General features: G+C 67.7%; 51 protein-coding genes and 1 tRNA gene (1 of these 52 only partly in view). 19 read left to right on the forward strand and 33 right to left on the reverse strand.

The genetic code is table 11. The features are described 5' to 3' along the window. Together ACE3QW_RS16070 and ACE3QW_RS16075 are read left to right on the forward strand one after the other, a co-directional pair. Nucleotides 1-498 (forward strand): hypothetical protein (locus tag ACE3QW_RS16070; RefSeq protein ID WP_374252492.1); only part of this gene is annotated, 498 nt, incomplete at its 5' end. Continuing rightward, nucleotides 495-3,071, forward strand: coding sequence for a DUF3987 domain-containing protein (locus tag ACE3QW_RS16075; protein ID WP_374252494.1), 2,577 nt, complete (start codon nt 495-497; stop codon nt 3,069-3,071). The genes ACE3QW_RS16070 and ACE3QW_RS16075, both read left to right, overlap by 4 nt. A 481-nt stretch (nt 3,072-3,552) precedes the next feature. On the opposite strand, the gene ACE3QW_RS16080 is transcribed toward ACE3QW_RS16075, so the two are convergent. The 7 genes from ACE3QW_RS16080 to ACE3QW_RS16110 all read right to left on the reverse strand — a co-directional run bounded on the left by ACE3QW_RS16080 (nt 3,553) and on the right by ACE3QW_RS16110 (nt 10,897). Then, nucleotides 3,553-3,921, reverse strand: coding sequence for a type II toxin-antitoxin system HigA family antitoxin (locus tag ACE3QW_RS16080; protein WP_374252495.1), 369 nt, complete (start codon nt 3,919-3,921; stop codon nt 3,553-3,555). Between the two features lie 11 nt (nt 3,922-3,932). Next, a complete protein-coding gene (locus ACE3QW_RS16085) occupies nt 3,933-4,235 on the reverse strand; it encodes a type II toxin-antitoxin system HigB family toxin (RefSeq protein WP_374252497.1) in 303 nt (100 codons plus the stop codon). A gap of 391 nt (nt 4,236-4,626) precedes the next feature. Beyond that, nucleotides 4,627-4,716: transfer RNA gene (locus ACE3QW_RS16090), tRNA-Ser, on the reverse strand. A 439-nt stretch (nt 4,717-5,155) separates the two neighbouring features. Continuing rightward, entirely contained in the window at nt 5,156-6,013 is an 858-nt protein-coding gene (gene dapD, locus ACE3QW_RS16095) for a 2,3,4,5-tetrahydropyridine-2,6-dicarboxylate N-succinyltransferase (protein ID WP_374252499.1), read from the reverse strand. Nucleotides 6,014-6,082: 69 nt separating this feature from the next. Further along, nucleotides 6,083-7,690, reverse strand: a complete 1,608-nt coding sequence (locus tag ACE3QW_RS16100; protein ID WP_024277382.1) for a peptide chain release factor 3 — start codon at nt 7,688-7,690, stop codon at nt 6,083-6,085. Between the two features lie 117 nt (nt 7,691-7,807). Continuing rightward, nucleotides 7,808-9,700, reverse strand: a complete 1,893-nt coding sequence (locus tag ACE3QW_RS16105) for an autotransporter domain-containing protein (protein ID WP_374252501.1) — start codon at nt 9,698-9,700, stop codon at nt 7,808-7,810. A gap of 234 nt (nt 9,701-9,934) precedes the next feature. Next, nucleotides 9,935-10,897 carry a helix-turn-helix transcriptional regulator gene (locus ACE3QW_RS16110; RefSeq protein WP_374252503.1) on the reverse strand — a complete coding sequence of 321 codons (963 nt, stop codon included), beginning with the start codon at nt 10,895-10,897 and terminating at the stop codon, nt 9,935-9,937. A gap of 87 nt (nt 10,898-10,984) precedes the next feature. Here ACE3QW_RS16110 and ACE3QW_RS16115 point away from each other — a divergent pair, with 87 nt between their 5' ends. Next, a complete protein-coding gene (locus ACE3QW_RS16115) occupies nt 10,985-11,641 on the forward strand; it encodes a glutathione S-transferase family protein (protein WP_374252504.1) in 657 nt (218 codons plus the stop codon). A gap of 129 nt (nt 11,642-11,770) precedes the next feature. After that, entirely contained in the window at nt 11,771-12,226 is a 456-nt protein-coding gene (locus tag ACE3QW_RS16120; protein WP_374252506.1) for a hypothetical protein, read from the forward strand. 6 nt (nt 12,227-12,232) lie between these two features. Here the strand turns inward: ACE3QW_RS16120 and ACE3QW_RS16125 are convergent, their stop codons facing one another. From ACE3QW_RS16125 to ACE3QW_RS16140, 4 genes are all read right to left on the reverse strand, one after another. Continuing rightward, the gene (locus tag ACE3QW_RS16125; RefSeq protein WP_374252508.1) at nt 12,233-12,736 is read right to left on the reverse strand and encodes a hypothetical protein; all 504 of its coding nucleotides are present in this window, start codon (nt 12,734-12,736) and stop codon (nt 12,233-12,235) included. Between the two features lie 133 nt (nt 12,737-12,869). Further along, nucleotides 12,870-13,205 carry a ferredoxin FdxA gene (fdxA, locus tag ACE3QW_RS16130; protein WP_024277374.1) on the reverse strand — a complete coding sequence of 112 codons (336 nt, stop codon included), beginning with the start codon at nt 13,203-13,205 and terminating at the stop codon, nt 12,870-12,872. A gap of 107 nt (nt 13,206-13,312) precedes the next feature. After that, nucleotides 13,313-13,588, reverse strand: a complete 276-nt coding sequence (locus ACE3QW_RS16135; protein ID WP_029556969.1) for an RNA-binding S4 domain-containing protein — start codon at nt 13,586-13,588, stop codon at nt 13,313-13,315. 3 nt (nt 13,589-13,591) lie between these two features. After that, nucleotides 13,592-16,933 (reverse strand): helicase-related protein, encoded by a 3,342-nt coding sequence (locus ACE3QW_RS16140; RefSeq protein ID WP_374252511.1) that lies wholly within the window; start codon nt 16,931-16,933, stop codon nt 13,592-13,594. A gap of 336 nt (nt 16,934-17,269) precedes the next feature. Between ACE3QW_RS16140 and ACE3QW_RS16145 the strand changes: the two genes are divergently transcribed. After that, nucleotides 17,270-18,064 carry a creatininase family protein gene (locus tag ACE3QW_RS16145; RefSeq protein WP_374252512.1) on the forward strand — a complete coding sequence of 265 codons (795 nt, stop codon included), beginning with the start codon at nt 17,270-17,272 and terminating at the stop codon, nt 18,062-18,064. 187 nt (nt 18,065-18,251) lie between these two features. Here the strand turns inward: ACE3QW_RS16145 and ACE3QW_RS16150 are convergent, their stop codons facing one another. From ACE3QW_RS16150 to ACE3QW_RS16195, 10 genes are all read right to left on the reverse strand, one after another. Further along, complete coding sequence (locus ACE3QW_RS16150) at nt 18,252-18,869, reverse strand: NUDIX domain-containing protein (RefSeq protein ID WP_374252514.1); 618 nt, start codon at nt 18,867-18,869, stop codon at nt 18,252-18,254. Between the two features lie 5 nt (nt 18,870-18,874). Further along, the gene (locus ACE3QW_RS16155) at nt 18,875-20,512 is read right to left on the reverse strand and encodes an ABC transporter ATP-binding protein (protein WP_374252516.1); all 1,638 of its coding nucleotides are present in this window, start codon (nt 20,510-20,512) and stop codon (nt 18,875-18,877) included. After that, the gene (locus ACE3QW_RS16160; protein ID WP_374252518.1) at nt 20,502-20,966 is read right to left on the reverse strand and encodes a type II toxin-antitoxin system VapC family toxin; all 465 of its coding nucleotides are present in this window, start codon (nt 20,964-20,966) and stop codon (nt 20,502-20,504) included. The genes ACE3QW_RS16155 and ACE3QW_RS16160 overlap by 11 nt, the downstream gene beginning before the upstream one ends. Before the next feature lie 7 nt (nt 20,967-20,973). Then, on the reverse strand, nt 20,974-21,198 hold the full coding sequence (locus ACE3QW_RS16165) for a hypothetical protein (protein ID WP_374252520.1): 225 nt from the start codon (nt 21,196-21,198) through the stop codon (nt 20,974-20,976). Nucleotides 21,199-21,238: 40 nt separating this feature from the next. Continuing rightward, nucleotides 21,239-22,447: an ABC transporter permease gene (locus tag ACE3QW_RS16170; RefSeq protein ID WP_374252522.1), complete on the reverse strand. Its 1,209-nt coding sequence runs from the start codon at nt 22,445-22,447 to the stop codon at nt 21,239-21,241. A gap of 3 nt (nt 22,448-22,450) precedes the next feature. Next, nucleotides 22,451-23,563, reverse strand: coding sequence for a microcin C ABC transporter permease YejB (locus tag ACE3QW_RS16175; protein WP_374252524.1), 1,113 nt, complete (start codon nt 23,561-23,563; stop codon nt 22,451-22,453). Nucleotides 23,564-23,659: 96 nt separating this feature from the next. Further along, nucleotides 23,660-25,558: an extracellular solute-binding protein gene (locus ACE3QW_RS16180; RefSeq protein ID WP_374252526.1), complete on the reverse strand. Its 1,899-nt coding sequence runs from the start codon at nt 25,556-25,558 to the stop codon at nt 23,660-23,662. Further along, entirely contained in the window at nt 25,555-27,483 is a 1,929-nt protein-coding gene (locus ACE3QW_RS16185) for an extracellular solute-binding protein (protein WP_374252527.1), read from the reverse strand. The genes ACE3QW_RS16180 and ACE3QW_RS16185 overlap by 4 nt, the downstream gene beginning before the upstream one ends. Before the next feature lie 508 nt (nt 27,484-27,991). Further along, nucleotides 27,992-28,282: a GIY-YIG nuclease family protein gene (locus tag ACE3QW_RS16190; RefSeq protein ID WP_029556961.1), complete on the reverse strand. Its 291-nt coding sequence runs from the start codon at nt 28,280-28,282 to the stop codon at nt 27,992-27,994. A gap of 391 nt (nt 28,283-28,673) precedes the next feature. Continuing rightward, entirely contained in the window at nt 28,674-29,276 is a 603-nt protein-coding gene (locus tag ACE3QW_RS16195) for a cytochrome c family protein (RefSeq protein WP_051678992.1), read from the reverse strand. Nucleotides 29,277-29,504: 228 nt separating this feature from the next. Here ACE3QW_RS16195 and ACE3QW_RS16200 point away from each other — a divergent pair, with 228 nt between their 5' ends. Next, complete coding sequence (locus ACE3QW_RS16200; protein ID WP_374252530.1) at nt 29,505-30,290, forward strand: 3-deoxy-manno-octulosonate cytidylyltransferase; 786 nt, start codon at nt 29,505-29,507, stop codon at nt 30,288-30,290. 8 nt (nt 30,291-30,298) lie between these two features. Continuing rightward, entirely contained in the window at nt 30,299-31,159 is an 861-nt protein-coding gene (locus ACE3QW_RS16205) for a prephenate dehydratase (protein WP_374252532.1), read from the forward strand. Nucleotides 31,160-31,235: 76 nt separating this feature from the next. Here the strand turns inward: ACE3QW_RS16205 and ACE3QW_RS16210 are convergent, their stop codons facing one another. From ACE3QW_RS16210 to ACE3QW_RS16220, 3 genes are all read right to left on the reverse strand, one after another. Beyond that, a complete protein-coding gene (locus tag ACE3QW_RS16210; RefSeq protein WP_374252534.1) occupies nt 31,236-33,041 on the reverse strand; it encodes a solute carrier family 23 protein in 1,806 nt (601 codons plus the stop codon). After that, the gene (gene nudC / locus ACE3QW_RS16215) at nt 33,034-33,972 is read right to left on the reverse strand and encodes an NAD(+) diphosphatase (protein WP_374252535.1); all 939 of its coding nucleotides are present in this window, start codon (nt 33,970-33,972) and stop codon (nt 33,034-33,036) included. Before nudC ends, ACE3QW_RS16210 begins: the two co-directional genes overlap by 8 nt. Nucleotides 33,973-34,047: 75 nt before the next feature. Beyond that, nucleotides 34,048-34,488 carry an HIT family protein gene (locus ACE3QW_RS16220; RefSeq protein ID WP_374252537.1) on the reverse strand — a complete coding sequence of 147 codons (441 nt, stop codon included), beginning with the start codon at nt 34,486-34,488 and terminating at the stop codon, nt 34,048-34,050. A gap of 308 nt (nt 34,489-34,796) precedes the next feature. On the opposite strand from ACE3QW_RS16220, the gene ACE3QW_RS16225 reads away from it, so the two are divergent. The 5 genes from ACE3QW_RS16225 (at nt 34,797) to ACE3QW_RS16245 (ending at nt 42,317) form a co-directional block, all read left to right on the forward strand. Further along, on the forward strand, nt 34,797-36,056 hold the full coding sequence (locus tag ACE3QW_RS16225) for an aspartate kinase (protein ID WP_374252539.1): 1,260 nt from the start codon (nt 34,797-34,799) through the stop codon (nt 36,054-36,056). Nucleotides 36,057-36,151: 95 nt separating this feature from the next. Next, nucleotides 36,152-38,419, forward strand: coding sequence for a phosphoenolpyruvate--protein phosphotransferase (gene ptsP, locus ACE3QW_RS16230; RefSeq protein WP_024277358.1), 2,268 nt, complete (start codon nt 36,152-36,154; stop codon nt 38,417-38,419). 79 nt (nt 38,420-38,498) lie between these two features. Further along, nucleotides 38,499-39,581 (forward strand): peptide chain release factor 1, encoded by a 1,083-nt coding sequence (gene prfA, locus ACE3QW_RS16235; protein WP_374252542.1) that lies wholly within the window; start codon nt 38,499-38,501, stop codon nt 39,579-39,581. Between the two features lie 3 nt (nt 39,582-39,584). Further along, nucleotides 39,585-40,523, forward strand: a complete 939-nt coding sequence (gene prmC, locus ACE3QW_RS16240; RefSeq protein WP_374252544.1) for a peptide chain release factor N(5)-glutamine methyltransferase — start codon at nt 39,585-39,587, stop codon at nt 40,521-40,523. Nucleotides 40,524-41,114: 591 nt separating this feature from the next. Beyond that, nucleotides 41,115-42,317, forward strand: coding sequence for a DUF4167 domain-containing protein (locus ACE3QW_RS16245; protein ID WP_374252546.1), 1,203 nt, complete (start codon nt 41,115-41,117; stop codon nt 42,315-42,317). A gap of 81 nt (nt 42,318-42,398) precedes the next feature. Here ACE3QW_RS16245 and cynS read toward each other — a convergent pair whose 3' ends face one another. The 9 genes from cynS to ACE3QW_RS16290 all read right to left on the reverse strand — a co-directional run bounded on the left by cynS (nt 42,399) and on the right by ACE3QW_RS16290 (nt 50,713). After that, nucleotides 42,399-42,887: a cyanase gene (gene cynS, locus ACE3QW_RS16250; protein WP_250165166.1), complete on the reverse strand. Its 489-nt coding sequence runs from the start codon at nt 42,885-42,887 to the stop codon at nt 42,399-42,401. A gap of 38 nt (nt 42,888-42,925) precedes the next feature. Next, on the reverse strand, nt 42,926-43,861 hold the full coding sequence (locus tag ACE3QW_RS16255) for an ABC transporter ATP-binding protein (RefSeq protein ID WP_374252548.1): 936 nt from the start codon (nt 43,859-43,861) through the stop codon (nt 42,926-42,928). 5 nt (nt 43,862-43,866) lie between these two features. Continuing rightward, complete coding sequence (ntrB, locus tag ACE3QW_RS16260) at nt 43,867-44,706, reverse strand: nitrate ABC transporter permease (RefSeq protein ID WP_024277352.1); 840 nt, start codon at nt 44,704-44,706, stop codon at nt 43,867-43,869. Between the two features lie 4 nt (nt 44,707-44,710). After that, the gene (locus ACE3QW_RS16265) at nt 44,711-46,075 is read right to left on the reverse strand and encodes a CmpA/NrtA family ABC transporter substrate-binding protein (RefSeq protein ID WP_024277351.1); all 1,365 of its coding nucleotides are present in this window, start codon (nt 46,073-46,075) and stop codon (nt 44,711-44,713) included. Between the two features lie 73 nt (nt 46,076-46,148). Beyond that, nucleotides 46,149-47,327: an NAD(P)/FAD-dependent oxidoreductase gene (locus ACE3QW_RS16270; protein ID WP_374252550.1), complete on the reverse strand. Its 1,179-nt coding sequence runs from the start codon at nt 47,325-47,327 to the stop codon at nt 46,149-46,151. Further along, entirely contained in the window at nt 47,324-47,950 is a 627-nt protein-coding gene (locus ACE3QW_RS16275) for a 2-hydroxychromene-2-carboxylate isomerase (RefSeq protein ID WP_374252552.1), read from the reverse strand. Before ACE3QW_RS16275 ends, ACE3QW_RS16270 begins: the two co-directional genes overlap by 4 nt. Nucleotides 47,951-47,972: 22 nt before the next feature. Beyond that, a complete protein-coding gene (locus ACE3QW_RS16280; RefSeq protein WP_374252553.1) occupies nt 47,973-48,836 on the reverse strand; it encodes a sulfurtransferase in 864 nt (287 codons plus the stop codon). Nucleotides 48,837-48,924: 88 nt separating this feature from the next. After that, entirely contained in the window at nt 48,925-50,058 is a 1,134-nt protein-coding gene (locus ACE3QW_RS16285) for an acyl-CoA dehydrogenase (protein ID WP_374252554.1), read from the reverse strand. An 88-nt stretch (nt 50,059-50,146) separates the two neighbouring features. Beyond that, nucleotides 50,147-50,713, reverse strand: coding sequence for an OsmC family protein (locus ACE3QW_RS16290; protein ID WP_051678987.1), 567 nt, complete (start codon nt 50,711-50,713; stop codon nt 50,147-50,149). 220 nt (nt 50,714-50,933) lie between these two features. Between ACE3QW_RS16290 and ACE3QW_RS16295 the strand changes: the two genes are divergently transcribed. From ACE3QW_RS16295 to ACE3QW_RS16325, 7 genes are all read left to right on the forward strand, one after another. Then, nucleotides 50,934-51,569, forward strand: coding sequence for a TetR/AcrR family transcriptional regulator (locus tag ACE3QW_RS16295; protein WP_029556943.1), 636 nt, complete (start codon nt 50,934-50,936; stop codon nt 51,567-51,569). A 144-nt stretch (nt 51,570-51,713) separates the two neighbouring features. Next, entirely contained in the window at nt 51,714-52,841 is a 1,128-nt protein-coding gene (locus tag ACE3QW_RS16300; RefSeq protein ID WP_374252555.1) for a zinc-dependent alcohol dehydrogenase family protein, read from the forward strand. A gap of 94 nt (nt 52,842-52,935) precedes the next feature. Next, nucleotides 52,936-53,073: a hypothetical protein gene (locus tag ACE3QW_RS16305; RefSeq protein ID WP_155982215.1), complete on the forward strand. Its 138-nt coding sequence runs from the start codon at nt 52,936-52,938 to the stop codon at nt 53,071-53,073. A gap of 158 nt (nt 53,074-53,231) precedes the next feature. Then, nucleotides 53,232-53,834 carry a 50S ribosomal protein L25/general stress protein Ctc gene (locus ACE3QW_RS16310; RefSeq protein WP_029556941.1) on the forward strand — a complete coding sequence of 201 codons (603 nt, stop codon included), beginning with the start codon at nt 53,232-53,234 and terminating at the stop codon, nt 53,832-53,834. A gap of 76 nt (nt 53,835-53,910) precedes the next feature. After that, nucleotides 53,911-54,519, forward strand: a complete 609-nt coding sequence (gene pth, locus ACE3QW_RS16315) for an aminoacyl-tRNA hydrolase (RefSeq protein ID WP_250165159.1) — start codon at nt 53,911-53,913, stop codon at nt 54,517-54,519. 150 nt (nt 54,520-54,669) lie between these two features. After that, nucleotides 54,670-55,770 (forward strand): redox-regulated ATPase YchF, encoded by a 1,101-nt coding sequence (gene ychF / locus ACE3QW_RS16320; RefSeq protein WP_250165158.1) that lies wholly within the window; start codon nt 54,670-54,672, stop codon nt 55,768-55,770. 9 nt (nt 55,771-55,779) lie between these two features. Further along, nucleotides 55,780-56,013: the 5' portion of a MaoC/PaaZ C-terminal domain-containing protein gene (locus ACE3QW_RS16325; protein ID WP_051678986.1), read on the forward strand. It continues 240 nt past the right edge of the window; 234 of the gene's 474 nt are visible here — the first part of the coding sequence; its start codon is at nt 55,780-55,782; the stop codon falls past the right edge of the window.

The following is a 56,013-nucleotide window of genomic DNA, read 5'->3' on the forward strand; positions in this document are numbered from 1 at the left end:
GATCGAACGGACTATTCCGATGTCAATTTTATTGACGTTGAAACCCTCGATCATACTGAACACTCACGGCGCATTGGCATCATGCTCGACCTTGGGTTCGAGCAGTGGACGGTCCACGAGCGCATCACCCCCATCCGGGGTACCGGAGGATTTCAGCATCATTCCTCCCCGCTCCTAATCCACCGTGATGTTGGCGTTGCGGACGATGAACGGACCGCGCAAATCCTAGGCGTGTTCGCTAGCCGGAACTACGTGCTGCCCGGTTTTCGCCACCTCTCCGCATTCGACTTTTGGAACGAGCGCTGGTGTGAGGAATTCGTTGTCCTCGGCCGCGCGCGCATCAGCGTCGAGCAGATGCTGCGATGGGCACGTCCCCGCAAGCCTGAACTCGACCAGATCGCGGCGCAATTCGACAAGGCGGCCCGCGCCGTCGCGCTCAAGAGGCAGAAGGCGCGCTCACATCTCCGCTTCCGCCAATCTCAATGCGTGGTGGCATGATGGGCTGCGTTCTCCACCCACCTTTCGATCCGGCCACGATCCAAACCAACTCCAAGCTCGCCTTGGCGCTGGCGCCCTCACTTGCGGTTTTCCCGTGCGATGACACCAAGCAGCCGATCCATGGCACGCCATGGAAGTCGGCCCGACCCGGCCAGACCGACCGGGTGCAGCGGTGGTGGGCGGCCCATCCCGACGCCATGCCCGGCATTCACCTGGGCGCGGTCGGCCTGATCGTGATGGACGCGGACGGCGCCGAGGGCATCGCCGCCTTCGAGCGGATCGCAGAGCAGCATGGTGGCGTGCCCGAATGCCCCATGGTGGACACGCCCTCGGGCGGCCGGCACTACTATTTCCGCCAGCGCTCAGGCGAAGCGCTGGGCAACAGCCGGGGTTCGCTGCCGCCCAAGAGCGAGTGCACGATCGATGTGCGCGGAGATGGCGGCTATGTGATCGCCCCCGACGCCACGCGTGATGACGGGGTATATCTCTTCCCGGACGGTGATCCGCTCGACATTCTGCATGCCCCCGAGCTGCCGGACTGGCTGCACGCAATCCTCACCGGAAAGCACGAGGAAATCACCCCTGAGCCCTTGCCGCAGAAGGCGGAGCCGGCGCCGAAGCCCTCAAAGGAAATCACCCCCGGCGCCGTCCGCACGCTCGACATGGGCCATCCTCGTCTTCGCGCGTGGGTGGAGAGCGCATTCGACGCCGAGATCAGGGCGCTGGTGCAATGCGGGCAGGGCGGCCGGAACAATCAGCTCAACACCTCCGCATTCGCCGTCTTCCAGCTCGTCGCTGCAGGGTGGATTGCTGCGGACGTGGCTCATGGCGCGCTCGTGCAGGCGGCAGAGGCATGCGGGCTCGTGAAGGATGACGGTCGCAGATCGGTGCTACGCACCATCTCCTCCGCGCGCAAAGGCGGCATGGCCCAGCCACGTCAGGTGCCGGAGGAATTCCAGCGGGACGAGGAGATCGCGGCGGCGGCCGTGGAACTCAATCGCGAGTTGGCCGTGTCGGCCGATGGCACGATCCATGACGCGGCGACGGGCGAGGTGATCGAGCCGGAGGGCATAGCCGCGACGTGGGAAGTGCCCGACCTTTCTCTTTTGCGAGAAGGCCGCCGCACGCCTCCGACATTTCATCCTGAATGGCTTGGCCCCCACGTCGCGCGTTGGGCCGAAGCTCAAGCCCGTGCGACGTGCGCGCCGATCGACTACGTGTCCGTCTCGCTCTTGGCGTTGGTCGGGGGCCTTCTCGGAAACCGCCGTCGCCCCTTCGCCGGCACAGAGTGGACCGAGCCGCCCGCACTCTTCGCAGCGCTGGTTGGCGACCCCTCATCGGGAAAGAGCCCGGCTTCATCGGCGGTCATGTCGTTGGTGAACGCAGAGGAGGCCTCGCTCGATGCCGACTACCGCCAGCGCCTGCGCGAGTACGAGGAAGAGAAGCTCGCCGCAGACGCTATCATGGCCGCTCACAAGAGCGCCGCTCGCGAGGCGTTGCGGGCAAACCCGGAGCTTGCCACAGCAATCCCCGTGGCTTTGCCAGAGGGCTTCCGCGAGCCCGTGAAGCCTTTCCTGAAGCGCATCGTGGTCCGCGACAGCACGGTCGAGCGCCTCGCCACCCTATCGGCAGAAAATCCTGCCGGCCTAATCCTTCACCGCGACGAGCTGGCAGGCCTCTTCGCGAGCTTTGGCAGGTACAGCGGCGGAGGCGGAAGCGATCGTCAGTTCTTCCTTGAAGCGAACGGCGGCCGCAACTTCACGGTGGATCGCGTGAAAAGCGGCGATCCCATTCGCGTGCCGCACCTGTCGATTGGCATCATCGGCGCATTGCAGCCTGACAAGGCTGCCGAGCTGCTCAAGGGTGCGGACGATGGCTTTGTGGCACGATTTCTTTGGAGCTGGCCTGACCCGGTTGCCGGTTTCCGTATCGCCCGTGAAACCTTCGATCGAGGGCCTGCTGAACGTGTCGTGAGCCGCTGTTGTCGGCTTCACATGCAGTCCAACCCGCCGCCGATGCCGGACAGCCCCGTCATGCTGCCGCTCGAAGAGCCGGCGCTCGCAGTATTGGAGCGGTTCGCCCAGGCGATCAAGGTGCGGGAGAGCAAGGCGTCTCCACTCATGAAGAGCGCCCTCGGCAAGGCGCGTGGCCATGCGCTGCGGCTTTCCTGCGTGCTCACGCATCTCTGGTGGGGCGCCGATCCACAAGCGCCGTGGGAAGAGCCGGCGAACATCGGCGAAGCTGCTGTGGTCACCGCGTGCGAGATGCTTCAAACCTACTTTCTGCCCATGGCGGAAAGGGTGTTCGGCGACGCATCTATCCCCGTCGCCGAAACGCACGCCGCCATACTTGCACGACACATCCGCGAGAAGCGCCTTTCGACGTTCAACGCATCGAAAGCGCGTTACACTGTAGGAGCACCACTTCGCGAAAGCTCCGCCATGGATGCGGCCTGTGCCGAACTGGTAGAGGCAGGCATTCTTCAGCCAATATTGGCTCCGAAAAAGCGGGGCCGACCGAGCAAGGATTTTTTCGTAAATCCGGCGATTTTTGCGCAGCCGGCCAATGGATGATGTGCAGGGTGGCCTCAGAAATGTGCTGGGCGACCGATCTTTTGCATAGCCGTGGCCTGCCCTCTTGCGACGGCTGAGATGGGCGGATGCTAATAGATGCTAATGGGTCGACCGCTATTTGAGGATGCCGGCCTTGTTTAGGTTTGTTGATGTTGAACGGTCGCCTGGGAGGCGATGGGCAGGCCGCTCGCATGCTAGGCGATGCTAGGGTGAAGGCTGCCGACCTCCTGAGAATTCCGAAAGTCAGGGAAGCCCATAATCAGTCAAAACCAGACATGTCGGGGGCGCCTCGGGGTTGGCTACTGCGCCAAGACGGCACACGCCCAAGGGCCTCGCCTGTTGGAGAATGTTGAAGTCGCCGCAGCGATCGAAACCGCCATGGCCGAACGGGCGATGCATCGCGCATCGCCGCGCCTGCGCGGTGCTCTTGTTAAAACTTATGGTCGGGAGCGCCTTTCACCACACCAAGGTGGGAAGTCCCTCAAGCCGCCAGCTCATATGGCCGGATCAGCAGCTCTGCCGGGATGCCCCATTCGCGGTTGAGCTGCCGCACCATCTCCATGGTGAGCGCCCGCTTGCGGTTGATGATCTCCGACGCACGTGAAGCGGAGCCGAAGAGTCGGGCAAGGCCGGCCTGCCCCTCCCCGCGCTGCTCCATCATGAAGCGAATGATGTCCACCGGATCGCCTTCCGGAACAGGCCAGCGGGCATCCTCGTAGCGCTCCACGAGGGTGGCGAGAATATCGAGCCGATCGGCCTCGGGCGAGCCGGGTGCGGCATCGAACAGGCGCTCGATCTCCGCAAGGGCCGCCGCATGGTCCGCCTCGGTGTGGATCGGATGGATTTCCATGCAAGACCTCCTCAGAACAGCGACACGGTCAGGGCATCGATCCGGTCGTACTCGGCGTGGGTACCGATGAACTTCACGAACGCGATCCCCAGGCCGAAGTTAAAGGCGACTATCAGGCGGTAGTCGCCGCCATGGATTTCGAACCGCACCCGCTCGCCATTCAGCGCCTTGGCCTTAGAGAAGGTGGCGAGCACGTCGGCGATCGACGCCCATCGGGTCGCCTTCGCCACCTGCTCCCAGTGCTCCAGAGGCGCCCGTGTCTCGGGATGACGTTCCCAGAATGCGACGAGGGTGCTGCGGGCGATGATCCTCATGGAAGGGGATAATGCCTTCCCAGTTTGGGAAAATCAAGGAAATTTCCCAAAATGGGAAGGCCGCTCGGCTCAGTAAGGCGGGGCCGCGCTTTTATCTGGCGTACAGCCCGATTGCTGGATTGAACCAATCCAGATGTATCTATTTGATAATCCAATGAATTTCTAGATTCTGGATAACTGGATTAACTGGCAAAAGAGAGAGAGAGAGAGAGAAGAGGGGCGGTAGGGACAGCCGGTAGAGGACCGGCCGAGGCGAGGCTTGGCTACCCATGGTGCGGGCAGTGACGGGACCCTGCATGGGAAGGAACTGCACGAGGTGGGGTTGGGGGTGGGGTTACCCAGCCATGCCGGACCTAAACCGCCGTTATATCAATATGTTAGGCAGATAGACTGGCGGAGAGAGAGGGATTCGAACCCTCGATACGGTTTCCCGTATACACGCGTTCCAGGCGTGCGCCTTCAACCACTCGGCCACCTCTCCAGCCGCATGCGCAGGGCGCACGCAGAACTTCACTCAGGGATGGCCGCCGAAGGCGATCTGTGCGCCTTCAATCCCTCGGCCACCTCTTCAGCCGCATGCGCCAAGGCACATGCGGAACACCGGATGCGCCAAGGCACATGCGGAACACCGGGGTTACGATCTTGTGGCGGGCTGGTTGAAGGCCCGCAATCCTGTCGCCCCTGTTTCCAGCCATCGCCGCAGGGGCGGGGCCGGGTCTCGCCGGTCGTCTCCAAGATGGCTCGGGGAAGGGAGCGTGCCGCGAGGGCGTCGCATCCGGGCGAGGCGGCGGAATATAGCGGCTCGGCCTTGGTTGGCAAGCCGGAATCTCCGCCTTGCCAACAGGTCGCATTCCTCGCCCCGCGGCGCCGGCAGGCCACCGGGGAAACCCCTCCGCAGCCCCTCCCCGGCCGGCGCGCTCTCAGTCGCGCAGGAGGTCGTTGATGGAGGTCTTGGAGCGGGTCTGCGCGTCCACCCGCTTCACGATCACCGCGCAATAGAGCGAGGGGCCGGGCGTGCCGTCCGGCAGCGGCTTGCCGGGGAGCGCGCCGGGCACCACCACCGAATAGGCCGGCACCTCGCCGATGAACACCTCGCCGGTCTGCCGGTCGATGATCTTGGTGGAGGCGGAGATGAACACGCCCATGGAGAGCACGGAGCCGCGGCGCACCACCACGCCCTCCACCACTTCGGAGCGGGCGCCGATGAAGCAGTCGTCCTCGATGATGACAGGGCCGGCCTGGAGCGGCTCCAGCACGCCGCCGATGCCGACGCCGCCGGAGAGATGCACGTTCTTGCCGATCTGCGCGCAGGAGCCGACGGTGGCCCAAGTGTCCACCATGGTGCCCTCGCCCACATGGGCGCCGAGATTCACGAAGGAGGGCATCAGCACCACGTTGGGGGCGATGAAGGCGGAGCGGCGCACGATGGCGCCGGGCACGGCGCGGAAGCCGGCGGCGCGGAACTCGGCCTCACCCCAGGTGGCGAACTTGGAGGGCACCTTGTCCCACCAGTGGGCGCCGCCGGGACCGCCGGGAATGGCTTCCATGTCGTTGAGGCGGAAGGAGAGCAGCACGGCTTTCTTGAGCCACTGGTTCACCGTCCAGGCGCCGTTGGCGCCCTGCTCCGCCACGCGGGCGGCGCCGCTGTCGAGGAGGGTCAGGGCCTCGTTCACCGCGTCGCGCACGGTGCCGGTGGTGGAAAAGCCGATCTCGGCGCGCTTCTCGAAGGCGTCGTCGATGATGGTGGAAAGCTCGGCAAGGCGGGTGGCGTCGGCCATCGGGTCCTCCAGTTGGGCGGCATCGGGGGCCGCGTCCAGTGCGCCCCGGCTCAGGTCAGGAAAAGGGGGTCAGGCGCGTTCCTTGACGGCCACGAACTTCAGCTTGGGGTATTCCTCGATGGCGCGGTCCAGCACCCACTGGCTGCGGGCGAGATAGACCGGCGCCTCGTCGCGATCACGCGCGGTGGAGGAGCGGTTGAGTTCCAGGAAGCGGTCCACCTCGGCCCGCTCGCCGACGATCCAGCGGGCGGTGACGAAGGAGGTGGTCTCGTAGCGGATGGGCACGCCGTATTCCTTCTCCAGCCGCGCGGCGAGCACGTCGAGCTGGAGGGTGCCCACCACGCCGACGATGGGCGCGGGATCGGAGACGGGCTTCAAGACCTGCACCACGCCCTCTTCCGCCATGTCCTGCAGCGCTTTCTGCAGCTGCTTGGCCTTCATGGGGTCGGAGAGCAGCACGCGGCGCAGGATTTCCGGGGCGAAGTCCGGCAGGCCCTCGAACTTGATGCTCTCGCCCTCGGAGAGGGTGTCGCCCACCCGCAGCATGCCGTGGTTGGGAATGCCGATGATGTCGCCGGCCACCGCCTCGTCCACCGTCTCGCGCTCCTGGGCGAAGAAGAAGATGGGGTTGGCGATGGCCATGTTGCGCTTCTCGCGCGGGTTGAACAGCTTCATGCCGCGCTTGAAGCGGCCGGAGCACAGGCGCACGAAGGCCACGCGGTCCCGGTGGTTCGGGTCCATGTTGGCCTGCACCTTGAAGACGAAGCCGGAGACGAGATCCTCCGCCGGCTCCACGGTGCGATCGCCGGCGGCGGAGCGCGGCAGCGGGCTGGGGCCGACGGAGCCGAGGCCGAACAGCAGTTCGGCCACGCCCGCCTCCTTCAGCGCCGAGCCGAAATAGACCGGCGAGAGATGGCCTTCGCGGAAGGCGGCAAGATCGAACGGCGGCAGCACGCCCAAAGCCAGGGTCAGGCTCTCCACCGCCTCGTTGAGGATGCGCTCCTCCACGCCGTCGAGGCCGATGAGGTCCTCCGGCGTCTCGAACGGCACCTCGCGCACCAGCGGGCCGCCGCGCTCGGTGGCGAGCAAGGCGCGCTTGTTGGCGATGTCGATGAGGCCGCGGAAATCCACGCCCATGCCGATGGGCCAGGTGAGCGGGGTGAGATCGAGGGCGAGGGTGGAGGAGACCTCATCCATCAGCGCGATGGGGTCGAGGCTTTCCCGGTCCACCTTGTTGACGAAGGTGAAGATGGGGATGTCGCGCAGGCGGCAGACCTCGAACAGCTTGCGGGTCTGGCTCTCGATGCCCTTGGCGGCGTCGATCACCATCACCGCCGCGTCCACGGCCGAGAGGGTGCGGTAGGTATCCTCGGAGAAGTCCGAGTGGCCGGGCGTGTCGAGCAGGTTGAAGACGATACCGTCGCGCTCGAACGTCATCACCGAGGAGGTGACGGAAATGCCGCGCTGCTGCTCGATCTCCATCCAGTCGGACCGGGTGCGGCGGCGCTCGCCGCGCGCCTTCACGTGGCCGGCCATGCGGATGGCGCCGGAGGCAAGCAGGAGCTTTTCCGTCAGCGTGGTCTTGCCGGCGTCCGGATGGGAGATGATGGCGAAGGTGCGCCGGCGGGCAAAATCGGGCAGGTCCGCGAGGGCGGCGTTGGGCGTCTGGTCGAGCATGGGCGCCTTATAAGGGCAAATCGCGCGCCATGAAATGCCGTGTTGAAACGGCATCGGGGCGCGGCGCCGCGCACCGCCCCCCGATCCCGTGAGGATGGCCCCGGCGGGGCCAGCACCTCAGAACTTGTAGACGATGCCGCCGTTCACATAGGCGCTGGACACCTGATCCTGGCCGAGCTGTTCACCCACGGTGAAATTGCACGACAGGCCGTTGGCCGCCTCCACCGTGAGGCCCGCCGCGAGGTTGGTCCACGTGCGGCCCGGCTGGTAGACCGGCATGGCGAAGGTGACGGGGGCGGTGAGAAGGCCGGCGGTGACGGAGCGGTCCTGGTTCAGGAAGTCGTAATTCCAGCTCGCCTGCACATTGGGGCGGATGGTGACGCCGGACACCACGAAGGCATAGCTCGCCTGCCCGCCGAGGGTCACGTAGAACAGTTCGCGCAGCTGGTTGCCGAACGACATGGCGCTGGAATTGCCGGCGGTCTCCGCATAGCCGTCCACCGTCGCCTGCTGGTAGGTGAGCTGCGCCAGCGGCGTGAGCGTCGCCTGGCCGAAGGTGAAATCGTAGCCGGTGGCGAGGCGGGCGCCGTAATAGATGCCGCTGGTATTGCCCATGTCGGTGCGCAGCGCCGCGCCGAGCGCGAACTGGCGCTGGATCGAGTTGTAGTCGATGGAGCCCATGGTGCCGGAGAGCTGGGCGAAGGCGCCGCCGAAGCGGGCGTTGGCGTAGATCGTGCCGTTGAACATGTCGGCGTCGTAGCCGCCGCTCAGCGCGCTGAAGTTGTAGCTGCCGCTGGCATAGCTCAGCAGGGCGCCGACGCTGATGCCGTTGCCGAAGCCGTATTCCAGGCCCACATAGCCGGCCGTGGCGCTGCCGTCCGAGCCCGAATGGTCGCGGGTCGGGTCGAGACTGTAGGTGCTGTAATCGATGTTGGTATAGAGCTGGAAGCCCTTGGGTGTGCCCGTGCCGATGCGGGTGTCGAGGGTGCGGTAGATGCCGCGGCCCACATAGATCGGGCTTTCCGCCAGCATGCCGATGAGGCCGGGCGCATCGATGATGGATTCGATGTATTCCGCCAGCAGCGCATGGCCCGCGGGGGTCGGATGCACGATGTCGGCGAAGAGGTAGTCGTTCTGGGCATTCGGCGCCACGAGGGTGTTGGCGGTGCAGGTGAGCGAGAACTCCTGCTGGCACGCCTTGTCGGTCACGTTGGTGAAGCCGTACATGTGCGGGTTCGCGATCACCTCGTTCACCAGCGCATAGTCATCCACAAAGATGATGTTCGAGCCGCCGAGGTGGCGCAGGTCCTTGTAGAGGGTCGCGTTGTAGGCGGTGACAGCCGCGCTGAAGAACGGGCCCTCGGGCAGTACGCTGGTGACGGGCGCCTTGGAGATGTCCGGCAGGTTCGGCACGATGATGTACCGCGCGCCGGCCTTCGAGAGCGTGTGGATGTTGTCCACGTGCTGGTTGGCGGCCGCCACCACGTGCTCGATGGCCTTCTCCTCGCTGATGGCGCCGAGGTTGAGCAGGATGGCCTGGGTGAAGATGTCGTTGGCGCCGGCCCACATGGAGTAGAGCGCGTTCGGCCGGGCGACGCCGCCGGTGGAATCGAGATAGGTCTCGAGCTGCTGCGTCTCGCCCAAGGTATTGCTCGGGTAGACGAAGCACTTGGGAATGTTGTAGCCCGAATCCACGCAGGCGCCGCCCTGGGCGTAATTGGTGCCGCCCACCACGGTGCTGGTGCCACTCACAGTGTCGATGGCGAGATAGGGCGAGACGTCGATCCCGTAATGCTCGCCCACCCGCATGTCCCAGACCTGGCCGGGGTTCACCGTGAACCGCACCGACTGGAGCTGGCCGTCGACGACCACGTAATAGGTTCCCGCGTCGCTCAGGCTGTCGCCGAACACGTAGAAGTTCGAGAATTCGTGCGCCTGGGCGGTCTCCAGGGCACCGAACGAGACGGATGAAAGCAAAGCGGCAAGGGCAATCGACGAACGCGAAATCATGCTGTTTCCCCCCAAGGCAGCCCCTTGGAAGGGCGATGGTCCCCTGCCAGACTGTGAGAGGATACCGCCCGATCCCGCCGCAAAAGGACCACGGCCAAGATCGTGTTTCCACCGGGCAGAGCTTCCGCTTGTTCAATTTCGGCGATGTGATGCCGTACCGACACACCTCCCCCACCGGAAGGCCGTCGACGCGCGCGGACGCGCAGGCTCGGCCGGCGAAAGCCTGCGCCGCGCTCAGGACGGGTAGAGCCGCCCCATCTTCTCCACCGTCTCCCGGATGCGCGCCCGCAGCTCCGGCGGCTCCAGCACCTCCGCCTCGGTGCCGAAGCGCATCAGCTCGCTGGATGCTTCCCACAAAGAGCCGACGCGCAGGGTGACCACCCGATGGCCCTCGGCGTCCGGCTCCCCCACCACCATGCCGGCCCGCGAGACGGCGGAGGTGACGTGCTCCAGCAGGCGCAGGCCGAGGGGCGAGAGGCGCACCGTCGCCCGGTTCGGATACATCTCCTCTTCCAGCCGCCGCGTGCTCTCGCCCCACCAGGTGGCGAGGTCGAAGCCGGGCGGCGGCTCGAATCGCTCTGCCAGCGGCTCCAGCTCCCGGATGCGGCTGATGCGATAGGTCCGCACGCTGGCGTCCACCGCGCCGACGAGGTACCAGGCGCCGCTTTTCAGCACCATGCCCAAGGGCGCGACGCGCCGGCGCTTCTCGGCCCGCCACGATTGGTAGCGGATCTCGATGACATGCTGCTCCCACGCCGCCGCCGCGACGGCCTGGAGGAAGGGCGGCTCTTCCGCCGCATGGAACCAGCCGGGCGCATCGAGGTGGAAGCGCGTGCGCATCAAGGCGGCGGCGCTGCGCAGGTTGGCGGGCAGGCCCGCCGTGACCTTGGTCTGCGCCGCCGCGAGCACGGCGCCGAGGCCCAGCGCAGTGGCCGCTCCGCCGAGGCCGGAGAGGAACAGGGCCTGCGCCTCCTGCGCGGAAAGCCCGTTCAGCCGCGTGCGATAGCCTTCCAGCAGCCGGTAGCCGCCACCCGCGCCGCGCTCGGCATAGACCGGCACGCCGGCCGCGCTCAGGGCGTCGATGTCGCGGTAGATGGTGCGCAGCGAGACCTCGCACTCCTCCGCGAGGGCCTGGGCGGTGACCGCCCCGCGGGCCTGGAGGACCATGAGGATCGACAGGAGGCGGCTGGCGCGCATGGAAAGAGTGCTAGCAAACCTGACAGAAGATGTCAGCCTTGGCCGGTTAGAGGGGTGTCGTCACACGTGCTGACGACAGGAGCCTCCATGACCGCCGACGACACCGTCACCCTGTTCTTCTCGCCCAACACACGCGCCTCCTGCGCGCTCACCCTGCTGGAAGAGCTGGGCGCGCCCTATCGCCTCCATGTGCTGAACATGAAGGCCGGCGAGCAGCGCCAGCCGCCCTATCTCGCCATCAACCCCATGGGGAAGGTGCCGGCCATCCTGCACCGGGGCGAGCTGGTCACCGAACAGGTGGCGATCTTCATCCATCTCGCCGACGCTTTCCCCGAGGCCGGTTTCGCGCCGGCCTTGGGCGCGCTGGGTCGTGGGCCGTACCTGCGCTGGCTGGTCTATTACGCGGCCTGCTACGAGCCCGCCCTCGCGGACCGCGCCCTGAAGCGCGACCCCGGCCCGGCCTCCATGTCGCCCTATGGCGACTTCGACACCATGCTCGACACCGTGTCGCGCGAGCTGGCCTCGAAGCCCTATCTGCTGGGCGACCGCTGCACGGCGGCAGACATCCTCTGGGGCAATGCCTTCCACTGGGGCGTGATGTTCAAGCTTGTGCCGGAGACGCCCGTGATCGCCGATTATGTCAGGCGCATCACCGGCCGGCCGGCGGCGCTCAAGGTGGCGGAACTGGACGCACGGCTTGCCGCCGAGCATCAGGCGGCGGTGGATGCCGCAACGCCGGGCTGAGCGGCCGGCTCCCTCCCCTGCGAAAGGCGCCTTTGCAAAAGGGCGGAAATCGCTCCAGAACGGACTGCAAGAACAGCCGGGCATCGCATCGGACGGTGGCGGCGCGAGCGACAAGGGCGGGAGGAGCGCATGGATCACAGGACGGACCACAGACGCGTCGCGGGGTCCGCGCCGCAAGCGCTCCGCCGCCCCCTCCGCAAGGCCGCCATCGCGGCGGTGCTGCTCCTGGCCGGAGCGGCGCCGGCGCTGGCGTTGATGTCGCCGCAGGTCTACGCGTCCGCCCGCGACGGGGCGAAGAGCGTCATCGTGCTGGAGGTGGAGGCGGTCACCATCACGCCGCGCGCGTTCGGCACCTGCGGGGTGACGGGAACGGTGAAGCTGGTGGAGCGCGGCACGGCCTATTCGGTCGGGCAGAAGGTGACGCTCGACATTCCCTGCGCCCGCCCCAACGCTTTGCCCCCGCTGGGCGGCACCATCTACCAGGAGACCGACAGGCTGCAGACCTCCAAATTCGGCCGCGCCTATCTCGACGCCGACGGCAAGCTGGTGCTGTCGCAATATGAGCGGCTGGAGGCGCTGCCCTGAGGGGGCTCAGCTCATTATGACCCTATAGAAGTGCCCTTCGATGGGCTCGACGGACAAGTCCATACTGGGGGCCTTGACGTGACCGCCCGGCGCGACAGGGCAATGGTCGCGATCAAGCACGGGGCAGGGGTCCGTGCGGACACCGTCGGTCTCGTCATAGACGACCGCTTCAATGAGCGTTGCCGTCACGAACAGGGACAGGTCGCGCCATTCCAGAACCAGCCGGACGGGCGATGCCGGGTTCCGGGCGCGCGCCTCGTCAATCATCCGCTCATAGCGGGGTAGGTGCGCGCGGAACCAGAAGGCCTGGGCGGACGCACCAACGGCGGGCAGGCTGAACAGGGTGGCGAGCACGGCCGAGACGCCAAGCATGCAGGCCAGCGCCTGACGGGGGCGTCGTCTCCACGAGAGGATCGGAACCGCGATCGTCGCAACGACCAGGAAGCCGAGGACGGGGAACGCTAGCAGGATCGCAGCGGCGTTCAGCTCGAAAAAGACAACGAGCACCATCGCAACGCAGAGCGCGCCCGCAATGGCCGATACTCGTGGCGACCACCGTGGTGGCCGCGGCCGGGTATCGCTCCCATTGTCTGTCGACCGGACAGGATCGGGACGCACTCTGGCCGTCCCGCCTCGCGCCCGCTCAGTCGCCCTGGCCGGGCTCCGGGGAGAACAGCTCTTCCTTGCCGGGCTTGCCGTCCCATTCCTTGGCGTCGGCGGGGGCGTCGCGCTTCAGGGTGATGTTGGGCCAGGTCTTGGCGTATTCGGCGTTGAGCGCGAGCCACTTCTCCAGCCCCGGCTCGGCATCGGGCTTGATGGCCTCGGCCGGGCATTCCGGCTCGCAGACGCCGCAGTCGATGCACTCGTCGGGGTGGATGACGAGCATGTTCTCGCCCTCGTAGAAACAGTCCACCGGGCACACGGACACGCAATCCATGTATTTGCAGCGGATGCAGTTCTCGGTGACGACATAGGTCATGGGTCAATCCCTTTCGAGGGGCTCGGGTAGCGCAGGCGCACGCGCCACGCAAGCGGCGGCAGGACGCAGGCCGTTAAAACTGCGCGTGCCGCAGCCCCTAAATCCCGTCACGCTTCTGTTATTTCTTCGAAAAGCGCGAGGGCGGATGTAGCATCTCCCCGGCGTTCCGCAAAGGCGACCACGCGCAACACCCGTACCTGCCGGTCGAGGGCGATGGTGAGCACCTGCCCCGCCCGCACCATGTGGCCGGGGCTGGTCACCCGCGCGCCGTCGAGCCGCACATGGCCCGAGCGCACCAGATCGGCGGCGTCCTCACGGGCGCGCACCACGCGGGCATGCCAGATCCAGCGGTCGAGCCTCTGCCGCTCCGCTGGATCCGCCACGGATCAGCTGCCCTTCTTCTCCGCCTCCAGCCGGGCCTTGAGCGCGGCGAGGGCGGCAAACGGGCTGTCGGGGTCCGCCGGCTTCTCGCGGCGGCGTTCCTGATGGGCGGGGCGGTTGTCCGCCCGCTGCTCGGGACGCGGGCCGCGATGCTCGCGATTGCCCTCGTTCTCGCGCGGACCACGGAACGGCGGACGGTCGCCGCGCGGCGGACGCGGCGCGCGCTCGCCCTCGGGCGCACCGGCCTCGGCGGGGGCATGCTCGGGACGGCGGTGGGGCGGACGGCCCTCGCGGCGCTCGCCGCGGCCGCCACCCTTCTCGCCACCGCGCTCGCCGCGATCACCACCGGGACGATCGCCGAAGCGGCGGCCTTCGCCGGCCGGACGCTCGCGACGCGGCGCGCCGGGCGGACGGCCGGGACGCCACACCTCGATCATCTCGGGCTCGGCGGGAGCGGCATCGGCAGCAGCAGCCTCGGCCACCACGGCGACACCTTCCACCGCCTCGGGACCACCGGGGGCGGCAGGCGCCTCCACCTCGGCCGCGACTTCGGCGGCGGTGGGATCGCCCGACACCTCGACCGCCTCGGCGGCGGCCTCGGCCTCGGCCGCGTCGGCCAGAACCACGTCAGCGGGGGTTTCCTCGACGGGCACATCCTCGGCGGGGGCCTCAATGAGCACCTCGTCCGCCGATTCGGCCGGCGCATCGGCATCTTCGCCGACAGGCTCGTCCGCAGGCGCGGGCGCTTCCGCCGGGGCGTCGAACAGGAGGTCGGCCTCGATGGCGCCTTCCGGCAGCGGGGCGAGTTCCGCGGGGGCCGCTTCCGGCGCCGCGGCGGGGGCCTCGGCCTCCGGCGGCGGCGGGGGGCGGCGCTCCATGCGATAGCCCAGCGACTTCAGGATGGAGGCGAAATCCTCCCCCGAGCAGCCGGCCAGCGAGGTCATGCCCACGGTGACGGTGAAGCCACGGCCGTCCACCGCCCCGGCCGGCTTGGGGCCGGGGGAGTTGGGCCGCCACGCCAGCGCCGGACGGATGAGGTCGGCGAGGCGCTCCAGAATGTCCACGCGCACCGCGCGCTCGCCGCACACGCGGAAGCCGACGGCACGATAAAGCCCCTTCTGCACCTCGTGGTCCACGGGGATGGAGGTGCGACCGGAAGCGGCGAGGTGCGGCAGCTCGTCGAGGCCCTTCTGGGCGAGACCGCCGTGCTTCAGCGCGTAAAGCTCCGCCGCCAGCGCGCGCGGGGCGGGCTTCAGCAGGGCCGGCAGATAGATGTGATGGGCGCCGAAGCGCACGCCATGGCCGCGCAGCGTGGCGCGGGCGGCCTGATCCAGCCCTTTCACCTCGTCAGCGACACGGGCGCGCTCCAGCACGCCGAGGCTCTCGACGATCTGGAAGGCGATGCCGCGGGCGATGCCGGTGATGTCCTCGGCGGTGCCGAGCTTGGTGAGCGCGCCGAGCAGCTTCTCGATATGGGCGGCCACCCACAGGGTGAGGCGCTCCTCCACCTGGTCGCGGGCCGGGCCGGTGAGATGCTCGTCGGCGATGATCTTGAAGCGCGGCTTCAGCACTTCCTCGCCGGGGATGAGCTTGGCCACCGCCTCGCCCGTCCAGCGGATGGTGCCGTCGAAGGTGAGGACGAACGCCTCGTCCACCGCCTGCGACAGGCGCTGGGCGCGCTGCTCGATTTCGCCGGCCAGAGCCTGCTGGGCGGCGGCGCGCAATGCCTTCGCTTCCTCGCCACCGGCCGCGGCTGCGGGGTCGGGGGCGAACTGGAAGCCGTGGAGGTGGCCGATGACGTGGCCTTCGACGGTAACGTCACCGGTCTTGCTGATTTCAGTTTCGAGCATCGTGTTCTCTCGCAGGCGCCGCATGAGCACGCTGGTCCGCCGATCCACGAAACGCTGGGCTAGCCTTTCGTGCAACGCATCCGACAGCTTGTCCTCGACCCCTCTCGTGACGCCTTGCCAGTGCTCCGGATCCCTGAGCCAGTCGGGCCGGTTCGCAACGAAGGTGAGGGTCCTCACCTGCGCAATCCGGTTCGACAACGTGTCGATGTCGCCTTCTGCGCGATCGGTCAAGGCGATTTGACGCGCGAACCACTCATCGGGGATGCGACCACCCCCCTTTATGTGCCCGAAAAGGGTGCCCACCAGCTCCGCATGGGCCCCCGGGGAGACCTTGCGATAGTCCGGCACTTGGCAGGCATCCCACAGCCGTTCCACGTCGGCGGCGCCGTCGAGACGGCCCGTCACCTCCATGTCCCGGCTCATGATTTCAAGCACCGCAACGTCATCGGCAGTGGGCGCGCGGGCCAGCCCCTCCTCCTTCGGCAGGCGCGAAAGGGAGGCGAGGAGCGCGGTGGGCGACTGGAAATCCGCGACGGCGTTGCGCCATTGCAACACCTTCGCAGTGTCGAACACATGCTCCTCCAGCCGGGAGACCAGTTCCTCCTCAAGCGGTGGACAACGTCCCGTCGTGCCGAACGTGCCGTCCCGCGTCGCGCGGCCGGCGCGCCCGGCGATCTGCGCCATCTCGGAGGGGTTGAGCTTGCGATACTGCCAGCCGTCGAACTTGCGGTCCGAGGCGAAGGCCACGTGGTCCACGTCGAGATTGAGGCCCATGCCGATGGCGTCGGTGGCGACCAGATAGTCCACGTCGCCGGACTGGTAGAGCTCCACCTGGGCGTTGCGGGTGCGCGGCGAGAGCGCGCCCATCACCACCGCCGCCCCGCCCCGCTGGCGGCGGATGAATTCGGCGATGGAATAGACCTCGTCCGCCGAGAAGGCGACGATGGCCGAGCGGCGCGGCAGGCGGGAAATCTTGCGCTCGCCGGCGAAGGTGAGGGTGGAAAGGCGCGGGCGCACCACCACGTTCACGCCGGGAATGAGCTTTTCCACAAGCGGACGCATGGTGGCCGAGCCCAGCAGCAGCGTCTCGTGCCGGCCGCGCCGGTTCAGGATGCGGTCGGTGAAGACGTGGCCGCGATCGAGGTCGGTGGCGAGCTGGATCTCGTCGATGGCGACAAAGGCCACGTCGAGATCGCGCGGCATGGCCTCCACGGTGGAGACCCAGTAGCGCGGGCCCGTCCCGTGGCGGCCTTTCGGCTTGATCTTCTCTTCGCCGGTGATGAGGGCAACGTTCTCCGCGCCCACCCGATCGACGATGCGCTGGTAGACCTCGCGCGCGAGCAGGCGCAGCGGCAGGCCGATGATGCCGCTCTCATGGCCGAGCATCCGCTCGATGGCGAGGTGGGTCTTGCCCGTATTGGTCGGGCCAAGGACCGCGCTCACCCCCCGCGCCCTCAGATTGCGCGGCAGCACGGCCCATCGGGTGACGTCGTCCATCGGCTCAGGCGCAATCCACGTAAAGGAGGGGTGTCCTGTATCATATCGGGACGCGACGGCCATGGCGAAAGGGGGCGCGCGGACATTCGCGGAACGGGAGGGGGCCGAATCAGTTTCGGGGCGAGGTTCACGGGGCGTTCTCGGTGCAGCGAGCGGACGTCCTCCCTCACCCGTCTCGCGGCGGAGCCGCGATCCACCCTCTCCCGCAAGGGGAGAGGGGAAGCCCCTGGGCCGAGGCATGTCCTACTGACCCCAGACCCTTGACATCATGCGCCTTTTCCTTCCCATGGAGGTAGGGCGGCGCGGGCTGGCGCGCTAGGGGGCGGGAGGCGGACGGTGTTTCTGAAATGGGCTGAACTTTCCTCACCGGCACTCGCAGCGCTGGACAAGACCCGCATGGTCGCCGTCCTGCCCGTCGCCGCCGTGGAGCAGCATGGCCCGCATCTGCCGCTGGGCACCGACCTATTCATCGCCGAGGGCTATGTGGAGCGCATCGCCTTCATGGTGCCGCGCGAGGTGGACGCAGTGTTCCTGCCGGTGCAGGCGGTGGGCAAGTCCGACGAGCACATCTCGTTTGCCGGCACGCTCACGCTTTCGCCCGCCACCGCCATCGCCGCCTGGGTGGAGCTGGGCCGCAGCCTCGCCCGCGCCGGGGTGCGCCGCCTCGTGCTCATGAACACCCATGGCGGCAACGTGCCGGTGATCGACCTCGTGGCCCGCACGCTGCGGGTGGACCACAAGATGCTGGCCGTCACCTGCTCCATGCACCGCTTCGGCTACCCCGTGGGCCTGTTCACCGACCACGAGCGGGCGCACGGCATCCATGGCGGGGAGATCGAAACCTCGCTGATGCTCGCCTTCCGCCCCGAGCTGGTGGACATGAGCCACGCCGGGCCGTTCCCGCCCTATTCCATCGCCATGGAAACCGAATTCCAGCGCCTGCGCGCCAACCACCCCGTCGGCTTCGGCTGGCTGGCGGAGGACCTCAGCCCCGACGGCGCCATGGGCGACGCCACCCACGCCACCGCGCTGAAGGGCGAAGCCGCCTTCGAATACGGCTCCCGCGCCTTCGTGGAGCTGCTGAGGGACGTGGCGGCGTTCGATCTGGCGCGGCTGGAGCCGCATGCGTGAGTGAGGGATAGGTCGCCAATCGGCGCGCTTGCTTCGCCGTCATGCCCGGCCTTGTCCCGGCCATCCACGTCGGGCCGAATTTACATCGCTGTGAGACGGGTCCCCGGCCCAACCACGTGGATGGCCGGGACAAGCCCGGCCATGACGGCGGTGAGGGGCGGCAACGGGGTGCAGGTCTCAGCGCCCCCTACTCCCGCTCCGCCGCCGCGATCAGCTCCGGCAGCCGCGCGCGGTTCAGCGCCAGCCATTGGAGGGCGAGGATCAGCACGCCATTGAGGCAGCGCCCCTCGGCAATGGCGGCGAGGGCCTCGTCCACTGGCAGCGCGAAGGGCTGCGTCATCTCCGTCTCCTCCCGCGACCCCGCCCGCTCCGGCAGGCGGGAGGCATCGAGGACGCCGAGAAAGATGGAGGCCAGCTCGTCCGTGATGCCGGGGCTGGGCGTAAAGGTCAGGATGGGGAGCAGAGCGCGGGGCGCGACGCCCGCCTCCTCCACGCACTCGCGCCGGGCCGCGTCCTCCAGCGCCTCGCCCGGCTCCACCATGCCGGCGACGATCTCCACCAGATCGCCCCGGTTGCTGGAGAGGTGCGCGGACAGGCGGAATTGGCGGATCATCACCACGAGGTCGCGCTCCGGGTCATAACCCAGCACGCCCACCACCTGCCCACCGCGCACGATGTCGCGCACCTGATGGTCGCTGGTGCCGTCCGCGTGGTGCAGCACGAGGCGGTAGCGCTCATAGGGCCGGAAGCCCTTCGCCAGCAGCTCCGGCCCTTCCACGTCCACGCGCGCGGGGCGATCTTCCATCACCGTCACTGGCGCACCACGCCGTGGCCGGTGGCGTCGAGATTGAAGGCGGCCGCGAACAAGGCGCGGGTGTAGTCCTCCCTCGGGTGTTCGAACACGTCGTGCGCCGGCCCCTCCTCCACCATCTTGCCGTTGCGCATGACGAGGATGCGGCTCGCCAGCGCCGAGACCACGCGCAGATCGTGGGAGATGAACATGAAGGTGAGGTCGCGCTTCTTCTGGAGCGCGCGCAGCAGGTCGACGATCTGCGCTTGCACGATCATGTCGAGCGCGCTGGTCGGCTCGTCCAGCACCACGAAGGAGGGCTCCAGCGCCATGGCGCGGGCGATGGAGATGCGCTGGCGCTGGCCGCCGGAGAATTCGTGGGGATAGCGGTGCCGCGTCTCGGGATCGAGCCCCACATCGGCGAGCGCCGCCACCACCCGCGCCTCACGCTGATCGGCGGTCAGTTGGCGCTGGTGCACCAGCAACCCCTCCTCCACGATTTCCGCCACCGACATGCGCGGCGAGAGCGCGCCGAAGGGGTCCTGGAACACGATCTGCAAGTCCGAGCGCAAGGGCCGCATGGCCTTGAAGCTGAGACCGTCGATGGGCTTGCCGAGGAAGGCGATGGGCCCGGTGCTGGAGATGAGCCGCAGCAGCGCGAGGCCGAGCGTGGTCTTGCCCGAGCCGCTCTCCCCCACCACGCCCAAGGTCTCGCCCCGGCGGATGGCGACGGACACCCCGTCCACCGCCTTCACATGCCCCACCGTCTTGCGCAGGATGCCGCGCTTGATGGGGAAATAGACCTTGAGGTCGTTCGCCTCAACCACCAAGGGGGCATCGGGGGCGATGGGGGCCGGGTCCGGCTTCGGCTCGGCCTTCAGCAGCGCCTGGGTGTAGGCATGCTTCGGATGGAGGAAGGTCTCCTCCGCCCCGCCCTGCTCCACGATCTCGCCCTTCTGCATCACGCACACCCGGTCGGCGATCTTGCGCACGATGCCGAGGTCATGGGTGATGAACAGCATGGCCATGCCGAGCCGCGCCTGAAGCTCCTTCAAGAGCTTCAGGATCTGCGCCTGCACGGTCACGTCCAGGGCCGTGGTGGGCTCGTCGGCGATCAGCAGGTCCGGCTCGTTGGCGAGCGCCATGGCGATCATCACGCGCTGGCGCTGGCCGCCGGACAATTGGTGCGGATAGGCGGAAAGCCGCTCCTCGGGCTGGGGGATGCCCACCTCGGCGAGCAGTTCCAGCGTGCGGGCGCGGGCGGCATGGGCGGACATGCCACGATGGAGGATCAGCATCTCCCCCACCTGCCGCTCGATGCTGTGGAGCGGGTTCAGCGAGCTCATGGGCTCCTGGAACACCATGGTGATGTTGTTGCCGCGGATGCCGCGCAATTCCCGCTCCGACACCGTGAGCAGGTCGCGCCCCTTGAACAGGATCTCGCCCGAGGGGTGGCTCGCCGTGGGATAGGGCAGCAGCTTCAGCACCGACAGCGCCGTGACCGACTTGCCGGAGCCGGATTCGCCGACCAGCGCCAGCGTCTCGCCCTTGGCGAGGTCGAACGACACATTTTTCACCGCCAGCGCCGGCGGCGCGCCATCGCCACGGCGGAAGGCGACGGAGAGGTCGCGGACGGAAAGGAGGGGTTCAGCGGTCATGCGAGGCGACCTTCTGGAGGAGCGCGCGGACGTTTTCTTCGGTCGGTTCGAGCCTGTCCAAGCCCTCGTGTGGCTTGATGCGCTGATCCGAAGAGAGGAACACGCTGCATTTCATCCCAAGCGCAGTGGCAACATGGATCGCGTCGGGGAGCTTCAGTGTCTTGTCACGGAAGCGGATGAATGCGGCATCGTGCAGGACTTGCCGGAAGACAGGGACGACCTCGATATGACGGTTCGAGATGGTCCAGTTGTCATAGACTTGAACGAGGTCGTCCCGGCGCAGTTCCAGCGGCTTCACCAACAACTCGCTGTGCGTCAGCTCGCTGGTGACCAGTGGCGGCACGCCCGATTCCCATCCGGAGAGCAGGAGAGAGACCAGAAGTTCGGACGCGGGTCCGCGCCCTTCAAAGGCTTTGACGAAAACATTGGTATCCCAATAGATCCGGAAGGCCATCGCAGGTTCAGTCGTCCCACTCGTCCCGCAACTGCCGGATTCGCTCCACCGGGTCGTCGCCGATCGGCTCGATATTCCGCGCGAGCGCTAGCAGCTCCCGGAGCTTCGCCTCCGAAACCGGCGCCGGCACGGCCTCGACGATGACCCGCAGGCCGTCGCTCTTCTCGCCGACCTTCTGCAAATCCTCAGGCAGCTTCTCAACAGGGTAGTTCTGGCGCACGATCGTATTCATCTCAGTCAACCTCGCGCATTCATTCTACCACACCCCTCCCTCACCCGAACGTCTTGCGCGGATCGAAGGCATCGCGCACCGCCTCGCCGATGAAGATGAGGAGGCTCAGCATCACCGCCACGGTGAAGAAGCCGGTGAGGCCGAGCCAGGGGGCCTGGATATTGTTCTTGCCCTGGGAGAGCAGTTCGCCCAGCGAGGGCGAGCCGGGGGGCAGGCCGAAGCCGAGGAAGTCCAGCGCCGTCAGCGTCATCACCGAGGATGACAGGATGAAGGGCAGCATGGTGAGCGTCGCCACCATGGCGTTGGGCAGCATGTGCCGCGTCATGATGGTGAGGTTGCCCACCCCCAGCGCCCGCGCCGCCTGCACATATTCGAAATTGCGCGCGCGCAGGAATTCGGCGCGCACTAGCCCCACCAGCGACACCCATGAGAAGAGCAAGAGGATGCCGAGCAGCACCCAGAAGCCCGGCACCAGCACCGAGGAGATGATGAGCAGGAGATAGAGCGAGGGGATGGCCGTCCAGATCTCGATGAAGCGCTGGAACAGGAGGTCCACCCAGCCGCCGAAATAGCCCTGCACCGCGCCCGCCCCCACGCCCACCACGGACGAGACGATGGTCAGCGCGAGGCCGAACAGCACGGAGATGCGGAAGCCGTAGATGAGGCGGGCGACCACGTCGCGGCCCTGGTCGTCCGTGCCGAGCCAGTTCATTTCGAGGCCCGAACAGCCGGACACGCCCTTCTTCTCCGCCGCCGCCTTGCACTGGGCCTCGGTGAGCATCCAGGTGGGCGGCGACGGCGCGGGGGTGGGCAGGTCCAGATTGTGGGTGGAATAGGAGAAGCGGATGAAGGGCCACACCATCCAGCCGCCCTTCTCGGCGATCAGTTTCTGGAGGAAGGGGTCGCGATAGTCCGCATCGGTCTCGAAATCGCCGCCGAACGCCGTCTCCGGATAGGCCTTTACGACGGGGAAGTAATAGCCGCCGTCATAGGAGACGAGGATGGGCTTGTCGTTGGCGATGAACTCGGCGCCGAGGCTGAGCACGAACAGCACCATGAAGACCACGAACGACCAGTAGCCGCGCCCGTTGCCGCGGAAGTTCGCCAGCCGTCGCCGGTTCAGCGGCGAGAGGGCGAAACGGCTCTTGGGCTTGGTCTCGCCGGGCGGCGGCAGCGGGCCGTGGGCGGTGTCGCGGGCGGCGGGCACATCGGTGGGCGCGCCGGGCTGGAGCACGGGAACGGCATCCATGGCTCAGACCTCCCGTGTCTCGAAGTCGATCCGGGGATCGACCAGCATGTAGGTGAGGTCAGAGATGAGGCCGACGATGAGCCCCGCCAGCGAGAAGATGTAGAGGGTGGCGAACACGACGGGATAATCGCGGTTGAGCACGCTTTCGAAGCCCAGCAGGCCGAGGCCGTTCAGCGAGAAGATGGTCTCGATCAAGAGCGAGCCGGAGAAGAAGGCGGCGATGAAGGCGCTGGGGAAGCCGGCGATGACGATCAGCATGGCATTCCTGAACACATGGCCGTAGAGCACCCGGCTCTCGGAAAGCCCCTTCATGCGCGCCGTGGTCACGTACTGCTTGCGGATCTCTTCCAGGAACGAGTTCTTGGTGAGCAGCGTCATGGTGGCGAAGGCGCCGAGCACCATGGAGGTGAGCGGCAGCACCAGGTGCCACGCATAGTCCGCGATGCGCTCGGGCCAGCTCATCTGCCAGAAATTCTCGGAGGTGAGGCCGCGCAGCGGAAAGAGATCGAGGAAGGAGCCGCCCGCGAACAGGATGATGAGCAGGATGGCGAACAGGAAGGACGGGATGGCATAGCCGACGATGATGACCGCCGAGGTCCACACATCGAAGCGCGAGCCGTCGCGCATGGCCTTGCCGATGCCGAGCGGGATGGAGATGAGATAGGTGATGAGCGTCATCCACAGGCCGAGCGAGATGGAGACGGGCATCTTCTCGCCGATCAGCTCCAGCACCGAGATGTCGCGGAAATAGGACTTGCCGAAGTTGAAGGTGGCATAGTCCGTGATCATCTTCAGGAAGCGCTCGTGGGGCGGCTTGTCGAAGCCGAACTGCTTCTCCAGCTCCTTGATAAAGGCCGGGTCGAGGCCCTGCGCGCCGCGATACTTGGAAGACATCTCCGCCGCCGCCCCGGCCTGCGCCGCCGCGCCCGCCCCGCTGAAATCGCTGCCGCCGCCGGAGACGCGGGAGGTGGCGGAGACGTCCTCGCCGGTCAATTGCGCGATCACGCGCTCCACCGGCCCGCCGGGGGCGAACTGGATGACCACGAACGACACCAGCATGATGCCGAGAATGGTCGGCACCATGAGGGCGATGCGGCGGACGATGTAAGCGAGCATCAGGTGTCCCGTTGCGGCACTTCGGTTCAGGCTAGACCATATTGGCGGGAAAAGGTTGCCGCTTCACATGAAGATTCATCCATATGGCACCGCCCCTCAGCCGCCACGGGCGGGATCAAGGCCGGTGCTCCACCAGGTGTCGAGCACGCCCAGCTCGTAGCGCGGCTTCACCGCCGGGCGGGCGAACTGGTTCCAGTAGGCGATGCGGTTCTGGCCGGAATACCACTGGGGAATCCAGTAGCGACCGGACCGCAGCACCCGGTCCAGCGCCCGGCAGGCGGTGACGAGGGCGGCCGCGTCGGGGGCGGCCAGCGCCGCGTTGATGAGGCCGTCCACCGCCGGGTCGGCGATACCAGCCACATTGTAGGAGCCGCGCGTGCGCGCCGCCTCGGTGGAGAAATAGGCGCGCAGCTCGTCGCCGGGATAGGGCGCGAAGCTGTAGCGGCGCACCACGAGGTCGAAGTCGAAATTCTGCAGCCGCTGCTGGAACTGGGCCGGGTCCACGATGCGGAAGGTGGCCTCGATGCCCACCTTCTTCAGATGGCCGATGAAGCGGGCGGTGTGGCGCTCCAGCCCGCCGTCATCGTCCAGAAACTCCATGGTGAAGGCCTCGCCCTTGGCATCCACCAGTTTGCCCTGCTGCACGCTGTAGCCCGCCTCCTTGAGGAGGTTGAGGGCCTGCCGGCGCAGGTTGCGGTCCTCGCCCGAGCCGTCGGACTGGGGCGGCACGTAGGGTTCGCCGAACACCTCCTCGGGCAGGCGGTCGCGGTAGGGGTCGAGCAGCTTCAGCTCCGCCGGCGAGGGCAGGCCCTGCGCCATCATCTCCGAATTCTGGAAGAAGGAGACGGTGCGGGTATAGCTGTCATACATCAGGTTCTTACGGGTCCAGTCGAAATCGAACAGGAGCCCGACGGCCTCGCGCACGCGGCGATCGAAGAATTTCGGACGGCGGGTATTGAGAAACCAGCCTTGCACGCCGGAAAAGCTCTCGTCCGGCAGCGTCTCCACCTTCACCCGCCCCTCGCGCACGGCGGGGAAATCGTAGCCGGTGGCCCATTCGCGCGCGGTGAACTCCTCGCGGAAGAGATAGACCTTGGCCTTGAAGCCTTCGAGGCCGGCCACCCGGTCGCGGAAATATTCGTAGCGCACCTGATCGAAGTTGAAGCGCCCCTTCATGACAGGCAAATCGCGACCCCAATAGGTGGGCACGCGGTTGTACTCGATGTAGCGCCCCTGCTCGAAGCGGCCGATGCGGTACGGCCCCGAGCCCATGGGCACCTCCAGCGACGACTGGCCGAACGGGTGCTTGGCCAGAAACGCCTTGGAGAAGATGGGCAGGCCGGCGACGGTGAGGGGAACGTCGCGCGCGCGGCCCGGCTTGAAGCGGAACACCACCTCGTTCGGCCCGTCCGCCTCGATGGCGGTGACGTCGCGCAGGGCCATGCGGATGGTCTCGTAGCCCTCCGCCTTGAAGGCCTCGAAGGTGGCCACCACGTCCGCCGAAGTGAGCGGCGTGCCGTCGTGGAAGCGCGCCTCGCGCCGCAGCTTGAACCGGTAGGTCAGCCCCTCGTCCGAGATCACCACGGACGAGGCGAGCCGCCCGTACATGGCGCTCTTCTCGTCGCCGGCGGCGGCCATCAGGGTGTCGTAGATCAGCTCGATGCCCTGCGCGCCGTTGCCCCGCTGGTTGTAGGGGTTCAGCGTGTCGAAGGTGGTGAGCGACTGGTTGTAATAGGTGGCGCGGCCGAGCTGGGAGAAGGGCCCGCCCTTGGGCGCATCCGGGTTCACATAGTCGAAGTGGGTGAAGGTCGGCGGATATCTCAGGTCGCCGAAGAAGGAGAGGCCGTGCCGCTCCACCGCGGCGGCGGACGTGCCGCCCTCCCCTGCCGCGGACTCCGCCGCCGAGGGGGCGGGCGAAGCGCCTTGCGCCCGCGCCAGAGCGGGCACAAGGAGCGCGCAGGACGACGCCAGCAGCGCGCGGCGCGTGAGGCTCATTTGCCCGCTCCCGCGCCGGTCTTCGACGCCTTGGCCGGGTCGAACCACCAGATGTCGGGGAAGGCGAAGGAATAGGTGGGCAGTTGCGCGGGATGGGCGAAGCGGTCCCAGCGCGCCGTGCGGGTATAGTTCAGCCCCCAGGCGGGGATGACGTATTCGTTCCACAGCAGCACGCGGTCGAGCGCGTGGGTGGCGGCGACGAGGTCGGCGCGGTCGGTGGCGTAGATGACCTTCTCGATGAGCGCGTCCACCGCCGGGTCCTTGATGCCGGCGAGGTTGCGCGAGCCTTCCCGGTCGGCCGCCTCCGAGCCCCAGAACTCGCGCTGCTCGTTGCCCGGCGACAGCGACTGGCCCCAGCCGGAGACGATGATGTCGTAATCGCGCGAGCGCACGCGGTTGATGTATTGCGAGGTGTCCACCATGCGGATCGACACCTCGATGCCGAGGCGTTCCAGCGCCGGGCGGTAGAACACCGCCACCCGCTCCATGGCCGGGCTGGAGAGCAGGAACTCGATGGTGAAGGGCTCGCCCTTGGCGTTCACCAGCTTGCGGTTCTTCACCTCGTAGCCGGCCTCCTTGAACAGGCGCGCCGCCTCGCGCAGGTTCGCCCGCCGCGCCTCCTCCGATCCGCTTTCGGGATTGGTGTAGGCGGTGGTGAACACCTGCGGCGGCACCTTGTCCTTCACCGTGTTGAGGATCTCCAGCTCGCGGCCCTGCGGCAGGCCGGAGGAGGCAAGCTCGGTGCCGGAGAAGAAGGAACTGGTGCGCTTGTACTGGCCGAAGAACAGGGTGTGGTTCATGCCCTCGAAATCGAGCGCGTAATTCAGCGCGCGGCGCACGCGCGGGTCCTTGAACTTGTCGCGGCGCAGGTTGGGAATGAAGGCTTGCATGACGCCGGACGAGCGGTTCTCGAACATCTCCAGCACCACGCGGCCATCGGCGCGGGCGGGGAAGTCATAGGCGGTCGCCCAGTTCTTGGCCGAGGATTCCACGCGGAAATCATACTGGTCGGCCTTGAAGGCTTCGAGCATCACCGTGTCGTCGCGGAAATACTCGTAGCGCATCTCGTCGAAATTATCCTTTCCGACGTTCACATTGAGGTCCTTCGCCCAATAGTCCTTCACCCGCTCGTAGGTGATGGAGCGGCCGGCGATGAAGCTCTTGATGCGATAGGCGCCCGAGCCCAGCGGCACCTCCAGCGTGCCCTGCGCGATATCGCGCGGCTTGCCGTTGGCGTCCGTGCCGGTCCACCAGTGCTTGGGCAGAATGGTGAGCTGGCCGACGATCTGCGGCAGCTCGCGGTTGCCGGCCTGGTCGAAGGTGAAGGTCACGTCCCGGTCGCCGGTCTTCTCGGCTTTGGTGACGTGGCTGTAATAGAAGCGCTGGTTGGGGTTGTTCTTCGTCAGCGCCTCGAAGGAGAACACCACGTCCTCGGGGGTGATGGGCTTGCCGTCATGCCAGCGCGCGTCGGCGCGGATGCGATAGGTGACGGAGGAGAAATCCGCCGGGTAGCTCACCCCTTCCGCGATCAGCCCGTACTCGCTCGCCACCTCGTCGGAGGCGGCGACCATGAGCGTGTCGTAGATCAGATTGATGCCCGCCGCGGGCGTGCCGCGCGGCACCACGAAATTGAAGGTGTCGAACGTGCCGTCCTCGGCGAGGCGCAGCAGGCCGCCCTTGGGTGCGGCGGGATTCACATATTTGAAATGGGGAAAGCCGGCGGGATAGGCGGGCTCGCCCATCAGCGACAGGCCGTGCCTGAACACGGGCGCTGCGGGCGTGGCCGCCGGCGCGGCGGTGGTGGAGGAAGAGGCTGCGGCCGGGTCCGGCGCCGGTTTCGCGTCCTCCGCGCTGCGGCCGGGCGCCCCGAAGGCGAGGCTCAGCGCGGCGGCGAGGGCAAGGCGGCGGGCGAGGGACGCAAGCATCGGCAACTCCGGTTGGATCGCGCTTTGATCCGGGAATAGCCGATTATGGCACCCGCCGCGACGGCAGAAACATGGCGGCGACAAGGGGGAGAGGCAGGCGCGGGGACGGGGCGACCTGCACATCGAACGCCAGGGAAGCCTTGAGGGCAGCCGGAAAGCGGCTCCTTGGAGCGCTCCCCATGCGGAAGGCTTCCGGCCCGGGCAAAAGCGCCGGGGATGACAATGGCGTGAAATGGCGCCCCCCCCCGAGGTCACTGCCAAGTCCACCCCTCACCGCCGTCATGGCCGGGCTTGTCCCGGCCATCCACGTGGCCCGGCTGGGAACACCTTCCGAGCGCCGTCCCATCGGCCCGACGTGGATGCCCGGGACAAGCCCGGGCATGACGGTGCGATAACGGAAGGCGCCGCAACGGAAAGCGGAAGGCGGGCATGCACCTGTCCGCGTTCGGCCGGCGCAGCTATCCCCCCTCCGTCATGGCCGGGCTTGTCCCGGCATGACGGCGACAACTCAGGACGCGATCTCGTCGTACAGGTCTCGCCATTCCGGGTTCATCTCCAGCACGAGGCCGACCTTCCAGGCGCGCGGCCAATGCTTCATCGTCTTCTCGCGCTGGATGGCCCGCGCAATCTCGTCGTGGCGCTCGAAGTAGATCAGCTGGGTCAGGCGGTGACGCTTGGTGAAGCCGTCGATCTCCCCCTCACGATGTTCGAAAATGCGACGCACCAGGTCGTTCGTCACGCCGACATAGAGCGTGCCGTTCGGACGGTTGGTGAGGATATAAACCCAGCCCCCGCGCATGGGCAGAAATTGGATCGGACCTTAAGCTTCGGCAAGCCCTGCTGCCGTCACCGCCGTCATGGCCGGGCGACGGCGCGATAGCGGACGGTAGCGCGCCGGATGGGCCATGCGGGGGACGCCCGTCGGCCGCTCGTCTGACCCTATCCACCCCTCACCGCCGTCATGGCCGGGCTTGTCCCGGCCATCCACGTGGCTCGGCTGGGAACACCTTTCGGGCATCGTCCCAGCGGCCCGACGTGGATGCCCGGGACGAGCCCGGGCATGACGGGGTGACAGCAGGAGGGAGAGCGTCACGCCGCAAAAGAAAAAGCCCTCCCCCGCAAGCGGGAGAGGGCTTCAATCGTCAGAGCAGGATCAGGCCGGAGCAGACGCCCCGAGCCCAGCCCTCAGATCACTTGTGCCCGGCGGGCGCCGCAGCGGGGGCGGCGGCAGGAGCCGCTGCCGGGGCCGCCGCCGCTGCGGTGGGCAGGGGCTTGGGATCGTGGGACAGCGAGTTCAGGTACGCGATCAGGTCCGCGCGCTCGGCTTCCTTGCCGATGCCGGCGAAGGCCATGGCGGTGCCGGGCACGGCTGCCTTGGGATTGGTGAGGAAGGTGTTGAGCGCCAGAGGCGTCCAGTCGCCGCCCTTGGCCTTCATGGCCGCGGAATAGGCGAAGCCCGAGGCGGAAGCCACCGGACGACCGACGATGCCGTAGAGGTCGGGGCCGACCTTGGCGCCGGCGCCTTCCTGGAAGTTATGGCAGGCGGCGCACTTCTTGGCCGCGGCCGCACCCTTCTCGATGGAAGCGGTGGCGAAGAGCTGCTCGATCGGAACCTCGGCCGCCGCCTTGGGCGCACCGGCAGCAGCTGCGCCTTCCTGCACCGCGATCTCGAAGCCGGGCTTGGCCGGCGCCTCGGGGGTGAACAGGATTTCGGACACGATCCCAAGGCCGAGGGTCAGCGTGAGCGTGCCCAGAACTGCACCCGCGATCTTGTTCAATTCAAAACTGTCCATCGGCGCTACGCCCCTCGGAGGTCCTGTGTCCCACCGGGCGCTGCACCGAAACGGCGCGCTGCCCGGCCCCAAGCATGTCGATGAATGGCGCGCGGGGGAGCCCCACGAACCGTCGGCGACACTAAGCACTTTGAACCGGTCGAAGCAACCCGTATAAGGCGCGCCCCAATGCCACTCCCCGCGTCTGTCCCGGAGCGGCCTTCCGGACCCCGCCGAGGACCCCCGCTCATGCCGGCCGACACCCCTTCCCCCGCCCCAGCCCCCACCGGGCATCCGGCCGGGCGCGTGCTCGTGCTCATCCCCGCCCGCATGGCCGCGACGCGCCTGCCCGGCAAGCCGCTCGCCGACGTGGGCGGCCGCCCCATGATCGTCGAGGTGGCGCGGCGCGCGGTCGCAGCCGGCATCGGCCGGGTGGCGGTCGCCACCGACGCCCCGGAGATCGCCGCCGCCGTGACTGCCGCCGGCCTCGAGGCGGTGATGACCCGGGCCGACCACCCCTCCGGCTCGGATCGCATCTTCGAGGCGCTCACCACCCTCGATCCGGCGGGCGAGGTGGAGATCGTGGTCAATGTGCAGGGCGACCTGCCGACGATTCTACCAAACACCATCCGAACGGCACTGATTCCCCTACTGGCAACCTCGGCTGACATCGCGACATTGGCCGCCGAAATCACCCTTGCCGAGGAGCGCACCGACCCCAACGTGGTCAAGGTGGTGGGCTCGCCGCTGGCGCCGGGACTGCTGCGCGCGCTCTATTTCACCCGCGCCACCGCCCCCTTCGGGGAGGGACCATTATACCACCACATCGGTCTCTACGCCTATCGCCGGGCGGCCCTGGAACGCTTCGTCTCCCTGCCGCCCTCCCCCCTGGAGAAGCGGGAGAAACTCGAACAATTGCGGGCACTTGAGGCCGGCATGCGGATCGACGTGGCGGTGGTTGACGCGGTGCCGCTGGGGGTCGATACCCCGTCCCATCTGGAAAGGGCACGGGCCCTTCTCGCGCAGGAAAAATGAGCATGCCCATGAGCCGACGTATCACGTTCCAGGGCGAGCCCGGCGCCAACTCCCACATCGCCTGCCGCGAGGTCTTCCCCGACTTCGAAGCCGTCCCCTGCCCCACCTTCGAGGACGCATTCGCCACCGTGGAGAACGGGGCGGCGGCTTATGCCATGATTCCCATAGAGAATTCAGTGGCGGGACGGGTCGCGGACATCCATCACCTGATGCCGCAGTCGAGTCTGTCCATCGTCGGTGAGTACTTCCTCCCCCTCTCCCACCAGCTCATGGCGGTGAAGGGCGCGACCCTCTCCACGCTGAAGACCGTGCAGAGCCACGTGATGGCGCTCGGCCAGTGCCGCAAGGCCATCCGCACCCTGTCGCTGACGCCGATTATCGGTGCAGATACAGCAGGTTCCGCCCGTGAGATCGCCGAGGCGAACGACGTGACCCGCGCCGCCATCGCCTCCCGCCTGGCGGCGGACATCTACGGCCTCGATATCCTCGCCGAGAATATCGAGGACGAAGCCCACAACACCACCCGCTTCATCATCCTCAGCCGTGGTGCCGACTGGGCTCCGGCAGGGCGCGGGCCGGTCATTACCACCTTCGTCTTCCGCGTCCGCAACGTCCCGGCGGCGCTCTACAAGGCCATGGGCGGCTTCGCCACCAACGGGGTGAACATGACCAAGCTGGAGTCCTACCAGCTCGACGGCCAGTTCACCGCCACCCAGTTCTATGCCGATGTGGAAGGCCATCCGGACGATCGCTCCGTGAAGCTGGCGCTGGAAGAATTGGCCTTTTTCTCCAGAGAGATGCGGATCCTGGGCGTCTATCCCGCGCATCCCTACCGGGCGCGATTCGGGGACTCAGATCCGGCGATCTGAGCCTCGCCCGGAAGCCCGCGGCGCCTGAGCGAAGGCATCATCCCAGCCCGCGGCGGTGCCGGAGCGAAGGCAACGCCTAATGATCGAACCGCACCATGATGCGGGCGCGACCGGCGGTGCGGCCGAAGCTCACGTGGTCGGACAGATGGGTGAGCATATAGGCCGCGAAGGAGGCCTGCTCCTGGGCGTCGCCCAGAAGCGCCTCTGGTGAGGGTCGCTCCTTCGGGGCTTCCATGACGATGCCGTCATAGACGACCGAGACATCGAGGTGGCTTTCGTCGAACCGCGCGCGCAGTTCGATGGGACCTTCGGCAATGCCGCTGTCGGCCACCAGTTCGAGCGCCTGGGCCACCGTGGGGATGGCGGCGGCGATCACATCGCGCCGGGCACCCCAGTTATCCCCCTGATTTTCGAGGAAATCCCGCACGAAGGGGAAGGCGTGGGCACCCTCCGGCACTTCCTCCACCGCCTCCTGCGCGATGCCGATGCGGAACAGCAGGTTGAGCAGAATGGCGCTGAGCGCCCCGACCGTCAGCGGCGTCGAGAACAAGGGTTGCAGCATCAGCGGAAGCTGGCGGGTGATGGGCAAAAGCGCCACCGAAAGCCCGGCCAGCACCGAGAGCCCGACCACGAACACCCGCCGCTCGCTGAGGCGGCGGGAGGTCACGAGGTCCATACCCGCCACCACCAGATAGGCGGAGGTGTAGAGCAGGATCCCGCCGATCACCGGCGAGGGAATGAGGGTGAGCGCCACGATCGCCTTGGGCACGAAGGCGATGGCGAAGATCATGATGCCGGCGGTGAAGCCGATGACGCGCGCCGTGGACTGGGTGGCGAAGGCGAGGCCCACCGAGGAAGACGAGAGCCCCGACTGGAAGCCCGAGGTGAGCCCGTTCAGGATGTTGCCGATGCCGCAGGCCGTCACCGCCCGTTGCGCCGCCGGCATGTGGGCGCGGCGCCAGTCGGCATCGTTCATCTTTTCGAGCGACACCGTGACGGAGAGCACGTCCACGAGGTTCATCACCACCAGCAACGCCATCAACGGAAACAGCGCCGGGGCGAACTGGAAGGACGGCAGGGTCAGGGTCGGCAAGGCGAGGAGCGGCGCCGCGGCAATGGCTTCAGGCGCTTCAGGGCGCCCGGCCCCGAGCGAGAGGGCGACGATCCAGCCGATGCTCGCCCCCGCGAACACCGCGAAAAGCTTCAGCCGCCGCGGCGCAAACACGGTGATGGCGACGATGATGCCCACCGTCGCGAGGCTGGAGAGAACGGCATTCTCCTCCACCATGGGGCCATGGTCGAGCCCGAGCGCCCGCCTGAGCGCCGGGCTTGCGAGCGACACGCCGAGCATGCTCACCGCGACGCCGCAGACTTCCGGCGGCAGCAGCACGCGCAGCGGTCGCACCAGCCGGGCGATGAACAATTGCGCGATGCCGACGAGGAGCGTCGTCGTCGCCATCAGCCCCAGCCCGCCCAGCGCCAGCGCCTGCACCGCCAGCGGAATCGCTCCGGGCGCAGGGATGTGCACGGCGAGATAGCCCGAGCCGAAGCGGGTGCGCATGCACTGGATGATGGTGGCCACCCCGATGCTCATGGCGCAGGCCGAGACCATCGCCGAGATCTGGTCGGCGGGCAGCTTGGCCTCGGTGGCGGCGAGCACCGGGTAGATCAGGAAGGTCACGGCCAGCATGGCGTGCTGGGCGGCGAGCGGGATCAGCGCAGCGGGCGGCACATGGTCATCCAGCCCGTAGACGAGGGAGGGCGGCCGGCGCCCGGTCCGCGTGCCGCGGCGGGAATCAGGAAAGAAACGGTCGAGCAGATGCGTCAGACGGGCAAGGCGCGCCGGGCGTGGAGCACCATCGGGCGCCGCCGGTTCAAGCATGCCCGCCCTCGATGAAACTGCGGATCAGATGGTGCGCGATGGCGATGGGCGGCGGCACGAACAGCCCGTCGGGATGCGTGCGGGTGAGCATCAGCGTCACCTCGTCCCGGCCGAACCAGCGGGCATCCTCCAGCTCGTTGCGGTCGATGACGAGGTCCTCGCTCGTCGCCTGCGCGATACAGCCGATCATCAGCGACATGGGAAAGGGCCACGGCTGGGTCGCGAAGTAGCGAACCTCCCCCGTCCGGACGCCCGCCTCCTCCAAAGTCTCGCGGCGCACGGCGTCCTCGATGGTCTCGCCGGGTTCCACGAAGCCGGCGAGGGTCGACCACATGCCGGGGGCGAAATGGGGCTGCCGGCCGAGCAGGCAGCGGTCGCCGCGGGCAGTGAGCATGATGACGACAGGATCGGTGCGCGGGAAATGCTGGGCGCCGCAGGAGGGGCAATCCCGCCGCCAGCCGGCGTCCACGATACGCGAGGCGGCGCCGCAATTGGCGCAGAAGCCGTGCCGCGTATGCCAGGCGCGCAACGCCTTGCCGCAGGCGACGGGCCCGAGGTGATGCGGTGCGATCAGGCCGCTGACGGCGATGGTGCGCAGGTCGGGGACCGTGAGCCCCTCGCCCTCCAGCGCCTCCCTAAGGGCAGGATCGAACCCCTTGGCAAAGCGCGGCGCGCCGTCGCTCTCGATGCCCAGAAACAGGGGCTCGCCGCGCCCGCGCGCCTCGGCTTCCGCCCGGTCGAACAGGGGATCGAAGACCGGCCCCGCGCCCTTCAGCGCGACCAGTTCCCCGCCGAGCAGGTAGAAGCGGGCGGCTGGATGATCGAGGAGATCGGCGGCACCGGCACGCAGGTGGCAGGCGCGGTCAAGCGGGCTGTCCACATAACCAAGGGTCGGCCAGACGCCGAGATCGGGGCGGGAAATGAAGGACATGGACCAGACGACCCCGGCAGGCGGCAGGCTGCGAATTGATGGCGACCGTCGCACGCAGCCGGGGCCGAGGCAAGGCTATCCCACCGGCAGGGCTGGGCTGTGCACATTGAGCCGCCCGCGCAGGGCATCGAGGCGGGATTGGCGCTCCAGATCGCCCATCGGCTCGCGGGCGCCGGCACCGAACACCACGCCCGGCCAGGCCGCGTCGCCGGGATTGCGGGCGATGATATGCACGTGGAGTTGCGGTACCATGTTGCCAAGCGCCGCGATGTTCAGCTTGGCGCAGGCCGCGATGTCCTTCAGCGCCCGCGAGACGAGGGCGACCTCCTCCATGAGCGTCAGGCGGTCGTCGGCATCGAGGTCGAAAACCTCGGACATGCTCGCCCGGCGGGGCGTGAGGGAAACCCAGAAGAAGCGCCGGTCCTCCACCAGCCGCACATGACACAACGGCAGGTCCCCCACGGCCGGTCCATCCGCGGCGAGGCGGGGGTCGAGCGCGAAGGCGTCTTCGGTCATGGGCGGGGCTCCGGTGGGACAGACGGTTGATGCCTGTGCCCTCCCCGCGCCGCAAGCGGGTTTTCCGGCTTTGCGCAGAGCGGTTGCCCCGGCCCGCCGTTGCCGCTATGGAGGCGCCCCAACAGCTGCGCGACCTCGAAAACCCCGCGCGCAAGGACTTAAGGGATGTTCCGCTCGGCCACCTCCGCACCCCAGGCATCGCGTGCCCGGCTCAGCCGGCGAAAATGATGCGGAGCTGAAGCCGGCCGCCGTGATCGGCGCCGCACGCGTGCAACCCCAAGGATATCTGGCGAAGAAAGGCACGAGCGATGGCTCGGCTTGTCATGAAGTTCGGCGGCACATCGGTCGCCAATATCGAGCGCATCCGCAACGTGGCGCGCCACGTCAAGCGCGAGGTGGAGGCCGGCTACAAGGTGGCCGTCGTGGTCTCCGCCATGTCCGGCAAGACCAACGAACTGGTCGCTTGGTGCAAGGATGCCTCCTCGCTCTACGACGCGCGCGAATATGACGCGGTGGTGGCCTCCGGCGAGCAGGTGACCAGCGGCCTGCTCGCCATCGCGCTGCAGGAAATGGGCGTTTCCGCCCGGTCCTGGCAGGGGTGGCAGATCCCCATCTCCACCGACAACGCCCACGGCTCCGCCCGCATCATGGACATCGACGCCGACCGTCTGGCCACCTCCATCGAGGGCGGCGAGGTGGCGGTGATCGCCGGCTTCCAGGGCATCCACCTGCCCACGGGGCGGATCACGACGCTCGGCCGCGGCGGCTCGGACACCTCGGCGGTGGCGGTGGCCGCGGCGCTGAAGGCCGAGCGGTGCGACATCTATACCGACGTGGACGGCGTCTACACGACCGACCCGCGTGTGGTGCCCAAGGCCCGCCGCCTCGACCGCATCGCCTTCGAGGAAATGCTGGAAATGGCCTCGCTGGGCGCCAAGGTGCTGCAGGTGCGCTCGGTGGAGCTCGCCATGGTGCATAATGTGCGCACCTTCGTGCGCTCGAGCCTTGTGGACCCCGACGCGCCGGAGATGCGCGAGGTCGAGAAGGCCGGAACGCTCATCTGCGACGAGGAGGAAATCGTGGCAAGCCAGATGGAATCGCAGGTGGTCACGGGCATCGCCTTCTCCAAGGACGAGGCCCAGGTCTCCATCCGCCGCGTCGCCGACAAGCCCGGCATCGCCGCCGCCGTGTTCGGTCCGCTGGCGGACGCGCACATCAATGTGGACATGATCGTCCAGAACGTGTCCGCGGACGGCTATACCGACATCACCTTCACCGTCCCCACGGCCGATTTCGAGCGCGCCAAGGCGGTGATCGAGCGAGCCCGCGATTCCATCGCCTTCCAGGCGATCGAAGGCGCCGGGGACGTGACCAAGGTGTCGGTCATCGGCATCGGCATGCGCTCCCACGCCGGCGTCGCCGCCAAGGCGTTCGAGGCGCTGGCGGGCCGTGGTATCAACATCCGCGCCATCACCACGTCGGAGATCAAGATCTCCTTCCTGATAGATGCGGCCTATACCGAACTTGCGGTCCGGACTCTCCATTCGCTATACGGGCTGGACAGCTGAGGGCGGAACCGTTGACGGTAGCCCTGCGGGGGCGCGCCATCCGTTGGATAGCCTCGCGGGGTTACTGAACCCGCTCATTTTTAAGGATGCGGCCGATGCGTGGCGCGCTCGGCGGTCCGCGCGTGCTGCTCCGGCGTCTCCGTGAGGTGATGGCGGAGCCGGTCAGCGCGCAGGACCGCCTCGACAAGATCGTTGTGCTGATCGCCGCCAACATGGTGGCGGAAGTCTGCTCGGTCTACGTGCTGCGCGTCGATCAGACCCTTGAGCTGTACGCTACGGAAGGCCTGAACCGGGATGCGGTTCATCTGACCGTCATGAGCGTGGATGAGGGCCTCGTCGGCCATGTGGCGCGCGAGGCCGAATCGCTCGCCTTGCTGGACGCCCAGTCCCACCCCGAATTCTCCTACCGCCCGGAGACGGGCGAAGAGATCTACAACTCCTTCCTCGGCGTGCCGATCCTGCGCGGCGGCAACACGCTGGGCGTGCTGGTGGTGCAGAACCGCGCCCGCCGCACCTATACGGAAGAGGAGATCGAGGCCCTTCAGACCACCGCCATGGTGCTGGCGGAGATGATCGCCTCGGGCGAACTGACGGCGCTGGCCAAGCCCGGCGCCGAACCCGCCGTGCGCCGGCCGCTGCATCTCAAGGGCGTCGCCCTCGCCGACGGGCTTGGCCTTGGCCATGTGGTGCTGCACGAGCCGCGCATCCGGGTGACCAACGTCATCGCCGACGACGTGGTGAAGGAAACCGCCCGGCTCGATGCCGCCATCGGCAAGCTGCGCCACTCCATCGACCTGATGCTGGAGGACGACGGCCTCTCCAAGGCCGGCGAGCATCGCGACATCCTCGAAGCCTACCGCATGTTCGCCCACGACCGGGGCTGGATGCACAAGATGCGCGAGGCCGTCCTCTCCGGCCTCACCGCCGAGGGCGCAGTGGAGCGGGTGCAGTCGGATACCCGCGCCCGCATGATGCGCGCCTCCGACCCCTATCTGCGCGAGCGCCTGCACGATCTCGACGACCTCGCCAACCGGCTCCTGCGCGAGCTGACCGGACGGTCCCGCGGCATGGAGCGGGAGGCGCTGCCCGAAAACGCCATTCTCGTCGCCCGTAACATGAGCCCGGCGGCGCTGCTGGATTACGATCGCACCAGCATTCGCGGCCTCGTGCTGGAGGAAGGCGGAACCACCAGCCACGTCACCATCGTCGCCCGCGCCCTCGGCATCGCCGCCGTGGGTCAGGTGGAGAATGCCGCCGGCCTCGCCGACCAGGGCGATCCGGTCATCGTCGACGGCCAGAACGGCGAGGTCCATCTGCGCCCGCCCGGCGACGTCGAGGAGGCCTATGCCGAGAAGGTGCGCTTCCGCGCCCGCCGGCAGGCCCAGTATGCCGCGCTTCGCACCCGCCCATCCGTGACGAAGGACGGCGTGCATGTGGACCTGAACCTCAATGCCGGCCTGCTGGTGGACCTGCCCCACATCGCCGAGACCGGCGCGGCGGGCATCGGCCTATTCCGCACCGAGCTACAGTTCATGATCGCGTCGGCCTTCCCGCGCATCTCCGAACAGCTGAAGCTCTACCGCGCCGTGCTGGACGCCGCGGGCGACCGCCCCGTCACCTTCCGCACCCTCGATATCGGCGGCGACAAGGTGCTGCCCTACATGCGCACGGTGGAGGAGGAGAATCCGGCCCTCGGCTGGCGCGCCATCCGCCTCGGGCTGGATCGGCCGGGCCTGCTGCGCAGCCAGATGCGTGCCCTGCTGCGCGCCGGCGCGGGGCGGGAGCTGCGCGTGATGTTCCCCATGGTCGCCGCGGTGGATGAATTCGACCGGGCGCGGGCCATGGTGGAGCGGGAGCTGACTCACCTGCGCCGTCACGGCCACGCCCTGCCGGATCGGGTCCAGGTGGGCGCCATGGTGGAAGTGCCGTCCCTGCTCTTCCAGCTGGACGAGATCCTGTCGCGCGCCGATTTCCTCTCGGTGGGCTCCAATGACCTCGTGCAGTTCCTCTATGCGGCCGACCGCGCCAACGTGCGGGTCGCCGACCGCTTCGATCCGCTCTCTCCCCCGGCGCTTCGGGCCTTCCGCCTGGTGGCGGAGGCGGGCCTCCGCCATGGCAAGCCCGTGACGTTGTGCGGCGAACTGGCCTCCCGGCCGCTGGAGGCGGTGGCCCTCGCCGCCCTGGGCTACCGCTCCCTGTCGGTCTCCCCGGCGGCCATGGGGCCGGTCAAGGCGATGCTGCTCGAGACCGACGTCTCCGCCGCCCGCAAGGTGCTGCTGCCCTTGCTCGAGGACCGTACCGGCACAGCCGATCCGCGGGCCATGCTGACCAAGTTCGCGCGGGACTGCGGCCTGCCGCTCTAGCGGGCGCGCTGCCGCGCCTCTGCTCTTGCCCTTTTCTCTTGCCCCTTTTCCCCAAACCGTCCGGATCCGTCAGCCCCTTATGAACACCCTGCCCCTCGCCAAACTCGACCAGCTGGTCGCCCGGCATGCCGAGATCGAGGCCGCCCTCTCGCATGGGGTGGAGGGGGAGGAGTTCGTCCGCCTCGGCCGTGAGTTCTCCGATCTCTCCCCCGTGGTGGAGCAGGTGCTGGCCCTGCGTGGCGCGGAACGTGACCTGGAGGGCGCCCGGGAGCTGCTCGCCGATTCGGCCGGCGACCCGGAGATGCGCACCTTGGCCGAGGCCGAGGTGGAGCGGCTGGATACGCGGATTACCGAGCTGACCACCGCCGTGCGCCTCGCGCTCCTGCCCAAGGACGCCATGGACGAGCGCGGCATCATTCTGGAGGTGCGCGCCGGCACGGGCGGCGACGAGGCGGCGCTGTTCGCGGGCGACCTCTACCGCATGTATACGCGCTACGCCGCCGACAAAGGCTGGAGCGTGGAGGTGCTGTCCGAGAGCGAGGGCACCATGGGCGGCTACAAGGAAATCGTCGCCGCCGTCCACGGCAAGGGCGCCTATGCCCGGCTGAAGTTCGAGAGCGGCGTCCACCGGGTCCAAAGGGTGCCGGCCACCGAGGCGGGCGGGCGCATCCATACCTCCGCCGCCACCGTCGCCGTCCTGCCGGAGGCGGAGGATGTGGACGTGGACATCAACGAATCCGACCTCCGGATCGACGTGTTCCGGGCCCAGGGCGCCGGCGGCCAGCATGTGAACAAGACCGAATCGGCGGTGCGCATCACCCACATCCCCACCAACACGGTGGTGGCGGTGCAGGACGAGCGCTCCCAGCATCGCAACAAGGCCCGCGCCATGGCGCTGCTGCGCTCCCGCCTGCTGGACGAGGAGCGCCAGCGCAAGGAGGCCGGCCGCGCCGCTGACCGCAAGGGACAGGTCGGCTCCGGCGACCGTTCCGAGCGGATCCGCACCTACAATTTCCCGCAGGGCCGCGTGACCGACCATCGCATCAACCTCACCCTCTACAAGCTGGAGGAGGTGATCGCCGGCACCGCGCTCGACGACATCATCGAACCGCTGCTGACCGAGCACCAGGCCGCCCTGCTCGCAGCCGCCGAGGAGGCCTGAGCCGTGCCCGGCCCCGGCGACACGCCCGCGGCCGACCTGACCATCGCCCAGTTGCGCCGGCTGATGACCGCGCGCCTCGCCGCCGGTGGCATGGAGACGCCGGAGCTGGATGCACGGCTGCTGCTGGCCCATGCCCTCGGATGCCCGCCGGGCGAGCTTCTCAGCCACGGCGCCGCCCCCGCCGCGCCCGATATCCTCGCCGCCACCGAGGCGCTCCTCGCCCGGCGGCTCGCGGGGGAGCCTGTGGCCCGCATCTTCGGCCACAAGGAGTTCTGGAGCCTCACCTTCCGCCTTTCCCCGGACACGCTGGTGCCGCGACCGGACACGGAAACTTTGGTGGAGGCGGCGCTGTCCCTCTTTCCCGACCGTGCCGCGCCGCTGCGCATCCTCGACCTCGGCACGGGCACGGGCGCCATCCTCGCGGCCCTGCTTTCGGAGCGGCCGGCCGCAACGGGCATCGCCGTGGACCGCTCGGAGAACGCGGCCCGGACGGCCCGGGACAACCTCGAAGCGAACGGCCTCGCCGGCCGCGCGTCTGTTCTTGTCGCCGACTGGGGCACCGCACTTGCCGGCGGCTTCGACCTCGTCGTCTCCAACCCGCCCTACATCACCGAGGATGAGATGGCGGGACTTGCCGTCGACGTACGCCTCCACGATCCCCGGCTGGCGCTGGTTGCGGGGGCCGACGGGCTGGCGGCCTATCGCATCATCGCCGCCGATCTGCCGCGCCTGCTGAAGCCCGGCGGCGCGGCTGTTCTCGAACTCGGCGCGGGGCAGGAACCCGCCGTCGCCGCCCTCGTTCAAGCGGCAGGGCTTGGGCTTCTCGGCCCGGCGCGCGCCGACCTCGGAGGCATCCCGCGCGCCCTTTACGCCCGGTGGCCCGGCGCCGCACACCCACCGGCCGATGAAAAAAGGCTTGGAACCTTTGAGGGAAATGGCTAGTGTCAGTCGCAGGAATCGAACCGGAGCATTGGTCCAGAGGGCTGATGCGGGCTTCCGAAATCTCAAACGGATGTTTCGGTCGCTGGGGATGCGAGAGCGTGGAGCGCGCGATGGCGCTGCTCATGCGAGCGTCCTGCGGTTGGATCGTTTCACGGTGCTGAATACGCGCGGCCCACGGAATGTCGGTGACATCTTAGGCGGTGGCATCTTGGGTGATGTCGTCTTCGGCGATGTCGTCTTGGGTTGCGGCATCTCGTGTATTGGCGCCCGTGCTGGGGGGCACGGAACGGGGCTCGATGATCGGACTGATCCTGACTTCTTGACGACTTTCGCTTTGGTCCAGCGCGGACGCCGGCGCAGGCGGCTTCCGCGGATCTGACGGTCTTGTCCTGCGGACGGAGCAGCGTTCCACGGCACCCATTCCAATGGGGTGGAGTTCCGAAGGTTCGTTTCATGAGACGCGCGCCGCCGGTGCGGGAAGCCCGGCGGGATATGCGGATTGTACCGGCGCGATGCGGCCGGGCGCAGACGGCGGCGTGAACGCCGGGCGAGTAGAGATCGATCCATATGAGAAATGGTCAGCAGAAGCGCATGCGCGGCCGCAACAACAACCGGCGCAGCTCAAACCCTTTGACGCGGGTGTATGAGTCGAACGGCCCGGATGTGAAGGTGCGCGGGACAGCCCACCACATTGCGGAAAAGTATCAGCAGCTCGCCCGCGACGCCCAGTCCTCCGGCGACCACGTGGCGGCTGAGAACTATTTCCAGCATGCGGAACACTATCTTCGCCTCATCGCCTCGCTGCAGGGCCAGTTCGCCCCGGTGAACGGCTTCGGCCGCGACGAGGAAGGCGACGACGAGGACATGGACGACATGTCCTCCCTCGACGCACCCCAGCCTTACGGCCGCAACGAGCAGCCCTATGGCCGCGGCGAGCAACCCTACCAGTCGCGCGAAAATCGGGATGATCGGGGTCCGCGCGAAGATCGCGGCCAACGTGAAGATCGGGGCTACCGGGATGACCGGGGTCAGCGAGATGATCGTGGTCAGCGAGATGATCGTGGTCAGCGGGATGACCGTGGCCAGCGCGACAATCGGCAGGGCAATTTCCGTCGCAATCGGGATGACGACGAGAGCTACCAGCCGCGCGAGGCCCGCGACAACCGCGAGAATCGGGACCCCCGGGAGCAGCGCGAGCCCCGGGAGCAGCGCGAGCCCCGGGAGCAGCGCGAGCCCCGCGACCAGCGGGAACAACGTGACCCGCGGGAACAGCGCGAGCCGAGAGAACAGCGCGAGCCGCGCGAGTTCCGCCGCCGCAACCGCGACGACAATGGCGAAGGCTTCGTGCCCCGCGCGGCCCGCGCGCCCCGCAGCGACGATGGCGATCAGCCGCGTCCGCATCGCGCGCCGCGCAATGAGGAGGTCGAGCAGCCCCGTCCGCCGCGCGCCCCCCGCGTCGAGGAGCAGGATCTCGGCCTGCCGTCCTTCATCACCGGCGCACCGGCCGTTCCCAAGGAGCGCCCCGAGCCCAAGGTCGAAGTGAAGAGCGAGCCTAAGGCCGAGCCCCGCGAACCCAAGGCGGAGCCGAAGGCCGAACCGAAGGCCGTGGCCAAGGCGGAGAAGGCTGAGCCCAAGGCGGCTGCGGAAACGCCCCGCGAGGAGGGTGCAGAGGTCGCCGAGGGCGCAGACGCCCCGCGTCCGCGTCGCCGCCGCTTCCGCACCCGGGCCGGCGAGGGAGCCGAGGCTGCCGCCGAGGCCCCTGCGCCCGAGCAGCCGGCACTGTTCAACGAATAGGCCTGCGCTTCTCTACCGAAACAAAAAACCCCGCCGGTCGCCCGGCGGGGTTTTTCTTTGGCCACGCGGCGGAGGGCCGGCTCAGCTTTCCTTGAAGCCGTAGTCCGGGATGCCCTGCTCGTTGCCGTAATATTTGTAGGGCAGGAATTTGCCGGACATGGTGATCTGCACCCGGTCGCCCTTGGGGTTCGGCTCGCGCACCATCTCCATGTTGAAGTCGATGGCGGACATGATGCCGTCGCCGAACTCCTCCTCAATCAGCGCCTTCCAGGCCGGGCCGTTGACCATCACCAGCTCGTAGAAGCGATAGATCAGCGGATCGGTGGGCGGCATGGGCGTGCCGGCGCCGCGCATGGGCACCTCGTTCAGCATCCGCTCTTCCACCTCGGAAAGGCCGAACAGATCGGCGGCCTTCTTCGCCAGCGGCTTCACCAGCTTCATCTGGCCCAGCAGCGCGCCGACGACGAGCACCGGCGACATGCCGCCGATCTCGTCGCAGATGTATTTCCAGGTCCAACCCTTCTCGCGCTTGATGTCGAGAAGCTTCTCGGTCAGTTGCTCGCGCTTCATTTTCTTATGGTCTCCGCTTGAGTTCGGTCGAAGGTCCGTCAGTCCCGCGCATGGGCGATGGCGGGGAAGGGAATGGTGTTGGCCGGCGCCGGCTCGGGCTGCGGCTGGCGACCGAGACGCACCACGGGCGGGTGGCGGCGGTCGTAGCCCGCCGGCATCTCCGTCTTGAAGGTCCGGCTGCGGGAGACGAGGAAGTCCACGAGGTGGTTGCGCACCGCGTAGTAATCCTCTTCGCGATGGATGCTGTCGCGGGCACGCTCCATGGGCAGCGGGTTCTCGACCACCTCGGCGATCATCGCCTCCGGGCCATTGGTCATCAGCACGATCTTGTCGGCGAGGTAGATGGCCTCGTCCACGTCGTGCGTGATCATGACGACGGTCTGGCCGGTGGACTTGCAGATGCGCCGCACCTCGTCCTGCAACGTGCCGCGGGTGAGCGCGTCGAGCGCGGAGAAGGGCTCGTCCATGAGCAGGATCTTCGGCTCGATGGAGAGCGCGCGGGCGATGCCCACACGCTGGCGCATGCCGCCGGAGAGTTCGGCCGGCCGCTTCAGCTCGTTGCCCTTGAGGCCGACGAGATCGATGAAGCGGCGCGCCCGCGCCTCCACCTCCGCCCGACCCGCCTTGCGCCAACGGGAAGAGACGGCATAGCCCACATTGCCGATGACGCTCTTCCAGGGGAGCAGCGCATGACCCTGGAAGATCACCGCGCGGTCGAGGCTCGGGCCGGAAATGGCCTGCCCGTCCACCACCACCACGCCGTCCGAAGGCTCCTCAAGCCCGGCGAGGATATTGAGCACGCTCGTCTTGCCGCAGCCGGAATGGCCGATGATGCAGACGAACTCGCCCCGCGCCACGGGAAGCCAGAGATCCTCGAAGATGGTGGTGGAGCCGCCACCCGCCGCCGGGTAGCGCCGGGCGATGCCCTCGATGGAGATGAATTTGGGATCGCTCTCGGTCCTGGGGTTCGCCATGGCCCTCACTCCGGAAACGTCACGCGCTTCTGCAGGCGCGCGAGAATGAGGTCGAGCGCCATGCCGACGACGCCGATGAGCAGGATCCCCACGATCACATTGGCGATGGAGAGGTTGTTCCACTCGTTCCAGACGAAGTAGCCGATGCCGGTTCCGCCCACGAGCATCTCCGCCGCCACGATGACCAGCCAGGCGATGCCGATGGAGATGCGCATGCCGGTGAGGATGGTGGGCGCCGCCGCCGGCAGGATCACTGTGAAGGCTCGCCGCCACGGCCCCACCTCCAGCGTGCGCGCCACGTTCAGCCACTCCTTGCGCACCGCCCCGACACCGAAGGCGGTGTTGATGAGCATGGGCCAGACCGAGCAGATGAAGATGACGAAGATGGCCGAGAGGGAGGAATCCTTGATGGTGTAGAGGGCGAGCGGCATCCAGGCCAAGGGCGAGATGGGCTTGAGCACCTGGATGAAGGGATCGAGCGCCCGGTAGGCCAGCGGCGACATGCCGATGAGGAAGCCGATGGGCACCGCCACCAGCACCGCCAATCCATAGCCGATGAACACCCGGCCGATGGAGTAGAGGAGCTGGAGGCCGAGGCCCTTGTCGTTCGGGCCGTTGTCGTAGAACGGCCGCTTCAGGTTGTCCCAGAGCTTGCCCGCCACATCGAGCGGCCCCGGCATGGCAGACTTGGCGCCCTCCGTGGCGATGCCCATCAGCTTGGCATATTCGGGATCGAGCGCCGGCCCCGAACTCGCGCTCGGGGTGACGGCGATCTGCCATAGCGCGCAGAAGGCGACGAACATCAGCACCGAGAGGAGGCCGGCGCGCACGCCGAGGCTCTTCATCCCCTCAGCTCCGCTTGATGGCGAAGGAATTGACGTATTCCGCGGGCTTTGCCGGATCGAACACCTTCCCCATCACCGAGAACGACTTCATCGTGGTGGCGGGCGGGGTGAGGCCCATCTCCTTCATCACCTTCGCGGCGTCGGTGGCGAGGAAGACCTCGTTGGCGACCTTGGTGTAGTCCACGTCACCCTTCACCTGCCCCCAGCGCTTCATCTGGGTCAGCATCCACACCGCGAAGGAATCCCACGGGAAGGGATCGAAATCGACGCGCTTGGGATCGTCCTTGATGTTGCCGAGCCCGTCGGCGTACTTGCCCACCAGCACCTGCTCCAGCACGATCGGCGGCGCGTTGAGATAGGCGGCCGGCGCGATGGCCTCGGCGATGGCCTTGCGGTTCTCGGCCTTGGAGGCATAGCCGGTGGCATCCACGATGGCCCGCAGCAGTGCCGCGTAAGTATTCGGCATGGTGGAGATGAATTCCTTGCTGGCCGCGAAGGAACAGCAGGGGTGCCCGTCCCACATGGTCTTGGACAAGGAGTGGATGAAGCCGACGCCGTCGAACACCGCGCGCTGGGCCACGTTGTCCGGGGCGAGGAAGCCGTCGATGTTCTCTGCCCTGAGGTTCGCCACCATCTCCGGCGGCGGCACCACGCGCAGCTGAACGTCGGTATCCGGATCGATGCCGTTCTCGGCCAGCAGGTAGCGCAGCAGATAGTTGTGCATGGAGAAGTCGTAGGGAATGGCGAGCTTCATCCCCTTCCACGACTTCACATCCATCTTGTCCTTGTGCTTGATGCCCAGCGTGAAGGACTGGCCGTTGATATTCTCGATGGCCGCCGCGACGAACGGGATCGGGTTCGAGCCAAGCCCCTGCGAGATGGCCAGCGGCATGGGCGCCAGCATGTGGGCGGCGTCGTATTCCTTGTTGATGGTCTTGTCGCGCACCACCGCCCAGCCGGCCGTCTTCACCACCTCCACGTTCAGGCCGTGCTTGGTATAGAAGCCCATGGGATGGGCCATGATGATGGGCGTGGCGCAGGTGATGGGAATGAAGCCGACCTTGAGGTCGGTCTTCTCCGGCTTGCCGGTCTGGGCGAAGGCCTCGGTGGCGACATCCAGCGGGAAGAAGGTGGCGAGGGCCGCCGCCGCGGTGGAGGTGCCCACGGCCTTGAGGAAGGCGCGGCGCTTCAGGTCGTTCGGGAACAGCGCCCGCATGAGGCCGGAGGCGACCACCTCCTTGTAGCGCGCCTCATCGGAGAGCGTCGCAGCCCGCTCCGCCGCCGCATGTTCCTCCGCGCTCGCGTGCCGCCCGCACAGGCAGCGGCGCAGCGTGGACTTCAGCGAGAACGGGTTGGAAAACATCGACATCAGGGCTCTCCATGAGGGCTTGCGATGGACCGGACAAACGTGACGCTGGGATAGGGCAATGCCCGTGCCACGCTCACCCGGGAACGGGGATGGGCGGCGGGGTGGCGAGCGCCTTGCGCGCCAGCATGTGGCTTTTCGGATCGTTGACGGAGGCGACCGCGACGAGGCGATCCCCCGCGAAGTACCTGACGCAGAAGCGTCCGGCGGCGACGTCGCCCTCGCATTCGGTGCGGTCGTGCCCGTCGAGAAGGCCGGCGATCTGCAGCTTCACATCATACTGATCGGACCAGAACCAGGGGATCGGATCGTATGCAACCGCCCCACCGCTGATTGCTTTTGCGGCAACCTTGGCCTGATCGATCGCATTCTGCACGGATTCGAGGCGAACCCGCCGGCCGTAGAGCTTGCTCGGGAAATTGGCCACGTCTCCGGCAGCATAGATGTCGGGCACGCTGGTGCGGGTCGCCTCGTCCACCCGGATGCCGTTCTCCATGACGAGGCCGGCATCGGCGGCGATTTCGCCATTGGGTACCGCGCCCACGGCCGAGAGCACGAGATCGGCCGGCAGCACCCGTCCGTCAGCGAGTTCCACGCCTGTGACGCCATCCGTGCCCAGAATGCGGGCGACACCGGTGCCGGTGAGGATGGTGACGCCGTGGCCCTCGTGCAGGTCACGAGCGAAATCGAAGATGGTGGTGCAGGCGACGCGGGCGAGAAGACGCGGCGCGCCTTCCACCACGGTGACATCGAGCCCCAGCGTCTTCGCCTTGGCCGCCGTCTCCAGGCCGATATAGCCGCCCCCGATGATGACCAGCCGCGCGCCCGCAAGCGCAGCGGCGCGGAAGTGCTTCACATCGTCGATGCTGCGGATGGAAAACACGCCCGGCAGTTCCGCCCCCGGCACGGGCAGCGTGCGGGCGCGGGTGCCGGTGGCGATCAGCAGCGCGCCGTAGGTGAGGCGGGCGCCATCGGAAAGCTCCACCTCCTTGCCCACGGGCAAGATGCGGGCGACGCGGGTGGAGAGGCGCATGTCGGCGCCGGCCTCGGCGTAGAAGGCGGGCGCCTTCAGCTCCAGCCGGTCCTCGGTCATCTCGCCGCCGAGATAGGCCTTGGAGAGCGGCGGGCGCTGGTAGGGCAGATAGGGCTCGTCGCCGATGACGATGATGGGCTTGCCATAGCCCTCGGCCTTGAGCGAGGTGACGGCCTGCGCCGCCGCCTGCCCGGCGCCGATGATGACGAGCGGCGCGCTCACGACAGATGCTCCTGCGCCACCGGTTCCTGCGCGACGCCCAGCGCGGCGGCGACGAACAGCAGCCGGTCCTGGCCGAAATACATCTGGCCGTTCACGAAATAGGTGGGAGAACCGAACACGCCGGCCTCGATGGCCGCGGCAGTGTTGCGCGCGATCTTGTCGGCAACCTCCACGCTGTCGGAGAGGGTGGCGAGCTTCTCACCATCGAGCCCCACCTCATTGGCGAGGCGGACGAGACTGTCCCGCTCGGAAATCTGGATGTCCCGCGCCCATACGGCGGAAAGGCAGGCGCCGATGAGGTCGGCGGGGTCGATGCCCTCGAGCTGCGCCGCCGCGATGAGACGACACGCGGGAAGCGTATCCGTGGGCCAGAACTTCGGCTCGGTATTGATGGAGATGCCGCGCACCTTGGCCCAGCGCACGATGTCCTGCTTGCGATAGGCGTTGCGCTGGGGCGACTGCTTCGCCGGAGCGGTGGACCCACCCTCGGCGAAGACCTTCAGGATGTCGACGGGACGCCACAGGATGTCGGCGCCCGCCGCGCGCGCGATCTCGCGCAGGCGGCCGTGCCCCAGATAGGCATAACCGGACTGGGGGCTGAAATAGCAGATGATCTCGGGCACGGCGGGGCTCCTTTGGCTCGGTTCAGCCGAGGGCCGCGGCCGGGTGCCCCTCCTCGATGGGCAGGGACGGATCGCGCGACCACTCGTTCCATGAGCCAAAATACATCTTCACGTCCTTCACCCCCGCCTCTTTCAGCGCGAGGAAGGTGTTGGAGGCCCGCGCCCCTTTGAAGCAGTAGAGATAGACCGGGGTTTCGGGCGAAATGCCCACGGTGGCGCACTCGGCGAGGATCTCGGCGGACGACTTGAAGCGCGGCCCTTCGGCGGTCGGCTTCATCATGCGGTACCACTCGATCCACTTGGCGCCGGGGATGCGGCCCTTGCGGGGGCAGAAGTCCTTGCCATAGGGCGAGGAGCTTTCGCCGATCCACTCGTCCACGTCGCGCACGTCGAGCTTGGCGACGGCCGGGTCTTCCACTGCCTTCAGCATGGCCGCGGCATCGATGATGAGTTCCCCGGCCGCCGGGTCCACCGGGAAAGTGGTGGCCTTGGGTTCGGGCACGTCGGTGGAAACGGGAAGGCCCGCGGCCGTCCAGGCGGCGAACCCGCCATGCAGCACCTTCACCTTGGGATAGCCGAGGAAGGTGAGCAGGAAATAGCCGCGGCAGGACTGGCCGAAGCCGGAATTCATGGACTGCTCGTAGATCACCGCCGTCTCGGTGCCGGAGAGGCCGGCCTTGCCGAAGGCGTCGGCGAACTTCTGCCGAAGCTCGGCGTAGCCCTCGGGGGTCGAGGTGGCGAGGAAGGTGAAGATCTCGTGCAGGTTCACCGCCCCGGGAATGTGCCCGGCGGCGTAGCTCCCGGGGTCGCGGGTATCGATGACCACGGTGGGTTCAGACAGGATGAGGGTCGACAGATCGGACGGCGAAATCAGGATTGCGCTCATGGTGATCCCCTCTTGCGGGTCGGGAGGACACTCTTTCGGAAGGCACCGGGGGCTTTTGCCCCTCATGTTTTGAAACGGGCGGCCGGCATCAGGCCGGCATCTGGTCCAGCATCAGCTTCAGCTGCTTGGTGGCCGGCGTGACGATGGCGACGAAATAGGCCTCGCGCAGGCGCCGCTGGCAGCGGGAGGCGCGCACATAGCCGCGGGCGCCGCAGTGGAGCATGGCGTTGTGGGCGGCTTCGACGCTCTTCTCGCCGGCGAGCAGGCGGGCGGAGACGACGCGGCGCCAGTAGTCCGGGCTCTCGTCGAACGGCGTTTCGGCGAGGGTGTTCACCTCCGCTTCCATGGCCGCCAGCGTCTCGCAAAGCTGGTCGGGCTGGACGTCGAGATAGCGGTTCACGTGACCGAGGGGCTCCTCCACCTCGCGCATCATGGCGATGCAGTCACGGATGAGGCCGAAGGCCATGCCGGCCTGGAGCAGGATGAACCCGGCCCGCATCTTCTTCACGAACGACATGGCGTCGTGGGCCAGCACCATCTCGTCGGGAATGAACAGGTCGCGCACCTGCACGGCGTAGGTGCCGGTGCCGTCCATGCCGAGGAACGGCTCGCAGGGCTTCAGCGTCACGGCCGGCTCGGCGCAGTCGATGATCGCCATAACAGGCGCGGCGCCGTCCACGGCGAAGATGCAGCCGAAGAAATGGTCGGGGCCGAGGTTGGAGACCCAGGGCAGGATGCCCTTCACCTTGTAGCCGCCCTCCACCCGCGTGCCCTTCAGCTTCAGCGCCTCGATGCCGAAGAAGGACTTCATGGGGTTGGACAAAGCGGTACCGCCGAGCACATGTCCGGTGGCGACGGCGGCGAGATATTTGGCGCGGGGCGCCTCGTTCTCGGAATTGATGAGGTACCAGACCAGCGTGTTCTGGCACCAGGCCATGAAGCCCGTGGCGGCGCAGACCTCGGACATGCGCGACATGCCCTCGATGGCATTGCCCAGCCGGTGGCCTTGAGACAGATGCAGGCGGAAGGCTCCGGCGTCGGCGAACCGATGCAGCAGCGTTGCGGGATAGGTGCCCTCGTCGATGGCCCGCGCCCAGGCGGACAGATCGGTCCGCGCGATCTTGCCGATCTCGTCGAGGGCGATGCCGGCATCGAGATCGACCGCAGCAGGGTCATGCGGCGACAAGGCAGTGACGGCGACGTGCGACACAGGCAACGACATGGCGATCCTCAACGGGAAGAGGGCGGGAGCCTGCCCGGCCGTTGCCGGGCAGGGATGCGGCCGAAGGCGGCCGGCTGGTCGGCGCCGGTCAGCCCAGCGCCACCTCCAGGTTCACCGGACGCACGAAGGTGTTGGCCACGGGCGACCACTTGGTGACGTGGGAGATGAGCGCCTCGACCTCCTCCTTCGGCACGCCGTCGCACTCCATGTCGACCTTCACGCGCACGTCGGTGAAGCCGACCGGCTTCTCGCTGACGTCGCCGGTACCCCACACGGCGGTGATGTTGAGGTCGCCTTCCAGCTGGAGCTCCAGCTTGCGGACGGTCCAGCCGCGATGCACCGCATTGGCGTGGAGGCCGACGGCGAGGCAGGAGCCGAGCGCGGCAAGCGACGCTTCGGAGGGGTTCGGCGCCGTGTCGTCGCCGAGCAGGCCCGGGGGCTCGTCAACGATGTAGGGCTCGAGATTGCGGATGTAGTTCGCGTGACGGAAGCGGCCTTCGGCGACGGTCTTGCACTTCAGGGTTTTGATGACCTTGGGGTCCGCCTTGCCGGCCGCGATCAGCTTGGCGAGGCCTTCCTTGTCGATGGGCGCAAGGCAGCCCGTGGTCGCTTCTGGCGCGAGGCAGCCGGTCAGTGCGGTCTGGGGCGCAGTCATCAGGATCTCCTTGGGTCGTGTAGACAGACCGGTCTGTCTTATGCACGCGCCATGCCAGATCCGCCAAAGGCAGCGACGGACTGGAGGAGACCTGCGTTTCCTTATGAGAAATAAGGAACTGTGGGAAAAGTGGACGCGGCTTGTCCGGCACGGTTCGTGCCTGTAGAAAACAGACAGGTCTGTCTGAGTGCACGCGAAAGCAGCACATTGGTGAGAAGCGATGCAGCAAACGAAGGCAAGCCGCCCCAAGGCCAATCCCCACGCCGCCCCGGACGCGGGCGAGGCGGAGCCGAAGGCCCGCGAGCGCATCCTTCAGGCCGCGACGCGCCTGTTCTGCCAGCACGGCATCAATGCGGTGGGCGTGGACGCCGTGGTTGCCGAGGCGGCAACGGCCAAGGCGACCCTCTACAAGTCGTTCGGCTCCAAGGAGCGGCTGGTGGAAGCGGTGCTGGAGCGCGAGGGCGCGGCGTGGCGCGACTGGTTTCTCGGCGAACTGCTGAAAGGCGAGGCAACCGCGCAGGTGCGCCTGCGCCGCATCTTCCCCGTGCTCCGCGAATGGTTCGGCGACGCCCGCTTCTTCGGCTGCCCCTTCATCAACGCGGTGGCCGAGCACGACAAGGCGGATGACCGCATGCGCCAGATCGCCCTCGCCCACAAGAAGGTGGTGCTGGAAACCATCACCCGCCTTGCCGCCGAAGCCGGCGCACGCGACCCCAACGGCGCGGCCCACCAATTGGGTGTCCTGATCGACGGCGCCATCGTCGCCGCCATGATCACCAAGGACGCCAACGTCGCCCTGCTCGCCGGCCAAACCGCCGACCTGCTGCTGTCCGGCATGGCGGCCGAAGCGGCCTGACGGACGCCCCTCCGCCTTCCCGCTCACGCCCCATGCGTCCAGAGCGGGAGACGGCTCGCTCCCCCTGCGAAATGCGCAGTCTCCCGCGCTTGACGCTCTGCCCCGCGGCATCCGAAAACGCGGTAACAGCATCGGGAGGAAAAGATGCAGATCCGCGCCGCCGTCCTGCGCACGTCTCCGGTCAACAAGCCCTATGCGGACACGCGCCCGCTCTCCATTGAAACGGTTCAGCTCGCGCCGCCCCAGGCCGGCGAGGTGCTCATCAAGGTGGCGGCGGCGGGGCTGTGCCATTCTGATCTGTCCGTCATCAACGGGGACCGGCCGCGCCAGCTTCCCATGGTGCTCGGCCACGAGGCGGCGGGCGTGGTGGTAGAGACCGGTCCGGGCGTGGACGATCTCAGCGTCGGCGACCATGTGGTGATGAGCTTCGTGCCCACCTGCGGCACCTGCCCGTCCTGCATGGAAGGCCGCGCCCAGTTGTGCGGGCCGGGCCAGGCGGCGAACGGTGCCGGCACCTTGCTCGGCGGCGGTCGGCGGCTGACATGCGATGACGGTACCGAAGCCTACCATTTGTGCGGCATCGCCGGTTACGGCGAGTATGCGGTGGTCTCGCGCCGCTCCATCATCAAGATCGACAAGGAGATGTCGCTCATCGACGCCGCCCTGTTCGGCTGCGCGGTGATGACCGGCGTCGGCACGGTGGTGAACACCGCGGGCGTGCGCCCGGGCCAGAGCGTCGCGGTGGTCGGCCTCGGCGGCGTCGGCCTCTCGGCGGTGATGGGCGCGGTGGCGGCGGGTGCCGACCAGATCGTCGCTCTGGACTTGTCTCCCCAGAAGCTCGACCTCGCCCGCCAGATCGGCGCGACCGACACCTTCCTCGCCAGCGACCCGGACATCGTGGAGGCGGTGAAGGAAGCGACGCGCGGCGGCGTGGACCACGCCATCGAGATGGCCGGCTCTGCGCCCGCCTTCGAGCTGGCCTACAAGATCACCCGCCGGGGCGGCACCACCACCACGGGCGGCCTCGCCAATCCCAACGCCCGCATCTCCCTGCCGCCGGTGCACCTCGTCGCCGAGGAGCGCACCATCAAGGGCAGCTACATGGGCAGTTGCGTGCCCCCGCGCGACATCCCGCGCTTCATGGCGCTCTACAAGCGCGGCAAGCTGCCGGTGAACCGCCTGCTCTCCTCCACCGGGCCGCTCGACACCATCAACGAGAATTTCGACCGCCTCGACCGTGGCGAAGTGGTGCGGCACGTCATCGTCTACTGAGGCCGGGAAGGACGCGCATCGGGGCCGCGGCGGCGCGGCCCCTTCCCTTCCCCGGTGGATCGCCTAATCTGCCGCGGGTTCCCGAGGAGAAGTCATGCGCGTCGCCATCCGTCTCGCCGCCGTCGCCGCGCTGGCCATCGCCGTTTCCGGCTGCGACAAGTGCGGCAACTGGTTCGGCCAAGGCACGCCGGTGGGCAAGCCCGGCGCCTGCCAGTCCGCGACGCCGCGCTGATACCCCCTTTTACCGCGCCGCTTCCTTGCATCGGCGGGGCTCCGCCGCTATAAGCGCGCCTTCGCTTTCGGCATGCGCCCCCCTGGAGGCGTGCCGCAGGGCGAAATCGCGCGTCCATACGGATGCGGCGATGGAAACTCGAAATCAGGACAAGTGCCATGACTGCCATCAAGGAACTGAAGGCTGTGGCGCGCCCGCGGGCCGGCAAGGGGGCCGCCCGTGCCGAGCGCCGCGCCGGGCGTGTGCCCGCCGTAATCTACGGCGAGAAGCAGGACCCCATCACGATCTCGCTCGACTTCATCGAGATCAACAAGATCATCTATGCTGGCCACTTCCTCACCACCCTGTTCGAGGTGGACGTGGACGGCACCAAGCACCGCGTCATCCCGCGTGACTACCAGCTGGACGTGGTGAAGGACTTCCCCGTTCACGTGGACTTCCTGCGCGTCTCCAAGGGCGCGACCGTGACGGTGGAAGTGCCTGTGCACTTCGTGAAGCAGGAGGCCTCCCCGGCGCTCAAGTCCGGCGGCACCCTGAACGTGGTCGCCCACACCGTCGAGCTGGAATGCCCGGCCGAATCCATCCCGGAAGCCATCGAGGTCGACCTCACCGGCGCCGCCTATGGTGACGCGTTCCACCTGTCCTCCCAGAAGCTCCCCGCGGGCGTGACCTGGGTCGGCCAAGGCGACGACACCCTCGCCACCATCGTCGCCCCCGTGGGCGGCGAAGAGGAGCCGGCGGCGGAAGAGCCCAAGGCCTGAGCGGATCGCTGACCATCCCGGGCGCCGCGCTTCCTGAAGCTGCGGCGCCCCGTTTTCCGGGCCGGAGATCCGCCTCATGTTCCTGTTCGCAGGGCTCGGCAATCCCGGCCCGAAATATGCCGGCAACCGGCACAATGTCGGCTTCATGGCGCTCGACACCATCTGCCGCCGCCATCGCCTCGGCCCGCTGCGCCGCCGCTTCCAGTCCGCGGCCGCCGAAGGCGAGATTGCCGGCGAGAAGGTCATCGCGCTCTTTCCCGAGACCTTCATGAACGAGAGCGGCCGGGCCGTCGCCGAGGCCCAGCGTTTCTACAAGATCCCCCTCGACCACATCTTCGTCTTCCACGACGAGCTGGACCTGCCCCCCGCCAAGGTGCGGATCAAGAAGGGCGGCGGCAATGCCGGCCACAACGGGCTCAGGTCCATCACCGCCCAGTGCGGCAACGACTACTGGCGCATCCGCCTCGGCATCGGCCATCCCGGCGACAAGGCGCTGGTGCATGCCTATGTGCTCAACGACTTCGCCAAGTCCGAAAAGGGCTGGGTCGATGCCGTAAGCGACGCTTGCGCCGATTTCGCCGAGTTGCTCGTGAAGCAGCGCCCCGACGAATTCCAGAACCGCACCCACCTCTTCCTCGAAGCCCAGGGCTTCGGCGAGCAGAAAAGGGTCGGCGAGAAGGGCTGAGGCCGCGCCTCGGCCCATGCGCCCCTGGCCGGGCGGGTTGCGCACCCGAGGCCCGAAGGGCTATGCGATCCCCAACGGCCGCAGCGCGGCCTGATCCTTATCTCCATCCTGCAGCCGCACCGGCGGGCGGGTGCAACTCCTGAGCGGTCCATGGGCTTCAAATGCGGCATCGTCGGGCTTCCCAACGTGGGCAAGTCCACCCTCTTCAACGCGCTCACCCAGACGGCGGCGGCGCAGGCGGCGAACTATCCGTTCTGCACCATCGAGCCGAACGTGGGTGACGTGGCGGTGCCCGATCCGCGCCTCGATACGCTGGCGGAGATCGCCGGCTCGGGCGCCATCATCCCCACCCGCCTCACCTTCGTGGACATCGCCGGCCTGGTGCGCGGCGCCTCCAAGGGCGAGGGGCTCGGCAATCAGTTCCTCGCCAACATCCGCGAGTGCGACGCCATCGCCCATGTGGTGCGCTGCTTCGAGGATGGGGACGTGACCCATGTGGAAGGCAAGATCGCCCCGGTCAACGACATCGAGACCATCGAGACCGAGCTGATGCTCGCCGATCTCGAGAGCCTGGAAAAGCGCCTCACGGCGCTGGAGAAGAAGGCCAAGGGCGGCACCGACAAGGAGGCCAAGGAAACCCTGGACCTCGTCATGCGTGCCCTGGTCCTGCTGCGCGAGGGCAAGCCCGCCCGCCTCGCCGAGGTGAAGCCGGAGGAGCGCAAGCTCTTCAACCAGCTGGGCCTGCTCTCCGCCAAGCCCGTGCTTTACGTGTGCAACGTCGAGGAAGGCTCGGCCAAGGAGGGCAATGCCCTCTCGGCGGAAGTGTTCAAGCGCGCCGCCGAGGAAGGCGCCAAGGCCGTTGTCGTCTCGGCCAAGATCGAGAGCGAGATCGCGGTGCTGCCCCCGGACGAGCAGAAGGAATATCTGGAGGCCATCGATCTCGACGAGCCGGGCCTCAACCGCGTCATCCGCGCCGGCTACGAGTTGCTCCAGCTCCTCACCTACTTCACCGTGGGTCCGAAGGAGGCGCGCGCCTGGACCATCACCGCGGGCACCAAGGCCCCCGCGGCGGCGGGCGTGATCCATACGGATTTCGAAAAGGGCTTCATCCGCGCCGAGACCGTCGCCTTCGATGACTACGTGAAGTTCAAGGGCGAGGCCGGCGCCCGCGAGGGCGGCCGCTTCCGCCTGGAAGGCAAGGACTACGTGGTCGCCGACGGCGACGTGCTGCACTTCCGCTTCGCCAACTGAGGCTCCGTGATGGTCGGGGCCGGGCCGCAGTTACTCGGCCGCTTCACCTTCACGGCGGAGGAGATCGTGCGCTTCGCCCGCGCCTACGATCCCCAGCCCTTCCATGTGGATGCGGAGGCGGCCGCCGCCTCCCCCTTCGGCACCCTCATCGCCTCGGGCTGGCACACGGTCTCAACATGGATGGGCCTGTTCGTGCGCGCCCATGGCGCGGCGGTTGAAGCCCTGCCCCCCGACCACGCGGCG

This window comes from Xanthobacter sp. (assembly GCF_041911315.1).
Classification (GTDB): Bacteria; Pseudomonadota; Alphaproteobacteria; order Rhizobiales; family Xanthobacteraceae; genus Xanthobacter; species Xanthobacter aminoxidans.

Bases quoted from the DNA above. Each gene is read 5' to 3' on its own strand.
- ACE3QW_RS16075 (WP_374252494.1), top strand. From the start codon at position 495: ATGATGGGCTGCGTTCTCCACCCACCTTTCGATCCGGCCACGATCCAA.
- ACE3QW_RS16080 (WP_374252495.1), bottom strand. From the start codon at position 3,921: ATGGAAATCCATCCGATCCACACCGAGGCGGACCATGCGGCGGCCCTT.
- ACE3QW_RS16085 (WP_374252497.1), bottom strand. From the start codon at position 4,235: ATGAGGATCATCGCCCGCAGCACCCTCGTCGCATTCTGGGAACGTCAT.
- dapD (WP_374252499.1), bottom strand. From the start codon at position 6,013: ATGGCCGACGCCACCCGCCTTGCCGAGCTTTCCACCATCATCGACGAC.
- ACE3QW_RS16100 (WP_024277382.1), bottom strand. From the start codon at position 7,690: ATGCTCGACCAGACGCCCAACGCCGCCCTCGCGGACCTGCCCGATTTT.
- ACE3QW_RS16105 (WP_374252501.1), bottom strand. From the start codon at position 9,700: ATGATTTCGCGTTCGTCGATTGCCCTTGCCGCTTTGCTTTCATCCGTC.
- ACE3QW_RS16110 (WP_374252503.1), bottom strand. From the start codon at position 10,897: ATGCGCGCCAGCCGCCTCCTGTCGATCCTCATGGTCCTCCAGGCCCGC.
- ACE3QW_RS16115 (WP_374252504.1), top strand. From the start codon at position 10,985: ATGACCGCCGACGACACCGTCACCCTGTTCTTCTCGCCCAACACACGC.
- ACE3QW_RS16120 (WP_374252506.1), top strand. From the start codon at position 11,771: ATGGATCACAGGACGGACCACAGACGCGTCGCGGGGTCCGCGCCGCAA.
- ACE3QW_RS16125 (WP_374252508.1), bottom strand. From the start codon at position 12,736: ATGGTGCTCGTTGTCTTTTTCGAGCTGAACGCCGCTGCGATCCTGCTA.
- fdxA (WP_024277374.1), bottom strand. From the start codon at position 13,205: ATGACCTATGTCGTCACCGAGAACTGCATCCGCTGCAAATACATGGAT.
- ACE3QW_RS16140 (WP_374252511.1), bottom strand. From the start codon at position 16,933: ATGGACGACGTCACCCGATGGGCCGTGCTGCCGCGCAATCTGAGGGCG.
- ACE3QW_RS16150 (WP_374252514.1), bottom strand. From the start codon at position 18,869: ATGGAAGATCGCCCCGCGCGCGTGGACGTGGAAGGGCCGGAGCTGCTG.
- ACE3QW_RS16155 (WP_374252516.1), bottom strand. From the start codon at position 20,512: ATGACCGCTGAACCCCTCCTTTCCGTCCGCGACCTCTCCGTCGCCTTC.
- ACE3QW_RS16160 (WP_374252518.1), bottom strand. From the start codon at position 20,966: ATGGCCTTCCGGATCTATTGGGATACCAATGTTTTCGTCAAAGCCTTT.
- ACE3QW_RS16165 (WP_374252520.1), bottom strand. From the start codon at position 21,198: ATGAATACGATCGTGCGCCAGAACTACCCTGTTGAGAAGCTGCCTGAG.
- ACE3QW_RS16170 (WP_374252522.1), bottom strand. From the start codon at position 22,447: ATGGATGCCGTTCCCGTGCTCCAGCCCGGCGCGCCCACCGATGTGCCC.
- ACE3QW_RS16175 (WP_374252524.1), bottom strand. From the start codon at position 23,563: ATGCTCGCTTACATCGTCCGCCGCATCGCCCTCATGGTGCCGACCATT.
- ACE3QW_RS16180 (WP_374252526.1), bottom strand. From the start codon at position 25,558: ATGAGCCTCACGCGCCGCGCGCTGCTGGCGTCGTCCTGCGCGCTCCTT.
- ACE3QW_RS16185 (WP_374252527.1), bottom strand. From the start codon at position 27,483: ATGCTTGCGTCCCTCGCCCGCCGCCTTGCCCTCGCCGCCGCGCTGAGC.
- ACE3QW_RS16190 (WP_029556961.1), bottom strand. From the start codon at position 28,282: ATGCGCGGGGGCTGGGTTTATATCCTCACCAACCGTCCGAACGGCACG.
- ACE3QW_RS16195 (WP_051678992.1), bottom strand. From the start codon at position 29,276: ATGGACAGTTTTGAATTGAACAAGATCGCGGGTGCAGTTCTGGGCACG.
- ACE3QW_RS16200 (WP_374252530.1), top strand. From the start codon at position 29,505: ATGCCGGCCGACACCCCTTCCCCCGCCCCAGCCCCCACCGGGCATCCG.
- ACE3QW_RS16205 (WP_374252532.1), top strand. From the start codon at position 30,299: ATGAGCCGACGTATCACGTTCCAGGGCGAGCCCGGCGCCAACTCCCAC.
- ACE3QW_RS16210 (WP_374252534.1), bottom strand. From the start codon at position 33,041: ATGCTTGAACCGGCGGCGCCCGATGGTGCTCCACGCCCGGCGCGCCTT.
- nudC (WP_374252535.1), bottom strand. From the start codon at position 33,972: ATGTCCTTCATTTCCCGCCCCGATCTCGGCGTCTGGCCGACCCTTGGT.
- ACE3QW_RS16220 (WP_374252537.1), bottom strand. From the start codon at position 34,488: ATGACCGAAGACGCCTTCGCGCTCGACCCCCGCCTCGCCGCGGATGGA.
- ACE3QW_RS16225 (WP_374252539.1), top strand. From the start codon at position 34,797: ATGGCTCGGCTTGTCATGAAGTTCGGCGGCACATCGGTCGCCAATATC.
- ptsP (WP_024277358.1), top strand. From the start codon at position 36,152: ATGCGTGGCGCGCTCGGCGGTCCGCGCGTGCTGCTCCGGCGTCTCCGT.
- prfA (WP_374252542.1), top strand. From the start codon at position 38,499: ATGAACACCCTGCCCCTCGCCAAACTCGACCAGCTGGTCGCCCGGCAT.
- ACE3QW_RS16245 (WP_374252546.1), top strand. From the start codon at position 41,115: ATGCGCGGCCGCAACAACAACCGGCGCAGCTCAAACCCTTTGACGCGG.
- cynS (WP_250165166.1), bottom strand. From the start codon at position 42,887: ATGAAGCGCGAGCAACTGACCGAGAAGCTTCTCGACATCAAGCGCGAG.
- ACE3QW_RS16255 (WP_374252548.1), bottom strand. From the start codon at position 43,861: ATGGCGAACCCCAGGACCGAGAGCGATCCCAAATTCATCTCCATCGAG.
- ntrB (WP_024277352.1), bottom strand. From the start codon at position 44,706: ATGAAGAGCCTCGGCGTGCGCGCCGGCCTCCTCTCGGTGCTGATGTTC.
- ACE3QW_RS16265 (WP_024277351.1), bottom strand. From the start codon at position 46,075: ATGTCGATGTTTTCCAACCCGTTCTCGCTGAAGTCCACGCTGCGCCGC.
- ACE3QW_RS16280 (WP_374252553.1), bottom strand. From the start codon at position 48,836: ATGAGCGCAATCCTGATTTCGCCGTCCGATCTGTCGACCCTCATCCTG.
- ACE3QW_RS16285 (WP_374252554.1), bottom strand. From the start codon at position 50,058: ATGTCGTTGCCTGTGTCGCACGTCGCCGTCACTGCCTTGTCGCCGCAT.
- ACE3QW_RS16290 (WP_051678987.1), bottom strand. From the start codon at position 50,713: ATGACTGCGCCCCAGACCGCACTGACCGGCTGCCTCGCGCCAGAAGCG.
- ACE3QW_RS16295 (WP_029556943.1), top strand. From the start codon at position 50,934: ATGCAGCAAACGAAGGCAAGCCGCCCCAAGGCCAATCCCCACGCCGCC.
- ACE3QW_RS16300 (WP_374252555.1), top strand. From the start codon at position 51,714: ATGCAGATCCGCGCCGCCGTCCTGCGCACGTCTCCGGTCAACAAGCCC.
- ACE3QW_RS16305 (WP_155982215.1), top strand. From the start codon at position 52,936: ATGCGCGTCGCCATCCGTCTCGCCGCCGTCGCCGCGCTGGCCATCGCC.
- ACE3QW_RS16310 (WP_029556941.1), top strand. From the start codon at position 53,232: ATGACTGCCATCAAGGAACTGAAGGCTGTGGCGCGCCCGCGGGCCGGC.
- pth (WP_250165159.1), top strand. From the start codon at position 53,911: ATGTTCCTGTTCGCAGGGCTCGGCAATCCCGGCCCGAAATATGCCGGC.
- ychF (WP_250165158.1), top strand. From the start codon at position 54,670: ATGGGCTTCAAATGCGGCATCGTCGGGCTTCCCAACGTGGGCAAGTCC.